Source organism: Tenacibaculum piscium (assembly GCF_021390715.1).
GTDB lineage: Bacteria > Bacteroidota > Bacteroidia > Flavobacteriales > Flavobacteriaceae > Polaribacter > Polaribacter piscius.
Map to the genome: position 1 here is coordinate 115,343 of NZ_JAJGWT010000003.1, position 57,671 is coordinate 173,013.

Consider the following 57,671-nt stretch of genomic DNA (forward strand, 5'->3'; position numbering starts at 1 on the left):
TAAAGTGTCCATCTAAAGCTTTATTAGAGCTTTTTGCTTTTTTGTCATCGAAACCTAGTTGTAACGCACTATAGCCGTCAACCTCTTCAGTTCTGACTTGGGTAACCACGCATGGCCCTGCTTCGATTACTGTACAAGGAATATTCTTCCCGTTTTCGTCGAATAAGCTGGTCATACCTACTTTTCTACCTATTAACCCAGACATATTTGTTAATTTTAAGACGATAGATTTAATTTATGTATCCAGCGCGTCTATTAATAATAATTATTTGAAACGAATGTTTCATTTTCCCCTTTTAAGTTTTGAGCAAAAAAAAGAGCTGAAAAAACACCTTCGCTCTGAATTTGTTTTTTACCATCTTTCCCTTGCGAAACCCTCAGGACATGTTAAACTCTGATTAAAAACCAGAATTTGTACACCACAGAACCTAAATTCCGGTGTGCAAAAGTATAAAAAACTTTCGGTTTAAAAAAATTAAACCGAAAGTTAGTTGTATTATACTTTTATTTCAACTTCAACTCCACTAGGTAACTCAAGTTTCATTAAAGCATCAATAGTTTTAGAAGAAGAACTATAGATGTCTAATAATCTTTTGTAAGCAGATAATTGAAATTGCTCTCTAGATTTTTTGTTTACGTGTGGTGAACGTAATACAGTAAAAATCTTTTTATTTGTTGGTAAAGGAATAGGACCGTTTACTACAGCTCCAGTTGCCTTTACAGTCTTTACGATTTTCTCAGCAGATTTATCTACTAAGTTATAATCGTAAGATTTTAATTTAATTCTAATTTTTTGGCTCATCTTAATATCTTATTAACCTTTAGCTTTTGCAATTACATCCTCAGAAACATTTGATGGAGTTTCTGCGTAATGAGAGAATTCCATAGTAGAAGTTGCTCTACCTGAAGACATCGTTCTTAAAGCAGTAACATAACCGAACATTTCAGATAATGGCACTAATGCTTTTACAACTTTAGCTCCAGCACGATCACTCATGTCGTTAACCTGCCCTCTTCTTCTGTTTAAATCCCCTACAATATCTCCCATGTTCTCCTCTGGAGTTAACACTTCGACCTTCATTAACGGCTCCATAATTCTGGCTTTGGCAGCTTTAGCAGCAGCCTTATACCCCATTTTTGCAGCTAACTCAAAAGATAATGCATCAGAATCCACAGGGTGGAAAGATCCATCTCTTAAAGTTATTTTCATTGAATCCATTTCGTATCCTGCTAAAGGACCGTTCTTCATAGCTTCTTTGAATCCTTTCTCTACAGAAGGAACAAATTCTTTAGGAACGTTTCCACCTTTAATTACAGATTCAAACTGTAACCCTTGAACACCCTCATCAGCTGGTTCCATAGTAAATACAATATCAGCAAACTTACCACGACCACCTGATTGTTTCTTATAAACTTCTCTGTGTTCTGCGGAAGCTGTAATAGCCTCTTTGTATTCTACTTGTGGCTGACCTTCGTTAACTTCTACCTTGAATTCACGTTTTAAACGATCAACAATAATATCTAAGTGTAACTCACCCATTCCAGAAATAATAGTCTGTCCTGAAGCCTCATCAGTTCTAACTGTAAATGTAGGATCCTCTTCAGCCAACTTAGCTAAAGCCATACCTAACTTATCAACATCTGCTTTAGTTTTAGGCTCAACCGCGATACCAATTACGGGATCAGGGAAGTCCATTGATTCTAAAACGATAGGATGCTTTTCATCAGATAAAGTATCTCCTGTTTTAATAGATTTAAAACCTACAGCAGCACCAATATCTCCAGCCTCAATATAATCAATAGCATTTTGCTTGTTAGCATGCATTTGATAAATACGAGAAATACGTTCTTTTTTACCTGAACGATTATTTAAAACATAAGAACCAGCGTCTAAACGCCCAGAATAAGCTCTAAAAAAGGCTAAACGTCCTACGAAAGGATCCGTAGCAATTTTAAATGCTAAAGCAGCAAAAGGCTCCTTAACATCTGGCTTTCTTCTTTCTTCTTCACCTGTACTAGGATTTGTTCCGATAACAGCTTCCTTATCCATTGGAGAAGGTAAATAACGACATACAGCATCTAACAAGAACTGAACACCTTTATTTTTAAATGCTGATCCACAAATCATAGGAATGATAGACATATCCATTACAGCAGCACGAAGTGCAGCATGCACCTCATCTTCCGTAATTGAATCTTCATCTTCCATGTATTTTTCTAAAAGATTTTCATCATAAGCAGCAACCTCTTCAATAAGTTTCCCTCTTAATTCAGCAGCTTCTTCTTTTAAATCCTCTGGAATTTCAATTTCATCAAACGTAGCTCCTTGTGTTGCATCATGCCATATAATAGCACGATTCTTCACTAAATCTACAATACCTTTAAACTCATCCTCATCACCAATGTTCATCACAATTGGCACTGCATTTGACTTTAACATATCCTTTACTTGCTGACAAACAGCCATAAAGTTAGATCCCTGACGGTCCATTTTATTCACAAATCCAATACGAGGTACTTTATAGTTATCAGCAAGTCTCCAGTTAGTTTCTGATTGAGGCTCAACACCATCAACAGCACTAAATAAGAAAACCAATCCATCAAGAACTCTTAACGAACGATTTACCTCTACTGTAAAATCAACGTGACCAGGAGTATCAATAATATTAAAGTGATACCCTTTAGTTTCATCGGTAGCTTCACCGTTATTCAATGGAAACTTCCACTCACAAGTGGTAGCAGCAGAAGTAATTGTAATACCTCTTTCTTGCTCTTGCTCCATCCAATCCATAGTTGCGGCACCATCATGTACTTCACCTATTTTATGACTCACACCCGTATAATACAATACACGTTCTGTAGTAGTAGTTTTACCTGCATCAATATGTGCAGCAATACCAATATTTCTAGTAAATTTTAAATTTCTAGCCATTTCTTAGAATCTAAAGTGTGAGAATGCTTTGTTAGCTTCAGCCATTTTATGCGTATCTGTACGCTTTTTAACAGCGGCTCCTTCTTCTTTAGCCGCAGCTAAAATTTCAGCAGCTAAACGCTGTGCCATTGTTTTCTCATTACGCTTACGCGTATAAGTAATCATCCATTTAATTGCCATAGATACTTTACGATCTGGGCGAATTTGCATTGGTATTTGAAAAGTTGCTCCACCAACACGACGAGAACGAACCTCTACATGTGGCATAACATTAGACAAACCGTCTTTCCAAATTTCTAAAGCTGACTTTTCCTCGTCAGTCTTTTTTTCATTTACGATGTCTATTGCATCATAAAATACTTTAAAAGCCACAGACTTTTTACCATCCCACATTAAGTTATTCACAAAACGTGTCACCAATTGGTCATTAAACCTTGGGTCCGGTAAAAGGACTCTTTTTTTCGCTTTTCTTTTTCTCATGTCTTTACATTAAAAAAGTTAGTTGATTAATTTTACTTCTTTGGGCGTTTTGCTCCGTACTTAGACCTACGTTGGGTTCTACCCTCAACTCCTGCAGTATCTAACGCACCACGTACTACGTGATACTTAACACCTGGCAAATCTTTTACCCTTCCACCTCTAACTAATACTATCGAGTGCTCTTGCAAGTTGTGTCCTTCACCTGGGATATACGCGTTAATTTCGTTACCATTTGTTAATCTTACCCTTGCTACCTTACGCATTGCTGAGTTAGGTTTCTTAGGTGTAGTGGTATATACACGCGTACAAACTCCACGTCTCTGAGGACAAGCTTGTAATGCAGCCGATTTACTCTTCTTAGTTATTTTGGTTCTTCCTTTACGAACTAATTGTTGAATAGTTGGCATACTATTATTGCTTGTTTTTAATTTGTACTTAAATTACTCTGTTTTAAAAGAGTGTGCAAACTTACGTTTTTTTTTCTAAACATTCAAATATCAGTAAGTTGTTTTACAAAATATTTATTTTAATCTCCTGAAAATAAAATATTAACACACCAAATCAATAATAACATTATATAGAAACTAGATATTCATATTTTTTTTAAAAAATATGAATATAACAATAACAAGCCAAAAGAGCCATTACTGTTAAAAATGTGATACTAAAAAGTATCAATAAACATCAAAATTAATATTTATTTAAGAAAACTTTAAGGAAAAGTTTGGCTACTTAACATAAAATCAGGATATTTAGAAGATAATTCAAACTTACACAAAATGAAAACAACGTTTAATGGAATTTTAACGCTACTACTAGCGTTGATTGTGCAAATATCGTTTGCTCAAGAAAAAACGGTTTCTGGTACAGTATCTGACGAATCAGGTCCTTTACCTGGAGTTACCGTATTGAAAAAAGGAACGAATCAAGGTACCGAAACTAATTTTGATGGTAAATACACTATCAAAACTAAAACTGGTGATGTTTTGGTTTTTAGCTTTATCGGTATGAAGAGTATCCAAAAAATAATTGGATCTTCAAATACCATCAATATTATTATGAAAAATGATAATATTCTTGATGAAGTTGTCGTTACTGCTTTGGGAATTTCTAGAGATAAAAAATCGCTAGGATACGCAACTCAAGAAGTAAAAGGAGACGAATTAACAACCAATAAAAGTGGGAATTTTGTAAATGCTTTATCTGGGAAAGCCTCTGGTATTCAAATTAGAAAGAACAATAACATGGGAGGATCTACCAATGTAGTAATCCGTGGAAATGCATCGCTTACAGGAAATAACCAAGCTTTATTTGTTATTGATGGTGTGCCAATTGGTAATTCAAGCTCAAACGCTTCTAGCCAAGCTGAAGGAGTTGGTGGATATTATGATTATGGAAATCCTGCTTCAGATATTAACCCTGAAGATATTGCTTCTATTAACATTCTTAAAGGAGCTGCCGCTTCTGCATTATACGGTTCTAGAGCTGCCAATGGTGTTATTATGATTACCACTAAAAAAGGAAAAGATTCAAAAGGAATTGGAGTAACTATTAATTCTGGTGCATCTTTTGGTAAAATTGACAAAAGTACTTTTACAAAGTTTCAAACAAAATATGGTGCTGGTTACGGTCCTTTTTATGATGGTCCTGGTAGTCAATGGCTTTTAGAAGATATTAATGGTGATGGAACAAAAGATTTAGTAGTACCTTATATGGAAGACGCTTCTTATGGAGCTGCTTTTGATCCTAAATTATTAGTATATCAATGGGATTCTTTTGATCCTACTTCTCCTAATTATAAGAAAAAAACGCCTTGGATTAGTCCTAAAAATGGACCTATCGAGTTTTTTGAAACACCTATCACAATTACAAATTCAATCTCTTTAGATCAATCTTCTGAAAAAGGTAATTTTAGAATTAACTATACACAGTTTGATCAAACAGGATTAATGCCTAACAGTTCTCAGAAAAAACATAATTTTTCGATGAGCGGTAACCTTAAAATGACAGAGAAATTTACAGCAACAGCCTATGCAAATTACATCAAATCAAAAGCAAAAGGACGTAACTCTACTGGATATAATGACAATATCTTAACAATGTTCAAGCAATGGGGACAAACAAATGTAGATTTACAACAACAAAAAGATAGCTATTTTTCAACTAAAAGAAACATAACTTGGAATCCTGCAACATCTGACGCTGGTTCTGCTCCTATCTTTTGGGATAATCCATACTGGAAACGATACGAAAATTATCAAAATGATTCAAGAGATCGTTTTGTAGGAAATATCTCTTTAAATTATGAAATAAACGACTGGTTAAATGTTACTGGTAGAATATCAACAGATACTTACAACGAAATTCAAGAAGAAAGAAGAGCAAACGGAAGTGTTCCTGCTGCTTTTGGTGTTAGTAGAGGTAATGTTGATGCTGGTTACGGTAGAAAAAATATTTCTAATACAGAAACAAATTATGATTTCATGTTTAACTTAGACAGAAATTTAACCGAAGACCTTAATTTAAAAGCCATTGTAGGAACAAACATCCGAAGAAATACATTTAAATCTATATATGCTTCTACAGCTGGTGGATTAAGTGTTCCTAAACTTTATTCTTTACAAAACAGTATTGGTCCATTACCTTTACCTATTGAAAGAGATGAAAAAGTTGGGGTAGATGGAGTTTACGGAAGTGCCTCTTTAGGATTCAAAAATACGTTCTTTTTTGATGCAACTATAAGAAGAGACCACTCCTCTACCTTACCTAATGATAATAGTACTTTCTACTATCCTTCATTTGCTGGTAGTTTTGTGTTTTCTAAACTATTAAATCAAGATTGGTTATCATTTGGTAAATTAAGAGCAAACTACGCAGAGGTAGGAAACAGTGCTCCTTTTGATTATTTAAATGATACCTATAGAGTAAATATTGCTCCTGGAACACCAAGTACATCAGTAGGAAATACCAAAAAAAATATAGATTTAAAACCTGAAAGAACTGAAAGTATTGAAGTTGGTCTTGAAATGAAAGTATTACAAAATCGTTTAGGTTTTGACCTTGCTTATTATAAAAATAATTCAATAGATCAAATTGTAGGAGTGCCTGTATCAACAGCTACTGGATACTCTAGTAAAATATTAAATGCTGGAGAAATTGAAAATAAAGGATTAGAAGTATCAATAAATGGTACGCCTATAAAAACTGATAATTTTTCTTGGAATGCCAATGTAAACTGGTCTAAAAATGAAAGTAAAGTTATTTCATTAACAGAAGGTATTTCGAACTTACAATTAGGAGATTTTCAAGGAGGTGTAACCATTAATGCTACGGTTGGTCAACCATATGGTGTTATTCAAGGAACTGATTTCACCTATTTGAACGGTAAAAAAGTCGTTGATGCCGAAAGTGGTGAATATGTTAAAACAAGTAGTTCTGATAAAATAATTGGGGATACTAGCCCAGATTGGTTAATGGGAATTTCGAACAGTTTTAAATATAAAAATGTATCGTTAAGTTTCTTAGTTGATTTTCAAAAAGGAGGAAGTATTTTTTCTTTAGATCAATCGTATGGATTAGCAACAGGAGTAAATGCTGAAACTGCTTTTATAAATGATTTAGGCAACCCTGTAAGAAATTCTATTGCAGATGGTGGAGGTATGATTAATCCAGGTGTTAATTCTGATGGTGCAACCAATACTACGCGTATTAGAACTGATAGATACGGTGCTTTTGGATACCGAAGAGGATTACCAAATGCCGCTTTTGTATATGATGCTAGTTTCGTAAAATTAAGAGAAGTAGCAATAACTTATAACTTTACGGATAAAATGATGAACAATACCTTTTTAACAGGAGGTTCTATTAGTTTTTCTGGTTCAAATCTATGGATAATCCATAAGAATTTACCACATGCAGATCCAGAATCTGGTTTATCATCTGGTAACTTACAAGGATATTCTACTGGTTCACTTCCAACAACAAGAAATTTTGGGTTTAACCTTAAATTAAAATTCTAAAGACAACAAAATGAAAAAAATATTAATTTTAGTATCCGCAATATTTATTGCTTCTTGTTCTGATAATTTAGAAAGCTTAAATAAGAACATTAAAGATCCCGCAAACGTACCAGGAGAAAGTTTATTTTCTGGAGCACAGAAAGCTTTAGTCGATCAAATTGTTGATTTAAATGTCAATAATAATAACACAAAGCTTTGGTCACAATATTTACAGGAAACCACTTATACAGACGAGAGTAATTACGATCAATTAACACGTAGTATTCCTAAAAATCATTGGGACATTTTATATAAAGATGTCTTAAAAGATTTAGATCAGGCAAAAAAGACAATTAAAGCAACTACATATTCAACGAATGAATTAAATGCTTTAAAGTCGAATAAATTAGCAATTATTGAAATATTAAACGTGTATGCATACGCTTCATTAGTGGAAACGTTTGGCGATGTTCCTTACACGGAAGCTTTAGATATCGATAATCTTTTACCTAAATATGATGACGGATTAACAGTTTACAAAGATTTGATTGTACGTTTAACAACAGCAATTAACACGTTAAATCCTAATTTATCGAGTTATGGAGCTGCCGATAATATTTATAATGGAGATGTAACAAAGTGGAAAAAACTGGGAGCTTCTTTAAAATTAAGAATGGGGATTTTACTTTCTGATGTCGATAATACATTGGCTAAATCGACTATTGAATCTGCGGTTGCTACGGGTGTTTTTACAAGCAATGCTGATAATGCAACTTTTACGTATTATTCTGCTGATCCAAATACCAATCCAATTCATGATAATTTAGTATTAAGTGGAAGAAATGATTTTGTTGCAGGAAAGACAATCATCGAAATTATGCAACCAAGAACCTATGAATATTTAACAGATTCGAATGAAGATGATGTTATCGATTCAAAAGATAATGCAACGGTTGTTCCAGGTTCTGTAACTTTTACAGATCCAAGAATGGCTTCCTATTTTTCTTCAAATGTAGATGCTGATCCTACGGTACCTCAAGTTGTTTATTTAGGTGGTGAAATTGGAAGTTCTTCTAATTTCAAGAAACACACACAAGTTGCTGACGTTATAAAAGCAGCAACGACCAAAGGTGTTATTTTTGATTATTCGGAAGTACAATTTTTACTAGCGGAAGCTGCGGCTCGTTCTTTTTCAGTTGGAGGAACTGCTAAGAGTCATTATGATATGGCAATTACCGCTTCTTTTGAAGATTGGGGACTTTCTACCGCAGATGCTACTACATTTTTAGCTGCACCAAGCGTAGATTATAACACACTTTTAGCAAGTAAAACTTGGAAAGAAATAATTGGTACACAAAAATGGATTGCTTTATACAACAGAGGATTAGAGGCTTGGACATCAATCAGACTTTTAGATTTTCCTAAATTAGCGACTCCTACGGATGCTTATTCTGGTTTTCCAAACCGATACACATATCCTGTGGTAGAACAAACGTTAAACGGAAGTAATTACAAAAATGCTTCTTCAGCAATTGGAGGCGATACTACGGAACAAAAATTATTTTGGGATAAGTATTAACACTTTTTTTTAGATTTATTTTATTTTATTAACGCTCTAATTTATTAGAGCGTTTTTTTGTTAAAAAAATTCAACTACCTTTGCCGTATGGAAGAAAACACTACTATTTTTGGTATTAGAGCAATAATTGAAGCGATTGAAAGTGAAGCATCAATTAACAAAGTATATTTACAGAAAGGACTTCGTGGAGAATTATTTTTTGAATTAGATAAATTATTAAGAAAAAATAAAATTTCCATCAGTGTTGTTCCTACAGAAAAACTAGATAGATTATCTAAACATAGTAATCATCAAGGAGCGGTTGCAAGAATTTCTCCTGTTGATTTTCATGATTTAGAAACCTTAATTGAAACGACTTTAGCATCTGATAAAATTCCATTGTTCTTATTATTAGATCAAGTATCTGATGTTCGAAATTTTGGAGCAATTATTAGAACTGCTGAGTGTACGGGTGTAAACGGAATTATCATTCAAAAAAGTGGAAGTGCTCCTGTAAATGCAGAAACGATTAAAACATCAGCAGGTGCTGCTTTTAAAATTCCTATTTGTAAGGTTGATCATATTAAAGACGCAATGTTTCAATTACAGGCTGAAAACATAAAATTAGTTGCCGCTACTGAAAAGACAGAAGATTCTGTTTTTGATGTTGATTTTAATCAGCCAGTTGCTATCATAATGGGTTCTGAACATAAAGGAGTTAGTAATTCTGTATTAAAAATGGCAGATTATAAAGCAAAATTACCATTACTTGGTGAAATTGAATCTTTAAATGTTTCTGTTGCTTGTGGCGTTTTTCTTTATGAAACTATTCGTCAAAGACAATAAAAAGAAATAATACATTTATTAGAGAATTATAAAAATTAAAATCCTGCTTTTTGCGGGATTTTTTTATTTATGATTTATGATTGTTTTCTGTATAAATATACTTGTAATTTAATTCTGATGATTTTTCTATTTCTTTTTTTTCTTCGGATATATTAATTTCTATTTTTTTATCTTCTTTCTCTTCTTTCTCTTTTTCAGTATCTTCTTCTGATACAATTTCTTCTTGAATTACTGGTGGAACGTAATTTCCATTTTCATCAAACAATTCATCAAAAGCTGTTTTAGAGAACACAAATTTTTCTTTAATTACGCCTTTTTTTCGATAAAAAATCGCCAATAAAATCCCTGTAATAAACCCTGATAAATGTCCTTCCCATGAAATACCATCTTTAATTGGCAACACATACCAAATCATACTTCCGTATAAAAATATCATAATTAACGAAACTGCGACAAGTCGATACTGTTTTTTTATAATTCCGCTAAAAAACACAAAACTAAACAATAAATAAACAACGCCACTCGCCCCAATATGATAGGATTCACGAGCAATACTCCACGTTAAAAAACCGGTAAATAATCCACCGAAAATCAATATTTTTAAAGCAACTTCTCTATAAAAATAAAATAAACTCGCCGAAAGCACAAATAATGGCACGGAATTATTAAACAAATGCCCTGTATCGCCATGGATAAAAGGTGACATCAAAATTCCTTTTAAGCCACTTAATTCTCTTGGTAAAATACCAAATTTATTGAAATTGAAGCCAAAAGTAATTTCTATCCAATAGATAATCCAAATAGAAAATACAAAAATAAATGGCAACAAAAAAATGCGGTTCGAATATTTTAATTGAGTAGCTGTTTTCATAATTACTAAAATATCAAAAATAAATCCAACTAAAAATTTCGGAACATCTGTCAGAAATCTTTGCTATTTTTACCAAATGAATCAACCTTTGGCAGAAAGAATACGTCCACAACATTTATCAGATTATATAAGTCAACAACATTTGGTTGGTGAAAACGGTATTTTAACCAATCATATTAAACAAGGAATAATTCCTTCCTTAATTCTTTGGGGACCTCCGGGAATTGGAAAAACAACACTTGCCAATATTATTGCCAACGAATCTGGGAGACCTTTTTATACTTTGAGCGCCATTAGCGCAGGTATAAAAGATGTGCGTGAAATTATTGAAAAAGCGAAGAAAAGCGGCGGATTGTTTAGTCAAAAAAATCCTATTTTATTTATTGATGAAATTCATCGCTTTAGCAAATCGCAACAAGATTCTTTACTTGGAGCAGTCGAAAAAGGCTGGATTACCTTAATTGGCGCCACCACCGAAAACCCAAGTTTTGAAGTAATTCCTGCCCTACTTTCTCGCTGTCAGGTGTATATTTTAAATTCTTTTGATAAAAATGATTTAATCGCATTGTTACATCGAGCCATCGAAAAAGATGCTTTTATTGCTGATAAAAAAATAATTTTAAAAGAAACAGATGCTTTATTGCAAGTATCTGGTGGCGATGCTCGAAAACTTTTAAATATTTTTGAATTATTAGTTGCTCCTGAAACAGAAATCGAGATTACAAATGAACTTGTTTTATCAAAAATTCAAAAAAACACGGTTCGCTACGACAAAACTGGTGAACAACATTACGATATTGTTTCGGCTTTTATAAAATCAATCCGAGGAAGCGACCCAAATGGCGCAGTTTATTGGCTCGCTAGAATGATTGAAGGTGGTGAAGATGTCAAATTTATTGCTCGAAGAATGCTTATTTCAGCTTCTGAAGATATTGGAAATGCCAATCCTACCGCTTTTATTATGGCAAATAATACGTTTCAAGCGGTTTCGGTAATTGGCTATCCAGAATCACGAATTATTTTAAGTCAATGTGCTATTTATTTAGCAAATTCGGCTAAAAGTAACGCTTCTTATATGGCAATTGGCGAGGCTCAAAACCTAGTAAAAACAACAGGCGATTTACCAATTCCGTTGCATTTAAGAAATGCTCCAACCAAATTAATGAAAGATTTGAATTACGGAAAAGACTATCAATATTCACATAATTATTCAGGAAATTTTGTAAATCAAGAGTTTTTGCCCGAAGAAATAAAAAACACCAAATTCTACGAACCAGGAAATAATCCTCGAGAAAATCAATTTAGAGAAATCCTTAAAAAACGCTGGAAAGATAAATATCAGTATTAAAATTTAACCTGATATTTTTCACGAATTTTACGACCATTTTGATAATATTCAGCCGTCCAAGTAGTGTTTGTTTTATATAAAATTCCTTTTTTATTTTTTAAGATAAAAATAGTTGTAAGTTCTGTTTTTAAGAGTTCCAAAATCACTTCAGACGAAGTATTTAAAAGTTTAAAACCATCAGCAACTGGTGTCGCCGTCAGACGAATAACATTAGTTTGAACTTGCTGAGGACTTTTCTCGATTTGTGTATTTAAAACAATTTCATCTGTGAAATCATACTTATATTTGAGTGCTTCAATACTTTTAAAAGCATTTCGAATTGCCTGATGATATGCTTTTTTATAATTTTTCTCCCTACTTTTTCCTTCTTTTGATAAAAAAACAAGCGTATTAGAACAGTCTTTCAATGCTACTTTATTTTTTGTCGTTAACAATCCTGAATCATCTACAATAGTTGCTGTTAATGCTAAACATCTATTTTTTGCGACATCATCTGGTAATTTTTCATCAGCTAAAAATGCCGTAAAACCATATTTGTTAAACAAAAATTTTGTTAATGAACTTGTTTGATACTCATCTGTTGTTCTTAAAAAATCAAACTTCTTTTCAACGATAATATATTTATATGAATTTACTTCTTTTTGCGAAAATACTGATGAAGTTATCAGACATAGCATGAAAAATATTTTTCTCATTTCTTTTTATTAATTAGTAATTATTTTGTTTTTAAAGGCTTTTTTCTGATGAAATATTACAAATATGTTTTTAGTTCTATTAAATTTGAGATACGTAAAACACCTGTTTTATTTTGATATTCCTGATGTTCATTAGCAAAATGAATTGCTAACATCCCCGAATTTAAAGCTCCTAAAATATCTGCTTCATAACTATCGCCAATCATTAAAGCGTTTTGCGGTATCGTATTTGCTTTATTCAACGCAAATTCAAAAACTTTAGGATTTGGCTTTTTTAATCCGATACTTTGCGAGGTTATAATTTCTTGAAAATAACTAGCAATTCCCGATTTTTGTAATTTTAAATTTTGAACTTCATCAAAACCATTGGTAATTATATGTAAATGATATTTTTGTTTCAAATAGTCTAAAACTTCAATAGTTCCTTCAAATAAATGATTATATGTTGGTAAATAAGCAATGTATTTATCAGAAATAGTTGCAATTAAATCCTGAGAAATATTATAATTTAACGCATCAAAAGCATCTTTTAACCTGTTGAATTTTAAAGATTCTCTTGATATTTTATCTTCTCGATACAACTTCCAATATTTTAAATTTATCGGCATATAAGCTTCTAAAAAAAAGCCCACTTCTAACGAGATATTTTGTTCACTAAAAATCTGCTGAAAAGCTAAAGCAGCGTTTTTATCAAAATCCCAAAGTGTGTGATCTAAATCAAAAAAAATATGTTGTATATTCATCTTTATATTTTTAGCTGTTTCCGCTATTTTTCATACTTAAATTATCCATTTTTAACTATTTTCAATGTCGCATTGTATACTCGCTTCCATCCTCTCCAACGCTGATAATTACTTAAACTTTCATTGTGAAAAACAGTAATAAAAACACCGTTTACAGCTTTTATAGCATTATTTAAATCTCTAATTTTACCTAAAGATTGTTTGGGTGTGAGCTTCATATAATCATTCAAAGTTGTATCGACCAAAGCAACAGGAAATATTTTTAAGGGAGTTTGAATCTCGAACGCTAAATCATAAAAATAAAAAGGCGTACAGGTACTTGCACGAAAACCGACATGCGTTTCATACCCCATTGAATAATCTTCTTCAATTTCTAAATCGATTAAATTTTGATACGTTTCTGGCAACGAAATCCGTAAATAATGCTGACGAGAACGCTTTATCGACATATTAATAATATGCTCTAAACGTTCTTTCTCTTTTTTTAATAACGCTGAATTATTCATCGTAAAATACGACGAATGCAAGCCTACCCGAGCATAATCAACCATATCTTTTATCAGCAATTTAAATTTGCGCTTTGAAGTAGAAACATTCGTATCAAAAGTGGTATAATCGCCTACTAAAAAGAAAAAAATAGTTCTTATCTCATAGTTTTTTTTTAACGCTATAATCGAATTAAAAGTATTAAAAGGATCGGGTTTCAAATTTAATAAAACCGCTAGACGATTCCAAATCATAAAAATTTTTAAATACCAAGCATCCTTTAAAAAACCACCAATAGTGCGGACAAAACTTTTATGCTTATAAGCAAATGCATTATCGACATCAATAATTGAAATATATTCATATTTTCGAGTCGTATGCACATACGCTGGAAATCTATTTTTTAAGATTTCTAAAAATTTATATGCCCAAATATCAACCAATGGTTTTTCTAAAAAATTATACTGAAAAGCAATGCTTTCTTTAGCTGAAAACCTGCCATGAACATCTTTTACATACGGTAAATACTCTTCATATCTCGAAATTAAATAAAAAGTAGCCGCAAAAATATCAAAAGGAATTTCCGAAGAACTATCCGTAGCGAAAAAACAAGGAATACCGTCCCATTTTTGAACATCTACATCAAAATCTTTAATGCCTTGTTGTAATAATAAATCATTACTTTTAATGAAAAACTCACTTCCTAAAGCCACTTTCGTATAGGTAAATTTAGCGCCATTATACGCCACAAATTCTTCTACTTTTCCCGTAAATTGAATCGGAATCTGTAAAATACGCGTGAAAATATGTTTGAAAACATACCGAATACGAGGCGTAATTTTAGGAGTATAAATTAAAATCATGAATTTATTAAAAGCCTTTTTAAAGAAATTAGTACCTACTTGCAAAGCTACTTTTTTTAATCACTAATTTCCAGATAAATATAATTCATTTTTTGCACAAGCCAAAATACAAATGTATCTTTGCAAACAATATTTCTTACTTATGAAAATTATTATAGCTGGGGCTGGAGACGTTGGTTTTCATTTAGCTAAACTCCTTTCTTACGAATCGCAAGATACCTACGTAATTGATTTTGATGGCGAAAAATTAGATCATATCAACAACCATTTAGATGTTATTACCAAAAAAGGAGATGCTGCTTCTATTAGTTTATTAAAAGAAGTTGGCATTGAATCTGCCGATTTATTATTAGCCGTTACCGAAAGCCAAAATACCAATTTTACAGTTGCCGTTATCGGGAAAGCTTTAGGAGCTAAAAAAACAATCGCCAGAATTAACAATCCTGAATTTTTAAAAAACGAAAGTATTAATTTTAAAGATTTTGGCGTAGATTTTATGATTTCTCCAGAAGCATTAGCTGCCGAGGAAATAAAACTCCTTTTAAACAGATCATGCTTTAACGATACCGTAGCTTTTGAAAATGGTGTTTTTAATATTATGGGAACAAATCTTAGTTATAAATCGCCAATATTAGGACTAACCGTTAAAGAAGCTAAAGATAAATTTAGTAATGTTGATTTTATCAGCATCGCTATAAAACGAGAAGGTATTGCTCAAACAATTATTCCTCGTGGTGATACCATCTATAAAATAAACGACCAAGTTTATTTTTCGGTACCAAGTTATAGTATTTCAGATTTATATCCTATTATCGGTAAAGAACAAGTAAATATTAAAAATGTAATGATTCTTGGCGGTAGTAGCATTGGGCGAAAAACCTCAAGAAGCCTTTGCAAAGATAACTTTAATGTAAAAATCATTGAACGTAAAAAAGAAAAAGCACTAAATCTTGCTGATGATTTAATTGACACCTTAGTCGTGCATGGCGACGGTAGAAATATACAACTTTTAGAAGATGAAAATATTCGAGGAATGGATGCTTTTATTGCCGTAACAGGCGATTCGGAAACTAATATAATGTCTTGTTTGGTCGCTAAATCTAAAGGTGTTAAAAAAACAATTGCCTTAGTTGAAAATATGGATTACATCAGTATTTCACAAACTATTGGTATTGATACACTTATCAATAAAAAATTAATTGCCGCGAGTAATATTTTTCGTCATATCCGTAAAGGAGAAATTTTAGCCTTGGCAAACCTACATAATATTGATGCTGAAGTTTTTGAGTTTGAAGTACGCGATAGCGCAAAAGCAGCGCAAAAACCAATTAAAGAATTACGTTTCCCTAGAGAAGCTGTTTTTGGAGGCGTTATTAGAGATGGAAAACCACACATGTCTTTTGGTGATTTCCAACTGAAAGCTGGCGATAAAGCTATTGTTTTTTGTTTGCCTGAAGCTGTATCAATCGTAGAAGATTTGTTTAACTAATGGAGAAATTTAATCTAAAATTAATTTATCGATTTTTAGGAATTACCGCTGTTCTTAACGGATTATTTATGTGGTTTTCATTACCTTTTAGTTTTTATTATGATGAATCATCTAAATGGGGAATCGCCACGGCAGGTATTATTACCGTTGGATTAGGCTTAATACTTTATTTTTTTAATAAACCTGATAGTAAAAAAATCAAAAAGAAAGAAGGGTATTTAATCGTAAGTTTAGGCTGGCTTATTTTAACACTTACAGGTATGTTGCCTTATTTATTATCGGGCAGTATTCCGAGCGTTACCAATGCTTTTTTTGAAACAATATCAGGATATTCTACCACAGGTTCTTCTATTTTAACTGATATCGAATCCATGCCAAAAGGAATTCTTTTTTGGCGAAGTGCAACCCACTGGATTGGTGGAATGGGAATCATCGTGCTTACCATTGCAATTTTACCCTTATTAGGAATTGGAGGAATGCAATTATTTATGGCAGAAGCACCAGGTCCATCCGCAGATAAATTACACCCTCGTATTACCGATACCGCAAAGCGTTTATGGTTAATTTATGTACTGCTTACTCTTGCTGAATTTTTACTTTTAAAAGTTGCTGGCATGGGGTGGTTTGATGCGATAAATCATGCAATGGCAACCATTAGTACAGGTGGTTTTTCTACTAAAAATGCGAGTGTTGCTCATTGGAATAACGCTCCTTTTATACAATATATCATTATATTTTTCATGTTTTTAGCAGGTATCAATTTCGTACTTACTTATTTTGCCTTAAAAGGAAAGGTTCGAAAAGTTATTCAAAGTGAAGAATTTAAATATTATTTATTCGGAGTATTAGGTATTTCAGGAATTATAGCCATCATGATTATTTTTAATCAGGATCCATCGTTACATACTTCGATAGCACATCCGATGGTGTACGGAAAAGTTGAAAGCGCGATACGACATTCCTTATTCTCAGTAATATCAGTAGTAACCACCACAGGTTTTGTTACCGCAGATTTTACCATGTGGAGTTATTTTGTTACAGCAATTTTCTTTTCCCTATTTTTCTTGGGAGGTTCGGCAGGTTCTACCTCTGGAGGTGTTAAAATTGTACGACATATTATCTTACTAAAAAGTAGTTTTTTAGAATTTAAAAGAACCTTACATCCGAATGCAATAATTCCCGTTCGTTATGACGGAAAAGCGGTAAAACAAACCATTGTATTTAACATTTTATCATTCTTTGTATTGTATATGTTAATTTTTATTGTAGGAACAATTATACTTACTTTCTTTGGTTTAGATTTTTATTCTGCCCTAGGAGCTTGTGCCTCTTCGTTAGGAAATATTGGCCCTGGAATCGGTACGGTAAGTCCTGTTGATAATTTCAATCATTTATCAATCGGTGCAAAATGGTTTTGTTCCTTTTTAATGCTCATAGGTCGTTTGGAACTTTTTACAGTACTTATTTTATTTACTCCTTTCTTTTGGCGTAAAAATTAATATTTCATAATATCTTTATATTTTATAAAAAACAAATCATAAAATAAGAAAACCCCAATTTTATCGGGGTTTTTCTTGTTTATAACAATAAATTATCTTTATTTGTTAGCTTCAAGATAATCGCTAAAAAAATTAAAAATGAATGCAGATTCTTTTACTATTTTAAAATATAAACATATAAATAATACTTTTTCTTTATTTATTCTTTGTTTTTTTATTTTTATATCTTCAAATATTGCACTTGCAAAACCAATAAATAGCAGTCCTAACGTACGCTTAAAGATCAGTACAGCTACCGCAGAAAGAAATACCAGAATATATTATACCCAAGGAAAAACAACAAATTTCGATAATGGATATGATGGTTCTTTATTTGGAGGAGTTGCACTTAGTTTTGCATTATATACACAATTAGTTTCAGATAAAAATGGGAAAAAATTAGGCATTCAAACAGTACCACAAGCGTATGAAAAAATGGTAATTCCTATTGGATTAATTATCAGTGCAAATCAAGAAATAACTTTTTCAGCAACAATTGAAAACTTCCCAGAAAACCTTGAAGTATATTTAGAAGATAGGGTTAATAATTTATTTATCAATCTATCAAAAGGTACACATAATCATACAATTACTAAAAATACCAATGGTGTTGGACAGTTTTTTTTACATACTTCTTTTACTGGTATTCCTATGCCTCCAAGCACAGCAACATGGACGGGAAATACCAATAATGATTGGCATATTTTCTCTAATTGGTTTTCAAATACCGTACCTTCCGCTACTAGCGATATTATTATTCCTGCTGATTTAAATAAGTATCCAACAGCAAATTCGGCGGTAACTTTTAAATCGTTAACCTTACATTCAGGAGCTTCTTTTATCCCTAAAGATAAAGTTACAGGTAACATCACCTATAAAAGAATGATTCCTGATACTAAATGGCATTTAATTTCATCGCCTGTTTTAGGAGAGAATACTCAAAATATTATTCAAAATGAACCTTTAGCAACAGGATTACAGACGAATATCGGACTTGCAAATTTTAGTAATGATGGAAATACTCCTTGGATTTACGCCACGAAAACAAGTAATAATGATATTTTATCAGGAAAAGGAATGTCTGTAAAATTAACAACACCTAAAGATTTCTCCTTTACAGGAAGGGCAAATACATCAAGTGTTTCTTACCCTATTTCAACAGGTTCTCGAAATAATTTTAATTTAGTCGGAAATCCATTTACAGCATATATAAATTCTCAAAACTTTGCACTTAGCAACACAAACGTACTTGAATCTCAAACAATTTGGATTTGGAATGGCTCATATTATGAAACGTATAATGCCAATAATCCTATTGAAATCGCACCAGGACAAGCATTTTTTGTGGAAGCAATAAGCAATGAAAATATTATTTTTGATGCTTCAAATCAAAAACATCAAACAACAGATACTTTTAAAAGACCACAAAAAAACCCGTCTTTTGAATTATTTGTAACAGATGAAAAAAACACAAAATCTACAAAAGTTTTCTATGTCGAAAACAAAACAACTGGCTTTGATAATGGCTATGATTCTAAAATATTTGGAGGCACAACATCTTCAAATTTTGAAGTATTTACCGAATTAATCACCAAAAATAAACAACATAAAAATCAACCAAAATTAGCCATACAAACATTGCCGACTTCTAAAATTGAAGAACTAATAATCCCTATTGGTTTAAACGCAAAAAAATCTCAAAAAATAACTTTTTCGATTCATAAAACAAACTTTCCTGAAAATATTCAAATTTATTTAGAAGATAGAATCAACAATACTTTCACGAATATTTCAACTAAAAAACATCCATTAATTTTAGAAAATAACACAAAATCTAGCGGAAGATTCTATATTCATACCACTACTGATAATTTAGAAAAAAATAATATTCAGAAAAAAATACAGAAAATTTCTATTTATAAATCAGCCAATAATACCCTTATAATTACAGGACTAGAAAATCAAGAAACACAAAAAGTATCTTTAAAGATATTTTCTATTTTAGGGAAAAAAATGCTCAACAAACAATTTAAAGCCATGCAAACAAACATTATTGAAATACCAAAAATGGCAAAAGGGATTTATATTGTCGAATTACATACTGATTTAGGAAAAATCAACAAAAAAATTATATTTGATTAAATTATGATTTTAGAAAAAAAACTTGAAGATAAAAGCATTTTATGGCTTCAAAATAAAAATCAATATATTGTTGTTGAACCCGTTGTTGCACAAATAATAACACTTTTAAATAATAATTTTTCAAACAAAGAAATTGCTCATATTTTAGCAGATAAAATAAGTGTTCCTGAACAAGAACTAATTGATTTTATTCAAAAAATAGCCAACAATATACTTTCTGAAAACAAAGACGATAACAATCTTAAAAATGAGATTATTCTTGATGTTCCTCAAAAATTTGAGTATCATTATTATTACAAAATGAATACTGTTATTCTTAAAGTGAGTTTTTTATCGGATTATGAAAAATATTTAGTGCATCCAAAATTTGCACATTTAGAAGTCGAAAACACTAAAGATACATTTAAAGAAACGCATCATTATAAAGTTTATAGTACCAAAAAATACATTTCTTTTTCTATTGATAATGAGGTTATAAATACTTGGGCGTTAGATGAAGTTCATTATTTTCAAGGAAAATTTTCTATGAAAATTGTAGAACATATCCACCAAAAAGAAGAAGCAGAATGGCTGGGCGTTTTTCACGCATCCGCAATAAGTAACGGCAAAGAATCTATGCTTTTTTTAGGCGATTCTGGTAACGGAAAAAGCACTTCGTTAGCCTTATTACAAGCTAATGACTTTACCTGTTTAGCCGACGATTTTGTACCGATTGATGCCGAAAAAAAACATATTTATAGTTTTCCTTCGGCAATTTCTATCAAAAAAAATAGCTTGCCTGCCCTACTTCCTATTTATCCTGAATTGGAAACTTCGGCAGAATATAATTTTGAAAGATTACATAAAATTGTACGTTACTTAATTCCTAACAACACCGATTATCAACAACATTTGCCTTGCAAAGCATTGGTTTTTATCAAATATGAAAAAGATAGTGATTTACATATTTCAGAAATATCAAACTTAAATGCTTTTGAGCAATTAGTTCCTGATTCTTGGCTATCGCCAATTGCTGAAAATGCGGAGAAATTTTTAAATTGGTTTGAAAAACTGCCTTGTTATCAACTTACCTATTCTGATAACAAAAAAATGATTGCTACGGTGCATAAAATTTTTAATGATGAATTATAAAGAAACGTTATTTTTTATCGGAAAATGTTTAACGATTACCCATGAAAAAGATAATCGTATTTTAGTTGAAAAAGAATTAAAATCCGATACTATAAATTGGGATAATATTGTTAAAATAACTACTGGTCATTATGTATTTCCTGCATTATATTGCAACTTAAAACGTGCTGATTTCCTTCATTATTTACCCGAAGATTTAGTAGAATATATGAAATATATTACTGACTTAAATCGGGATAGAAATCAGCAAATAATTAAAGAAGCTAAAGAAATAAACACACTATTATTAGCAAATAATATTACGCCTATTTTCTTAAAAGGAACAGGGAATTTATTAGAAGGTTTGTACCAAGATATTGCCGAACGAATGGTTGGTGATGCTGATATATTGGTCAATAATAACAATTTTAGAAAAGCAATACGTGTTCTAAAAGAAAATGGATACAGTGAAAAATCTGAAAATTTTGTAGATAATACACTTGTAAATAGACATTATCCGAAATTAACAAAAAAAGGTAAAATAACTGCTATTGAAGTTCATTATAAAATGGTTCGTAACGAAAAAGGATTTTCCTATAATGATGTAAAAAACAGTTTAAAAACTTTAAAGGATACAACTACAATACTATCATATAATAATCAACTATTATTAACCTGCTTTAATAAACAAATTAATGATAGAGGACAATGGACAAAAAGTATTGCTTTTAGAAACTTTTATGACGTGTATTTATTATCAAAATTTACCGATACAGAAACAGTAATCAGCAATTTTAAACATTCTGAAGCGGATTATTTGAACAATTTTATAGCTAGTTGTAGTTATTTTTTTAATGCACCTATTTCCTTAAAATATACCAAAACAAAACAGGCTAAAAGTTTCGTAAAAAAACAAGTTTCATTAATGAAAAGACCAAAAATTTTTACTTTAAATAAAAATTTCTGGTCTTTTTATTTTACATCTAAAGAAACTTTATCAGTAATGATAAAAGCATTTTATCTAAAAGAATATAGAACCTATATTTTTGATAGAATAAAAGAACTTAAAACATCTAAACAAAATTAAATCAAATTCTTAACAGCATCAAAATTTAATCCTCCGTAATTACCAGAACTCATTAATAATAAAGCTGTATTTTCTAAGTTTTGATTAAATAAAAACTCTTTAAAATCTGCTGGATTTGTATAGATAATTAAATCATCACGTTCAAAAGAAGTTGCTATTTGTTGTTCTGTAACTTCTTTTAATTGTTTTATTTTTACCGCATCTGGTGAATAAAATACAACTGCTTTATCAGCTTTAGCTAATGCGCCTTTATACTCTTTTAAAAATTCTGCATTTAAGCTAGAATACGTGTGCAATTCTAAACAGGCTAAAACACTGCGTTCTTTATATTGATTTTTTACCGCCCTGGTAGTTGCTTTTACTTTACTTGGGCTGTGAGCAAAATCTTTAAAAATTACCGAACTTTTATTTTCTGCAATTTTTTCTAAACGTTTACTTGCGCCTTTAAAACTAGCAATTGCTTCATAAAATTCATCTTCATCAATTCCCATGTGCTGACAAATCCACTTTGCACCTGCTATATTTTGTAAATTATGTTCTCCAAAAATTTCTAAAGGTAAATCGCCGTCTGGAGAATCTAAATAGGTAATTCCATTATCAATAAAATATTCAGGTGTTTTATATGGATAAATTTTAATAGCATTGGTCGAGTTTTCAACAATATCTTTTAAAACAGCATCTTCCTCATTATATACCATTATTCCGCCATTTATTAGCGAATCTGTAAAAATTTTAAACTGCTCATTATAGTTTTCAATAGTTGGAAAAACATTTATATGATCCCAAGCAATTCCGCTTAACAACGCAATATTTGGTTTGTATAAATGAAATTTTGGACGCATATCAATCGGCGAACTTAAATATTCATCACCTTCTAAAACAATAAATTCATTTTCTTTGGTTAAATGCACCATAGTTTCAAAACCATCTAACTGCGCCCCGACCATATAATCAACTTCTTTTTCATGATAATTCATCACATGTAAAATCATTGAAGTAATAGTTGTTTTTCCGTGAGAACCTCCAATAACGACACGCGTTTTATCTTTTGATTGCTCATATAAAAATTCAGGATATGAATATATTTTAACACCTAATTCTTGTGCTTTTAACAATTCTGGATTGTCTTTTTTAGCGTGCATTCCTAAAATTATAGCCTCTAAATCAGTACTTATCTTTTCTGGAAACCAACCAAATTCGTTGGGCAATAATCCGTGTTTTTCTAAACGAGCTTTAGATGGATTATGAATCGTATCGTCACTTCCTGTTATGATGTCTCCTTTTTGATGTAGGGCAATTGCTAAATTATGCATTGCACTTCCGCCGATAGCTATAAAATGTACTCTCATTTAAATATTCTAAATTTTATGTAAAGATAATAAACTATAAAAATGGTTTACTAGTTTGTTTATAAAAAATAATTAGAATATTTTCTTCGGATACATAAAAAACAGTAAAAAAGGCTTCCAAAATTGGAAGCCTTTTTTCTCTAAAAACTAAAAATAGTATTATTATACTGTAGCAACTACACCATTATAACATGCTTGATAAAGTGCTTTAATTTCTTCGAATTTTGGTTTTCTTGGGTTAAAAAGCGTACAAGGATCTTTCATTGCATTTTCAGTTAATGTATCCAATTTAGCTTCCCAATCTTCTTTTGAAATTCCGTATTCTTTTAAAGAAGCAACAACTCCAGCAGTTTCACGTAAAGTTGAAATATCTTGTGCAAAATCTTCTGCAGTAGATTTCCCTAACATTTTAGCTAAAATTTCGTATTTATCGGTTACTTTTGAGTTGAAACGAACAACATTAGGCATTAAAATAGCATTCGCACATCCATGAGGAATACCAAAAGTACCACCTAATTGATGTGACATTGAATGTACAATTCCTAACCAAACATTGGTAAACGCCATACCTCCCATACAAGAAGCATCATGCATTATTTGACGTGCTTCTAAGTTTTGTGGCTCCTCAAGAACGGTCGGTAATGTTTTAAATACTAAATCAATAGCCTCTTTTGCTAAAGCGTCATTATACCTGTCGGAAATATTTGAAGCAAAAGCCTCTACCCCATGACTTAATACGTCTAAACCTGTGTTTGCAGTAACATGTTTTGGCATACTTACACAAAGCTCACCATCAATAATTGCAACATCTGGTGTTAATTCGTGCGATACAATTGGGTATTTTGTTCCTTTTTCTCTATCAGTAATTACTGAAAGTCCTGTAACCTCAGTTCCTGTACCACTTGTTGAAGGTATTGCTACAAAAATTGCTTTATTACGCAAAGGTTTTACAGCAAAAGGAGCCGCTAATTCTTCTAGTTTTGAATCTGGATATTCATAATAAATCCACATTGCTTTGGCTGCATCAATAGCCGAACATCCTCCTAAACCGATAATAATATCTGGTTGTTCTTGTGTGAAAAAAGCCGCACCTTTAAGTACTGTATCAATTGATGGATCTGGCTCTACTCCTTCAAATATTGAAGATTCTATTGAAGCTTCTGAAAGAAATTTTTGAGTTCTTTCTAAAGAACCATTTTTCTTTACAGAACTACCACCGATAACGATAACTGCTTTGTTTCCTTTTAAGTTTTTTATGTTTTCAAGACTTCCTAATCCGTGATGTATTTCTTTTGGTACAATAAATTTTGCCATCGTAATGTTGTTTTATAATTATGATGCAAAACTACTGCGACGCTTTCAAAAAAGAATTACGAATACGGTTCAATTACTTATGAAAAAAGTCCAAGTTTGTTTTGTCGAGTTTTTATCTAATAAATATCTCTAGGGTTTACACCAAATTTATTCTTAAAGGCAATACTAAAATTAGATAAATTGTTATACCCATACTCTAAATAAATATCAGAAGCTTTTAAACTACCGTTTTCTAAGGCTTCTTTTGCTTTTTGCAAGCGCTTGTCTTGTAACCATTTTCCCGGTGTTACGTTGTATTCTGAGGTGAAATGACGTTTAAAGGTAGATAAACTCATGTTGCATAAAAAGGCGATTTCTTCTAATTTTAAGTTAGAATACACATTACTTTCTACCGTTTTTTTAAAAGATGAACTTTCTTTAGCTATTAAGGAATGTAAGTAAATTTCAAATTTTTCGCCATATTTACCTAATAAATAGAGCATTATCTCTTCAAATTTAACCGAAAGAATTTTATCTTTAAAAGCGGTATTTGTTAATGTAATACTTGTTAGCGAATTTAAATACCAAGTAATATACGCATCATTTTCAATAACAAAATAAGAAATCTCTTCAGGTTTAATTTTAGTTAATGTTGCATGTTTTTCTAAAAAACACTTTAATTTATCTTCAGAAAAAAAAAGAAGTTTACAGTAATAAATATCTTCATTATCTAATAATTCTGTCCACAAACAATTACCATTTTTTATAAGTAACGACTGCTCTTTATTTACAGAAACAGCGGTATCGGCAAAATGAACCTGTTTTTTACCTACTTGCAAAAAACTAAACATATTCATGCTTAAATTCACCTTACTTTTTATAACATCATTTGTCATTTTAAAATCATAAACAAATAATTCAGGTTTTGTAATTGTAGCACCTAAATATGCTTCGGGAATGTTTTCTATAGCCATATTTCTAAAAATAAAGGACAAATATATTATTATATTTAAAAAATATCATTAATAAATTATGTAGTATTTTAAACAATAAGATGTTAGCATTTAACATCAAAAAAAACAATAATTGGCCCGCTTTTTGACCTACAACTCCCTTTAAAAATCAGAATTTTAATTTACATGCTTACTAACGCCTGACCGACCAAAAAAACATCCGTTATGAAAAAAGTCACAACACTGTTATTTATGATTACATTTTTCGCTACTACACTAAACGCTCAAGAAAATTACGAAAATCTTTGGGAACAGGTACAGAAATTTGAAAAAGAAAATTTACCAAAATCAGCTTTAAAAGTCGTAGAAACTATTTACGCTAAAGCGGATGTTGCTAAAAATTCGCCACAAATTATTAAAGCACTTTTTTATAAAAGTAAATTTTCGTTGACTTTAGAAAAAGATGCCCAATTAAAAATTATCAATCAGTTTAAAATACATATTGATAAAAGCTCTTTTCCTACCAAAAATGTATTAGAAAACGTATTAGCAAATTTATATTGGCAATATTTCAATCAAAATAAATGGAAGTTTTATAACAGAACAAAAACAAGTGAAAAAGTTGATACCATCGATTTTAGAACTTGGGATTTAGATACACTTTTTGCCGAAATTCATACACATTATCAAAAATCATTAGAAAATAAAAAAAACTTACAACAAACAGATATTCGTGAGTTTAAAGATATTTTATACATTGTTCAAGGTTCAAAAGAATATCGCCCTAGCCTATTTGATTTTTTAGCACATAACGCTCTTCATTTTTATAAAACATCAGAAACAAATATTACAAAACCAAATTATCAGTTTAAAATTGATAATTCGGAATTAATAGGAACTGCAAAAAAATTCACTAAAATAAAATTAGTTACAAAAGATGTAACATCGCTTCAATTTAATGCGTTAAAAATTTATCAAGAATTAACTAATTTTCATCTAAAAAACAAAAATTTAAAAGCCTTAGCCTCGGTAGATTTAGAGCGTTTAAATTTTGTAAATAATCATGCTATTTTTAATGATAAACAAGATTTATTTTTACAAACATTAAAATCATCCGAAGAAAAACAGCAAAAAAATGCTATTTCAGGATTGTATAGTCATCAAATTGCAGAAGTTTACAGACAACAAGCAAACAGTTATCGTCCTAATAAAAATGAAGATTTCCGTTTTAAAAATAAAGAAGCTTTAACTATTTGTGATGCTGTAATTGCGAAATTCCCGAAGAGTGTTGCTTCAGAAAAATGTAAGGCTTTGAAAGGACAAATAACAAACAAATCACTGTCACTTTTATCAGAAAAATTTAGTCCTATAAATACAGCTTCTCGATTATTAATTACCTATAATAATATTGATAAACTTTATTTTACCGCTTATAAAATTGACAAAAATAAAATAACGGAATTAAACAATCTTTACAAGGAAGAAGAGCGAATCAATTTTATTAAAAAACTAACCAAAGTAACTTCTTGGAATGATAAATTAAGAAATGAATTTGATTATAAATCGCACACTACAGAAATCATTATTCCGAAACTTACGCAAGATAATTATTTAATTGTAGCTCATGAAAATAGCGTTTTAAATACCGATACTTTATACGCTACCGCAAATATTCAAGTAAGTAATTTAGTATTAATTGAAAATACGGATAACAATATAACTACGTATCAAGTTGTAAATAGAAATACAGGAAAACCAATTGAAAATGCCCAATTATTATTACAAAATAATGAACGTAGAGGCGAAAAAAAACTACATCAAAAATTAATTACAGATAAAAATGGTTTTGCAACTTATATAAGTAATGATAGATATTATAATGTATCAATAACAGTTACATCGAAAAATGATGCTGCTATTTTTGGCGATTATTATTTATATAAACATGAAAAAAATACGGCAAAAAAGAACAAAGAGAGTATTACAATAAAACCATTTATTTTTACTGATAGAAGTATTTATCGACCAGGGCAAACGGTTTATTTTAAAACGATTTTAATTCAAAAGAAAGGAGAAAAAAACACCTCTTTTTCAGATTCATATATTGAAGTAATATTAAATGATGTAAACGGACAAAAAGTAAAAACCTTAGATTTAAAACTAAATGAATTTGGTTCGGCATCTGGTGAAATTATATTACCAAATACAGGTTTAACAGGTGAATATAATTTTTCTATTCGTAAAAGTTCAAAAGAAAAAAACAGTCTTATAAACGGTATTCCTTTTTACTTTGAACGAGAAAATAATATCAACAATATTTTAGTTGAAGAATACAAACGTCCAAAATTTGAAACTGATTTTAAACCCGTTACTCAAACTTTTAAAGTAAATGATATTATTACCGTAAACGGATTTGCAAAAGCTTTTTCTGGCGCAAATGTTACCAATGCCAAAGTGGTATATCGTGTACATAGAAAAGTGCAGTATCCGAGTTGGTGGTATTGGCGTGGTGCTAATTCATCTGTAGAAGCTCAAGAAATTACACACGGAGAAAGCATTACAGATGCATCAGGTAATTTTTCAATTCAATTTAAAGCAATTCCTGATAAAAGTGTTTCTAAAGAAAGTTTACCTGTTTTTAACTACGAAATTACCGCAGATATTACCGATGTAAACGGCGAAACACGAAGTACAACCACTATTGTAAATGTTGGATATCATGCTTTATTGGCTTCGTTACAAATTAATTCGACCATAAATAAGGAAGGTAATAAAGACGATAAACAGCAGGAAATAAACATTACAACCAACAATTTAAACGGACAATTTATACCTAACAAAGGAACTGTAAAAATTTACAAGCTTCAAGCACCTAAAAATCCGTTGCGTAAAAGACCTTGGAATACACCTGATTATCAAGATATTTCTGAAAATGAATTCAATAAATTATTTCCGCATGATGCTTATGCTAAAGAAGAAATAAATCAAACTACTTGGAAAAAAGGAAACCTTGTTTTTGAAGAATCTTTTGATACGCAAAAATCAACAGCACTTATTTTAAATAGTCTTAAAAATTGGACTTCAGGAGCATATATCGCTGTTTTAAATACTACAGATAAATTTAATCAAAAAGTAACCGATAAAGCACATTTTAATATTACGAGTACATCCGAAGAAAAAGTAGCTGATAATCAATTATTTTTTATCAAAACAGATAAAAAAATGTATAATATTGATGAAACTGTTTGTGTACAAATTGGCTCAGCATCAAAAGATATGACCGTAATTATTGAAGTTGAAAAAGATTATAAAACGATTGACACTAAATTTATTCACCTAAATAATGAGATAAAAAACATTGAAATACCTGTTCATAAAGAGGATGTTAAAGGTTTTGCTATCAAATATTATTTTGTAAATTATAATTCTTTTGATACTGGATTGTTAAATATTTCAGTAGAAAATGAACAAGAAAATATCCGTATTGAAACAAATACTTTTAGAGATAAATTACAACCTGGAACTACCGAAAAATGGAGTTTCACTATTAAAAATGATAAGAAAAATAAAGTAACGGCGGAAGTTTTAGCAAGTATGTACGATGCTTCTTTAGATGAATTTAAATCTCATAATTGGCAATTTAACCCAATTACAAAAGCTACTTATTATTCTCGTGGAAATTCAGCAAGTGCTTATCATAGTTTTGGAAATGAACATTTTCGAGTTTTTAATAGACAGTATTCAAATAGTTATTCGAATCAACAATATGATCAATTAAAATGGTTTGGATTCCGATTTGGTGAAAATTATCGTCGTAGAACAATGATGAGCAAAAGTAGTAGCCGAGGAATGAACATGAATATTTCTAAAATTGAAGTTGTTGAAGAAGAATATGAAGAGGTTGAAGAAACTGTTATTGAATCAACAGAAACAGATGAAAGTGAACTAACAGAAGTTGAAGATAGTTCTTTTTCTAAAAACAACTCTGATGTAAATGACAAACCAAAAAACACCTCTTTAAAAGGCATTAAAATCCGTAAAAACTTACAAGAAACAGCGTTCTTTTATCCGCATTTAACTACGGATAAAAAAGGAAATATCACCTTTAGCTTTACAACTCCTGAGGCGTTAACTAAATGGAAATTGCAATTATTAGCACATACAAAAGAAGCTTTATCGGCGACTAAAACACTTACAACCGTAACTCAAAAAGAGTTGATGATTACACCAAATGCACCACGATTTTTAAGAGAAGGTGATAACATAACTTTGAGTGCTAAAATTTCGAATTTATCCGAAGAAAAACTAGCAGGAATTTCTCAATTAATTTTAACTGATGCCATTACAGGAAAAGAAATTCAGTTATTAGATAACTCAACTAAAAATCAAAATTTTAGTGTAAATTCAAAAGGAAACACCAGTGTTTCTTGGAACTTAACTATTCCTGATAATATTCAAGCTGTTCAATATAAAATTGTAGCAAAAGCTGGCAATTTTTCTGATGGTGAACAAAATGTGCTTCCTGTTTTATCGAACAGAATGTTGGTTACCGAAACCTTACCGATGTGGGTACGTTCGAATCAAACAAAAACTTTTACGCTTGATAAATTGAAAAACAATACTTCTACGAGTTTAAAACATCATAAATTAACGTTAGAAATAACCTCAAATCCTGCGTGGTATGCAGTGCAAGCTTTGCCGTATTTAATGGAATATCCGTATGAATGTAGCGAGCAAACTTTTGCACGTTATTATGCAAATACCTTGGCAAGTTTTATAGCAAATTCAAATCCGAAGATTCAAGAAGTTTTTAAGCAATGGAAATCAAGCGATGCGTTGTTATCAAATCTTGAAAAAAATCAAGAGTTAAAATCGTTGATAATTCAAGAAACGCCTTGGCTTCGTGATGCGCAATCAGAAACCGAACAAAAGAAACGTATTGCTTTATTATTCGATTTGAATAAAATGAAAAATGAGCAAGAAAATGCTATCAATAAGCTTCAAAATATGCAAATGAGTAACGGAGGTTTTCCTTGGTTTAAAGGTGGAAATTATCCAAATACTTATATTACTCAACATATTGCAAGCGGATTTGGACACTTAAAAAAATTAGGTGTATCTAATTTTGATACTAAAACAACACAAGTTTTAGAAAAAGCAGTTCGTTTTTTAGATGCTGAAATAGCAATTCAATACGATAATTTACTAAAAGAAGCGGCAAGAATAAAAGCCAAAAAAGGACAAAGTGCATCTGAAGAATATCTAAAGAAAAATCATTTAAGTTATGCGACTATTCAATATTTATATATGCGTAGTTTTTATCCTGAAATAAATGTTACTTCTAAAACCAAAACAGCAATTTCGTATTATAAAAAGCAATCTGCTACTTTTTGGAAAACATACAATTTATACGCACAAGGGCAAATATCTTTAATTCAATTTAGAAATGATAACAAAACTCTTGCTTCTAAAATTTTAAAATCATTAAAAGAAAATAGTATTACTTCGGATGAATTAGGAATGTATTGGAAAAGTAATGTTGCAGGATATTACAGTTATCAAGCACCAATTGAAACGCAATCTTTATTAATTGAAGCTTTTTCTGAAATTGAAAATGACACAAAAACTATTGATAACTTAAAAATATGGTTGCTTAAAAACAAGCAAACAAATCGTTGGAAAACAACAAAAGCAACTACCGAAGCCGTTTACGCCTTACTTTTACAAGGAAGCGACTGGCTTTCAATTACCGATATGGTGGATGTAAAAATTGGAAATAATAAAATTGAAGTATCGAAACTAGAAAATGTAAAAGTAGAAGCTGGTACAGGTTATTTTAAAACATCGTGGAATGGTAACGAAATTACACCAAATATGAGCGAAGTTACTATTTCTAAAAAAGGAAAAGGTATTGCTTGGGGTGGTTTGTATTGGCAATATTTTGAAGATTTAGACAAAATTACATCGGCAGAAACTCCGTTGAAATTACGTAAAAACCTATTTAAAAAAATAACTTCGGATACTGGTAAAGAACTTATCAAAATTACAGACAAAACAACCTTAAAAGTTGGCGATTTAATTACCGTAAGAATCGAATTGCGATGCGATAGAGCGATGGAATTTGTACATATGAAAGATATGAGAGCTTCAGGAGTTGAACCTATAAATGTACTTTCGCAATATAAATTACAAGACAATTTATATTATTATGAAGCTACAAAAGACGCTGCAACAAATTTCTTTTTCGACCGTTTACCAAAAGGTGTTTTTGTGTTCGAATATGATGTTCGTGTAAATAATGCTGGTAATTTTAGCAACGGAATTACAACTATACAAAATATGTATGCACCAGAATTTAGTAGTCATTCAAAAGGAGAAAGATTGGTTATAAAATAGTTTTTCAAACAAAATAAGCGCTTAAATTCGCTTTTAAAACATCCTATATTAACGTATCTTGTACCCTTATAAAAGGCAATAATTATGCAACAGAATCAACACACAAACATAGCAAACTATATCAACGAAGTTTTAAAAAACATGCCCGAAGATTGGCTGAAATTAACAACACATCGATTAGATATTTATAATGAAAAATTAGCGAAAACACAATTTTTAGAACAGTTTCAAAACTTATACATCAATAATAATTCAGACAATAAAGCACTATATCAACTGCCGACAGCTTACGATTATATTCGTTTAGGACATCCGCTTTCTTGTATTTTAGAATGGAGTATCGCTACAGAAAAACAATTAAAATCAGAAAATATAATTAGTTTTTCGTCTAAAACAATGCCTGTTTTAGCTATCCTAAGAAAAAATTTACTCGAAAATAAAAATACCAAAATTTTTTATATCGAAAAGTTACCAAGTAATTTTGATGCTGAAATATTAAAAAATACCTACGGATATCAATTTGAATTACAAAAAATAAGTCAAAAAGAACTTGCTGATTTCTCTAATATTTATAAACCTGAAACCTTTGAAGGTAGCACTATTTTAATCGCTGAAAAAGAAAATATTTGTGATTTTCAACTACTGCCAACTATTGATTTTTGTGTCAATACAAACAACAAATTAGGAAGTATTATCATTATAAATAATAAAATTGAAAATGATAAAATTGATACCAAAATAAAAGAAAATAATCAAGAAGAAATCAATAAGTATATTGCTGCTATTCAACACGTAAGACGAAGAGAGTCAATCGCAATGACTCCTGAAAACTCGCTTATCGCATTGCAAAAATTTACAGCAAAAGAAAATAATCAAGAAATAAAAAAAGACGTAAAAAAAGACATAAAAGAAGCAAAAAAAATAGTTTTAGAAACCATTTCAAAAATTACAACATCAAGCACAAAACCCTTAGTTGCCTCTAGCGGATTATCAATGCAATACGCCATTATGATGGGACTTATTGATGATGCACAACAAAATCATCCATCAAAAAAGATTAAATTTATTGTGCCTCCAAATTGTTATGGCGGTACCAACGACCAAGCCAGACGTGTCGCAGATTCTATTGAAAATGTCGCTGTTGTCGATTTATTAGTCGATGGTGATAATGAAATGGTACAAAGTTTAGACCGTATTTTAGCCGAAATCGCTGAACAAGATGCAATTCCGTATATCATTGCCGAAATTCCTACAAACCCAAGAGTTGAAGTACCAAATCTTCAAGATTTAAACAAGGTTTTAAGTACAAAACGTAGCACAAAAACAGGCGAAATGGCAATTGCTCCTGTTTTTATTTTAGATCAAACTTTTTGCCCAAACGTACACTTTTTAGGCGAAAATGATATTCTTTCAAACGTTAACGTAATTTCGTATGTAAGTGGTTCTAAATTTCCTAGTGGAGGAAAATGTACCGCTGGATATTGTGTCGGAAATGCAAAAACGCACGCGTTAATCGAAAAAATTGACACACATTTAACCATTTCTGATAACCAAGCAACGGATTATCAATATGAAATATTAGCAAAACAATTGCCTTCGATGAATCAACGAATCGAAGATGCTTATAAAAATACCCGTGAATTTGTTACCTTTATCAGTGAAAAATTACCAACAGCTAACATAAATTTTGTTTCTGAAGAATTAGCTTCTCAAAGTTTTATGCCCTCTGTTTTTTCTTTAGATTTACCAACAAAAGGAAATACGCATCAAGAAAAAGAAAGCTATAAAAGAGCCTTAAATTTAAAATTAATCAATTTAATGATTACTAAAATTCCGCAAGAAAGTAAATTTTGCGTAAGTTATGGGCAATTAAATGGCTGTTATTGGACAATTCCCGCAACATCAACCCAAGGAACAACCAAAGAAGGCGACAAGGATTATATTGTACGAGTTTCACTTTCTCCTACTATGGATGTAGAATTGCACAAAAAAGTGTTTTCAGAATTTGTTGAAATGCTATAAAAATTAATTCTCTATTTTTTGATTATTAAATAGAAAACCTTGCATCAAATTTTATATCAAAAATAAGTTGAAAAATATAAAATAATGATGCAAGGTTTTTTTATGCTCTTAAAAAATTGTTATTTGTAAATAAATATTACAATTTCATATCGGTACTTTCGAAAATTTTATCAGCTGAACCTGCTATAAAACCAGAATATAATTTGCCATTTTCCATCGCATGACGGAACGCAAATTCATAATAACAAGACGTAATTTCTTTAGTAACTTCGGTTTTATTTTGTTTAAAAACTACAGGAATTCTATCCGCCAAAATACTTGATTGCTCTAAAAATACCGCTGGAGTTCCTTTAATTTCGCCACCAGAAGTGTTCATTTTAAAGCCATTATCTTTTAAAAACTCGTTCACTTCTTGTAACGATTTAAAAGTAGCTAATTTATTTACATCTACCGTAAAATGATTTGAGCAAAATCCGTTTACATATAACCATGCCGCATATTCTGTTTCTGCTTGTAATTTTTCGTAAACCTCCAAAGAAGGCTGCTCCCACAAACGACCTTTAAAAACTAATTCGGCAGGGTTTAAATCTTCTTCAGATAATCCATCGATTAAACGTTTAACCGTTGCTTGTAATTCCGAAGAAAACTCTTTTGTTTTTAATTGACTAATAAATACACGTGGCGCATTTTTATCTGTTGCATGCTCGTAATGTTTTGCATATAATTTTTTAGCTTCAAAAATATAATCACCACATTCTTGGTAACCAGCTTCTAAAAATGGCGTTGCTAATACTTCAATATTAACACGTTCATCATCAAAAGTTCGAATAGCGATATGATCATTATATACCGTATTTCCTTTTTCTGTTAATAAATTTTTAATTTTTTGTGCAGAAGGAGTACGTTCTGTATACTCTTTCCATAATTTGTCGAATATTTGTGCTGTTGTCATAATTATGTAATTTTTACTTCAAAAATAAATCATATTACTTAAAAAGAAGAATTAAAATAGTTAATTTTACCACTTATTATATACTTTTATATTGAATTACACGATTATTAAAATAAAAATAATCAAAATAACATTACCTTAACTAAAATCATCTAAAAAATAGAAAATGAATAATCAATTTGATTATATTGATACACAAATACTTTTAAAACTACGTTCCGATGCTCGAAAAGCATATTCGCAAATAGCCGAAGAATTAAAAGTTTCTAATTCATTAATTCATCAACGGATAAAAAAACTAACTTCGGAAGGCGTTATAAAAAATGCTGAATTTGTTTTAGATGAAAAAATGTTAGGTTACAAAACAAAATCATACACAGGTATCCGTTTACGAGAAGCTCGTTTTGCAAAAGACGTTATGAAAGAATTAGAAAAAATTCCCGAAATTACCGAATGTAACTTTGTTTCAGGAAATTACGCTATTTTTATTTTAATTTATGCAAGAGATAATGAACATTTACAAAAGGTTTTATACGATAATGTACATTTAATAAATGGTGTAGCAGGTACTGATACTTTTATTTGTTTTGATACTTGTTTTAAAAGAAATATTCCAATTGAATAAAATTGAATACTTGAAAAGATGACAGCGACAATAAAAAAAACACTATTATTAAATTTAGATAAAAGCTTACAAGGTCAATTATTTTTTGATGATTTACACAAAACCTTATACGCTACGGATGCTTCTGTATATCGAAAAATTCCGTTGGCAGTTGCCTATCCGAAAGATGCAGAAGATATAAAATTATTGATTTCTTTTGCTACGGAACATAAAATTACTTTAATTCCTAGAACTGCGGGAACTTCCTTAGCAGGGCAATGTGTTGGTGATGGAATTGTGGTCGATGTTTCGAAACATTTTACCAATATTTTAGCTTTTGATGAAAAAAATAAAACAATTACCGTACAACCTGGAATTATTCGTGATGATTTAAATCGGTTTTTAAAACCCTACGGATTATTTTTTGGCCCGAATACTTCCACTTCTAATCGCTGTATGATTGGTGGAATGGTTGGAAATAATTCATCAGGAAGTACTTCAATTCGCTACGGAGTTACTCGTGATAAAGTAATTGCTATCCAAGGGATTTTATCTGATGGAAGCGATGTTATTTTTTCAGAAATTACTTCGCAAGAGTTTCATCAGAAAAAAATAGCGAATACTTTAGAAGGAGCTATTTATAAAACTATTTACAATGAACTTTCTCAAGAAGCAATTCAAAAAGAAATTATAAATGAATTTCCAAAGCCAGAAATCCACAGAAGAAATACAGGATATGCTGTTGATGAATTTTTAAAATCGGATTTATTTGGAGGAAATGAAACCACTATAAATCCTGCTAAATTTTTATCAGGAAGTGAAGGAACGTTGGTTTTTTCCACAGAAATCACCATACAATTAAACGACTTACCTCCTACTTTTAGTATTATGGTTTGTCCGCATTTTACAAGTATCAACCAAAGTTTAAAAGCTACGGTTACCGCCATGAAACACAAATTGTATGCCTGTGAATTAATGGACAAAGTTATTTTAGATTGTACTAAAAACAACCGAGAACAAGCTAAAAATAGGTTCTTTTTACAAGGAGATCCTGAAGCAGTTTTAATGTTAGAAGTTTCTTCGGATACTTTAGAAGATGCCGAAATTCAAGCTGATAAATTAATTTCAGACTTAAAATACAATAATTTTGGACATCATTATCCGAAAGTTTATGGCGATGATATAGCAAAAGTACATCACTTACGAAAAGCAGGTTTAGGTTTATTAGGAAATATTGTTGGCGATATGAAAGCTGTTGCTTGTATTGAAGATACAGCCGTTGCTTTAGAGGATTTGCCAGAATATATTGAAGAGTTTACTCAAATTATGGATAAATATCAGCAAGATGCCGTTTATTATGCGCATGCTGGTGCTGGAGAATTACATTTACGCCCTATTTTAAATCTGAAGAAAAAAGAAGATGTTGTTTTATTCCGAAAAATAACCACAGAAACTGCCGAACTAGTAAAAAAATATAAAGGCTCTTTTAGTGGAGAACATGGTGATGGAATTGTTCGTGCCGAATTTATTCCTTTAATGATTGGCGATAAAAATTATCAATTATTAAGAAGGATAAAAAAAGCGTTTGACCCAAATAATGTTTTTAATCAAGGAAAAATTACAGACGCTTTTCCGATGGATAAAAATTTACGATATGAAATTGACAGAAAAGAACCTGTTATAAAAACATTGCAAGATTTTTCTGAAAGCGAAGGAATTTTAAAATTAGCTGAAAAATGTAATGGCTCGGGAGATTGTAGAAAATCGCCAGAAGCAGGCGGAACTTTATGCCCAAGTTACAGAGCAACCAGAAATGAAAAAGAAACAACGCGTGCAAGAGCAAATATGTTGCGAGAAGTTTTAACAAATAATACGGCTGAAAATAAATTTGATTCTAAAGAATTAAAGCAAGTTTTAGATTTATGTTTAAGTTGTAAAGCTTGCGCTACAGAATGCCCAAGTAATGTAGATATTGCTTCGATGAAAGCCGAATTTTTATATCAATATCAAGAAACAAACGGTTATTCTTTTAGGAGTACTTTGTTTGCCAACAATGCAAAATATAATAAACTAGGAAGTAAAATCCCTGCTCTAACCAATTTTTTAACCAACACTTTATTAGCTAAAAAAATAATGGGTGTTGCTACTCAGCGAACCGTTCCGAAGTTAGCAAAACAAACCGTAAATGCTTGGCTTAAAAATAGAAATACAGCCTCAATAAATAAAAATAAATCAGGCGAAAAACCTCAAAAAACAATCTATTTATTTAACGATGAATTCACTAATTTTTATGATGCTGAAATTGGTAAAGACACTGTTATTTTATTAGAAAAATTAGGCTACGAAGTTAAAAATATTCTACATGAAGAAAGTGGAAGAAGTCATATTTCTAAAGGGTTTTTAAACCAAGCAAAAACGCTGGCTAATAAAAATGTAGCTATTTTTAAAGATTTAATATCTGAAGAAACTCCATTAATAGGAATAGAACCTTCGGCAATTTTAACGTTTAGAGATGAGTATATTCGTTTAGCTGATGATAAATTATCTGCTAAAAAAATAGCTAAAAATGTGTTTACTTTTGAAGAATTTTTAGCATCTGAACATAAAAAAGAAAATATAGATACAGCATTATTTACAACAAATACTAAAACACTAAAAATTCATGGACATTGTCATCAAAAAGCATTGTCATCAACTCATGCTAGTTTTTCAATTTTAAATATTCCTGAAAACTATAAAGTTACTATTATGAACACTGGTTGTTGTGGAATGGCTGGTTCTTTTGGGTATGAAAAAGAACATTACAAAGTAAGTATGCAAGTTGGGGAAGATACGTTATTTCCGAAGATTAGAAATTGTTCAAAAGATACCGAAATTGTAGCTGCGGGTACAAGTTGCCGTCATCAAATTTTTGACGGTACAAAACGAATAGCAAAACACCCTGTTACTATTTTAAAAGAAGCTTTGATTTAATTTTAAATTAAAAATAACAAAATAGGAAAATCTAAAAATAACAAAAGCTTTCGATTTATAATCGAAAGCTTTTGTCTAGAATACGTTATCTGTATTTTAAGGTGTTATGGCTGAATTACTTCTTCTTCAGCTAATAAACCAAAAAACTTATCTAAGTTAGGTAAAATAACAATTTTTGTTCTTCTATTTCTAGCTCTGTTTGCACTTGTTTTATTATCTACTAGCGGTAAAGATGAACCTCTACCTGCTGCTATTAATCTGCTTGGATTAATACCATATTTATTTTCTAAAATACGTACTATAGAAGTAGCTCTTTTTACACTTAAATCCCAGTTATCTTTAATTACTTCGTTATGGATTCCTCTTGAATCGGTGTGTCCTTCAATCATAACATCCATACTTGGCTCCGATTTAATAATATCTGCTAATTTTTTAAGCGTACTATAAGCCTTACTATTTACATTATAACTTGCTGTTTTAAACAACATTTTATCTGAAATAGAAATCATCACAACTGTTTTGTCAATATTTACATTAACATCATCAGAATTTTCTAATTGTGCAACATTTATCGATTTATTTAACTGATACGCAACTGCTAAATTCATCGAATCTTTTAATGTTTTTGCATTTGCTAGTTTGGTTGCGTCAACATTCGCTAAAGTTTTACGCATTTTTACTTTCATCGCATTAGACATTACAGTTCCTTCCACCATATCTAATTTTACATCATTTTTTTGTTTTAGATCAGAATTAATTCCTTTTAATGAATTGATTTTAGTGTTATAACGATCTACTCTTTGCTCAATTTTAGCAAATTTAACTTCTAACTGTTGTTTTTCAAAAGCTGTTTTCTGGAGTGCTCCCTGAGTTGCTTTATAGTTTTTTTCTAATTGAACATACTTTTTTTTAGAGACACAAGATGTTCCCATTATAACGACTGCTACTAAAATGAAAATTTTTTTCATTACTTTTATATTTATTGGTTAGATACTAATAAACTTAACTTTTGATGGTTTAGTATAACAAATATTACTTTATTTTAAAAACACCTCAGCCATCATACAACGGGCGCTTCCTCCGCCGCAGGTTTCAATAGTTTCTAGTGATGAATGAATAATTTTGGTATGTTTATTTATCTCTTGTAATTGATTATTTGTCAAAGAATTATAAGCAGATGAACTCATAATTAAAAAGCGTTCTTCATTTTTCCCTTTTACTTGTAGCATATTTCCTGCAAATTGCACTACTTGTTCTTCCGTTATTCCAATTACCTGTTTTCCGCTCGATTTTAAGTGTTTTACAACCGATTTTTTTTCTTTTTTATCATCAATAGACGCTAAACAAAGAATGGCAAAAGTTTCAGCAACGCACATCATTACGTTGGTATGATAAATCGCTGCAACTTCTCCGTTTACAGTTTGATTTGCTGTAAAAATTACGGGCGTATATTCAAAATCTTCACAAAATTCAATAAATAATTCTTCGTCAGCTCTTGGCGATAAAGCACAATATGCTTTTCTATTAGCACGATCTAAAACCATACTTCCCGTACCTTCTAAAAAAATTCCTTCTTTTTCGGCATCAGAATAATCAACAATACTATTTATTTTAAACCCTTTTTCTTCTAAAAGATCCAATATATCTTCTCGTTTTTCTAAACGTCTATTTTCGGCAAACATCGGATACATTGCGACATCGCCATTTTCATGAAAAGAGATCCAATTGTTAGGAAATAATGCGTCAGGAGTATCTGTTGTTTTAGTATCTTCAACAACAATAACCTCAACACCAACAGCTTTTAATTTGAGTACAAAAGCATCAAATTCTTGTTGTGCTTTTGCGTTAATTGTGGCAGGTAACATATTTTTTAATTCTTGCTGATAAAAATTATTTACAGCGGTTTGCTCGTTCATTCTAAAACTCGCAGGGCGAATCATTAAAATAGTATTGGTCGTTTGTTGCATGCGCTTAAAAGTATTAAATTTAAAATGTACTTGTATAAAATTTATTTATTTCTGATGATATCGGCTAAATAATTAGCATCTTTTGATACGCCTCCTAAAGTTGCAGAACCACGCGTAAACATCCACGGTAATCCTATAAAATATAAGCCATCAATAGTACTTACGCCTCTATAATTTTTAGGATAACCATCTTTATCTAATTCTAGGCTTTCAATCCATGAAAAATTAGGGCGATATCCTGTTGCCCAAACAATATTTTTGATACTAGAAATCGTTTCTTTTTCAAAAGTAATATCAGTATTTGATGCTGTTTTTGTTCGTCCTACGGCAATTACATTTTTTCTTGAAAGTATTTCTTTCACATTCGTTCCAATAACAGGTTGTATTGATGAATTTATTTTTTTACCAATCCAGCTATATTTGCTGTAACTTAAAAACCCGATAAGTGTAAACCACCACCAAAGTGTTTTTCCTAGAAATTGTTGTGGCAATGATTTTACGTTGGTATTTCCTGAAAAATAAACGGTTCTTGTTCCACCTTTAGAAATTTCATCTAAAATTTGATAGCCAGAATCTCCTGCTCCAACAACTAACGCATCTCCTTTTTGCAACTGATTTTTACTTTTATAAAAGTTACTATGCATTTGCAAAACGCTTTCAGAAATTTTGGTATGACAAGGCGGTGTATATGGAATATGGAAAGGTCCTGTGGCAACGATTACATTTTCGGTTTGAATTTCGCCATCTTTATAGATTACGCAAAAACCTGTTTCATTTTTTTTCACCGATGTTACTAAGGTATCTAATTGTATCGGGATTTTAAATTCAGTAACATACTTTTTGAAATAATTACTAACCTCAATTTTCGTTGGATAATGTCCTTTTGGAGCGTCAAATTTTAAACCTGGTAAATGATTATATTCTGTTGGTGTAAATAATTTTAAGGAATCCCATCTGTTTAACCAAGAAGCGCCAATTTCTTTTTCTCCATCTAAAACGATAAATTTTTTATCTAGTTTTTTTAAATGATACGCCATTGATAATCCAGCTTGAGCACCTCCAATTATTACATAATCCAACATTGATTTTCTTATTTATAGTTTATCTTCCAAAGATAGGAAAAATAAGAGGCATCAATTTCCGACATTTAAAACAGATTATCAATATTTCGGCTATTATTTTATAGTATTATTATTTTTTACTGATATTTTAAAGTAAACTCATAAATATAGGCGTAATTTTAACTAAAAACAAGAAAAATAACAAGGGGGTTTTAATCCCTTGCTTTTACGTTTAATTTTAGCTAAAAATTTCGTTTAATAATTTTGCTAAACGCAATCCGCCTTTTTGTAATTGTTCTCTAACGACAGGAAAATAATCATACGAATAACGATAGCTTAATTTATCGCCTTTTTCTGCTGATGCATATATTTTTTTGGTCAATGTATGCGTATCTTTCATCCAATCGATTACATTTCCTTTTTGAAGATTTTTAATTTGATTTTTTGATAAATCTTTGGCGTTATTGGCTAATTCCATGTAGCTCATATCCCATTTATTGATTAAATCTTCATCCCAAACTCGGTGTAAATTAGATCCTTTTCCATGCCATTGTACTTGTATTGCATTTCCTCCTTTATCTTCTTTTTGTCCAATGTGCATTGGTTGATGTAAATCGCCAACTAAATGGACTAACATTTTCAAATAAAAACGTTTATCTTCGATTGAACTTTCTTTTGATTGTAAGATTTCAATACATTCTTTAATTCCAGTAATTAAATCGCCTTTCGGATTTTTTTTCACTTCATTATAGTTTCCATCTAAGGGCATATTTACGTAATGCCATGCGTAAAATTTCCCATATTTTTTTCTATCTGATTTTATTTCATCGCCAAAAGTAGCTACGAATGCTAGACTTTCGCCTTGCAATAGTTTATCAATTTGTCGTTTTGCTTTTTTGGTTAAATTATTTTGAGCAATTTCTCCTGTAGCTCTGTGTCCTGTTGGTCCCCAGAAATCTTCTCCAAAATGTTCATTGTTTGCAATTGCCGATACACTTATTAAAAAAGCAGAAAACAATACTAATATTTTCATAAATAAATTACGTTTAAATTTTCGCAAAAATATACATTTATTTCTTCGGATATTTTGATTTATTGTTATTTGAACTTTATTATTTCTTTAGAGTCTATTTTATCATTTCTTTTTTGATAAAAAAAAGGATGCTATTTTTTCATCAAACTTAGTCTTAAAAATCAGGAAATAAAATCAGAAATAAGACTCAAAAATAAAAGCTAGTAATAAAACTTCGGTTTTTTTATGCTATAATTTTGATACTTTAGCAGAAAATTAGATATTAATGACAGCACCAACAATTACAAACGATGCCATTGTTTTCGGAATTTTAATGATTTCTTTAGGCTTTGTATTTTATACGGAATCAAAAACTACGGGTTTTTGGCATAAATTTTATAAAATAGTTCCAGGATTATTCATGGCATATTTTATACCTGCACTTTTCACCACTTTTGGCGTTATTTCTCCCGAATGGGAAACAATAAATTCGGTAGGAGAATTAGTGAAAGGAAAATCGCAATTATATTATGTAGCGAGTCGATTTTTATTACCCGCCGCATTGGTTTTAATGACCATAAGTATCGATTTGAAAGCCATATTTAACTTAGGCTCAAAAGCCTTAATTATGTTTTTTACAGGAACTGTCGGAATTATTATCGGAGGACCAATTGCTATTTTATTAATTTCGATATTTTCACCAGACACCGTTGGCGGTGCTGGTTTTGATGCCGTTTGGCGAGGACTCTCAACCCTTGCGGGAAGTTGGATTGGCGGAGGTGCAAATCAAACAGCAATGTTAGAGATTTATCAATATAATCCTCAAAAATACGGCGGAATGGTATTTGTTGATATTGTGGTTGCCAATATTTGGATGGCTATTTTATTAATCGGAATTGGTAAAAAAGATAAAATAAATAAGTGGTTAAAAGCCGATACTACTGCTATCGAAGAGTTAAAAGAAACGATGTCGAGTTTTGCAAAAGGCGTAGAAAGAAATCCTAGTTTAACTGATTTTATGTTGATGTTAGCTATCGGGTTTGGTACGGTTGGTTTTGGACATTTTGCATCAGGATATTTAAGTGCTTTTTTTAGCGATGTAGTTTCAAGTATTGAATCACAAAGTTGGCGTAATATTTTTTCATTTTTAGGCTCAAGTTTCTTTTGGTTGATTAGTATTTCTACAATTATCGCCATTGGATTATCGTTTACAAAAGCCAAGAATTATGAAGGTGCGGGTGCGAGTAAACTCGGAAGTATTTTCATTTATATTTTAGTGGCGACTATCGGAATGAAAATGGATTTAACCATGATTTTTGATAATATTGGTTTAATTGCCATCGGTATTGTTTGGATGAGCATTCACGCAGGATTGTTAATATTTGTAGCAAAATTAATAAAAGCACCGTATTTCTTTTTAGCCGTTGGAAGCCAAGCAAATGTTGGTGGTGCCGCCTCTGCCCCGATTATTGCACAAGCTTTTCACCCGTCATTAGCGTCTGTGGGCGTTTTATTGGCAGTCTTCGGATATGCCATCGGAACAGTCGGAGCGATAATCTGTACAATTTTAATGGAATTATCGGCTACTTTATAAGAGAATTTCAGCATATTTGCAACTCAAAAATTATACTCATTATGAAAAAAATTATCGCACTTTTAGCGTTTTCTATACTGGCTTTTGCTTGTTCTTCTAAAAAAGAAGGAAACATGATTGTAAAAGGTCAAATTAAAGGATTGAAAAAAGGAACGTTATATCTTCAGAAAATGAAAGATACCAACTTAATTTCTGTCGATTCAATGGCTTTATTAGGAAATGATACCTTTATTTTATCTGATAATGTGAGCTCTCCTGTTATGTATTATTTAACTTTTGATGGAAATACCAAAGACAAACATCTTATGTTTTTTGGTGAACAAGGAGAAATCACGATTAACGATAACTTAGAGGAATTTGGTTTTAATCCAGAGATAAAAGGCTCTAAAAATCAAGATATACTTCAAGAATTTCGACAAATCGATAACAAATTTAAAGACCAACGTTTAGATTTTATCAAAAGAGATTTTGAAGCACGTCAGGCAAAAAACGATACACTTGTAAAAAAATTAGAAACCGATTATAAAAAAATGATGCGTCGTCGTTTTTTATTTTCAACAAACTTTGCCATCGCTCATGCCGATAACGAAGTCGCTCCTTATATCGCTTTATCAGAATTATTTGATGCTAATTTAGTCTTATTAGATACCATTAATAATAGCCTTTCAGACAATGTTAAAAGTTCTGATTATGGAAAACGTTTACAGAAATTTATCACCGAAATTAAAGCTAAAAAGTAATTTCAAATTAAAATTTTAAATACTAAAAACTCGATACCAATTATGATATCGAGTTTTTTTAGTACTTCAATTTATAAAATTAGTAGAATTATAAATTATTCGATTTTAAAAGAAATAATCGGTAATTTACTATGATTTGCAATATCTTCAGAAATACTTCCTTCAAAGAAATGAGAAATTCCTTTGCGTCCATGCGTTGCCACGGCGATAATATCGGCATTACTTTTATCAGCATAATACAACACGCCACTCTCTACGGTGTATTCCGAAATAATTTTTACATTTTTCAGATTTGAAGCATCTTCTCCTGCTTTTTCAAAGAAATCTAGCATACTTTGTTCAATCTGTTGACTACTTTTAAAACTAATTGTTGGCGTACTTACATATAATAATTCTAATTCACAATCTAGTTTTTCAAAGAAGTTTTTAGCTTTCAAATACGAGGCTACATCATCAGTTGAAAATTCACAAGCAAATACCGCTTTTTGTAATTGTGAAGTAATTGGCGCGTCTTTTACCACTAAAACAGGCGTCGTTGCATATCGGATTACCTTTTCGGTATTCGAACCGATAAACATCTCTTCAATACCGCTTGTCCCTTTAGAACCGATAACAATTAAATCGACCTCTTCACGCTTTGCCAAGGCATCTAATTCTGTGAAAATTTTAAAATGTTTAATAATTGGTGTTACTTTAATGCCTGATAAATAGTCTTTTTCTAAAAATTCGTTAAACTTTTTTTTCGCCAATTCTAATAGAAAAACCGATTCTAATTGCGTAAAATTTGCCGATTGATTCATCATCGCATGTGAGAGTTCTAACATATGAACTACGATAATTTCTGAATTATTTTTTTTAGCTAAAGAAGCGGCTGTTTTTAGCGCATTTTCTGAATATACTGAAAAATCAACAGGAACAATTATTTTTTTCATCATGATATTTATTTAGGTTTTAGTACTCACTAAAGTTACTAAATATTATTGACAAAAAACCTGATTTACAGCATCTAATTACCTTAATAACACCCTTGCACTGGAGTCGCTAAATTGCTAACTGGCACTGGTGAAACATACGGAATCCCTAAACCTAAACCACGTAAAATAAATAGAATCCCTATAAAAACAACTACGTAAGGAATCGCTTGCTGAATTCTTTTTCGGATTAAGCCGTTGGCAAAATTTCCAACATATACGATAATCGTCATTAAAGGAACTGTTCCTAATCCGAAGATAAACATATACAAACTTCCTGAAAAAGGATTTGAAGTTGCTATTGCACCTAAAACAGCCATGTAAACTAATCCACAAGGTAAAAATCCGTTTAAAAAACCGATCGTGAAAAAAGTATCATTGCCTTTCTTTTTTAATTCTTTTCCTAATGATGACTTCACTTTCATTACCAATTTAGTAATCGGTTTTGAAAAATTATACTTTTGAAATGTCTTTGGCAATAAAACCATCGAAATCATTAAAACACCCGTTATTATTGATAATTGTTGCTGAAATCCAAAGAAATAAAATCCTTTTCCTAACAAGCCAAACAACAATCCAATTAAACTATAGGTGAATAATCGCCCAAAATGATAACTTAAAATCTGAAAGAATTGTTTAATTTTATTGCTTCTATCAACAGGCAACATAAAGGCAATAGGACCGCACATTCCAATGCAGTGAAAACTACCTAATAAACCAAATATGAGCGCAGAAAGAAACATTAATAAATCAACTCTTTCTCAAATAAATATGGCGTATTTTTGTAATTCCAGGAAACAATAATGTTCCATCGACCACCTAACAAACGTTTCTCAGGCACGAGCAAATATGTATCAGAAATTGAAATAGGGGTTTCAAAATCTAATTGTTTATTAGATGGTCTATATAGGAACACTTTTCCTGTAATCTCTTTAGGATTAAATGCTGTTGGAAAATAGACTTTTAATCCTTCTGGCACTTTTTTTACTTGAATATTTTCTGTTAATGCTTTCGCATTTTTGGTAGCATCAATATTATCTTGAAACACCAATTCTTTTTGATAGTATTCTTCGGATACCAAATCATGAGTATAATTCTGACCCGTACTCATCGATATAACGAAATATAGTATAAAACTCATAAACGCTATAATTGCAATGACAATTCCTGTACCCCAGTTTAGTTTCATGTTACTTATTTTTAGGTAATATTATATATAACGTGAAGTAATCTATTTTAACCAACAGATTACTTCACGTTATTTTATATGCTATTTAACTTAATATTTTTTGTTTTTTTCTTGTTTTTTAGCGGTAACTTCTTGGTCCTAAGAAATTAGTTTGTGTAGTTTCAATTAATTTATCGCCACTATAAACGCCAATTCTAAGGTTTACTTTTTCATCTTCCATTTCAGATTGATGCATTTCAATAAATAGCGTTCCTTGTGCTAATCCTTGTTTTGGAACTTGGAAATTTTGATGTGTTACTGTTTCAATTTTTCCTTTATGAGAAAGTATTTTATAACTTATATCATCAATTTGTTTGGTCGTTTTATTAATTACTTTATAAGTATAAATGTTGCTAATAATATTACCTTTTTTATGCTGATACAACTGCCCTGGTAATCGTAGAATAGTTGCTTCTACATCATTTCTTAAAAATAACATTCCTATTAAAACAGCAATTAAAATACCTAAAACAGCCGTATAACCTTTCATTCTGGCAGTAAACTCAAAAGGTGTTTTCTTTTCAATATTTTCTTCACTAGCAAAACGAATTAATCCTTTTGGTAGCCCTACTTTTTCCATCATGTGATCGCACTCATCAATACAAGCGGTGCAATTCACACACTCTAATTGTGTTCCGTTTCTAATATCAATCCCCGTAGGGCAAACGTTTACACATTGAAAACAATCAATACAATCTCCTTTTCCTGTGGTGGCTCTATCTTCTTTTTTACTGAATTTTCCACGTCCTTTCTCACCCTCTCCACGTACGTGATCATAGGCAACATTAATTGTTTTGTTATCTAATAAAACTCCTTGTAACCTTCCATAAGGACATGCAATAATACATACTTGTTCTCTAAACCATGCAAAGATAAAGTAGAAAACTCCTGTAAAAATCAACAATGAAATTAAGGTACTTACATTGTCTAGCGGATTACCTGTTACATAGTCAATAACGGTATCACCTCCGATTAAATATGCCAAAAATACATTGGCGATTAAAAAAGAAATGATAAAAAAGATAAACCATTTTAACAGTCGTTTCTTAATTTTCTCAGCATTCCAAGGTTGTTTTTCAAGTCGAATTTGTTTTCCTCTATCACCATCGATCCAATATTCTATCTTTCTAAAAACCATTTCTAAGAAGATGGTTTGCGGACAAATCCATCCGCAGAAAATCCGCCCAAAAACAACGGTAAATAAAATAATAAATACCACACCGACAATCATCGAAATCACTAATAAATGAAAATCTTGTGGCCAAAAAGGAAATCCGAAAATATTAAATTTTCGTTTGATGACATTGAATAATAAAAACTGATTGCCATTAATTTTGATAAATGGTGCTGCTAATAAAATTGTCAATAAAAAATAACTTACGTACGACCTATATTTATAAAATCGTCCGCTTGGCTTTTTAGGATACACCCAAGCACGCTTACCTTCCTTATTGATGGTACCTATACTATCTCTAAATTGTTCGTCCTTGGGTGTTTCCATGATCAACTATTAAAAAAAATCAATTATACTTATTATTTGTTATTATTTAGATTATTCTACAACAGTTTCTACTGTTGCTTCCACTACTGGTTTAGAATCATCTTTATATAATTCTCCTTGAGGTGCTTTTGGATTTGCTGGCGTAGTACCGTGTAAAGACACAATATAACTTGCTACTTTTTGCATATCGATAGGTTTTAAGGTTTTATTCCAAGCAACCATTCCTTTTCCATCTCTACCTCCATTAGAAATAGTTGAGAAAATATTTTTAATTCCACCACCTAAAATCCAGTAATTATCAGTTAAGTTAGGACCGATACCTCCACCACCATCAGCAATATGACAGGCAGCACAGTTTAAATTAAAAACTGCTTTTCCTCTTTTTAAATCACTTTCTGATGTTAAAACAGTAACAGTTTCAGCATCAATAACAGCTTCTTTTGAGGTTGATTTATAAGCTGCTAATTCTCTTTTTGCAATAGCTACAGATTCTTCATATTCCATTACTTGCGTGTATCCATCTAAAACTTCAAATCGAACTAAATAAACTACTGCAAAAATTATAGTTGCATAAAATAACCCAACCCACCACGGCGGTAATGTATTGTCTAATTCTTTAATTCCATCATAATTATGGTCAAGAATAATTTCTTGTTCTTTTTCAAGTCCTTTGGCTTTTGTCCATTTTGATATTATTTGCTTTGCCCAAGCTAAATTATCGATATCTTCTGGATTAATTCCTGCTTTAATCATGGCTATTTCTTCCACTTTTTGAACACCAGTAATTGTAAGTACTTCTTTGGCTAAAAGCACTAATCCGAAGGCAATTAATCCTAACCAAACTAATGGATTTTCTAAAATATCATACGGATTTTTGTATGAAGTAATTGCTTTGGCTAATGCAAAAGGTGTTAAAAAAGTAAACAAAAATGATATTGCCGATTGAACTCTTGTATAGTTCTTTGGCATTGCATCATTTGCTTTATTTACAACGGTGTTCGATAATACTTCTTTTAGAAATACCACTAATCCAAAACCTATTGTAATATACCAAACTATCGGATTTTCTAAAAAGTTAAACGGTTCTTTATATGCCTTAAATGCCGCTGCTAAAATAAATGGCATTGAAAAAACAAAAAGAAAAGATACTATTGATTGTATATATTTTTTCATAATAATTTGTTTTAATCATTTAAAGGTAAGTCGCTTACCTTACTTATATATTCTTTTTTAGCTGTAAATACCCACCAAAATAATACCACGAAAAAGGTAAAGAATATTGTTAATGAAATCAAAGGGTATATTTCGATACCTGCAATGCTCTCCATATGATTTTTCACGAATTTTAACATCTGTGTTTTTATTTAGAACTTAATTGTTTTTGAACATCTTTTACTTTAATATCGGTACCTAAGCGTTGTAAATAAGCAATTAAAGCGACAATTTCTCTATCTTTCATTTCGATAAATTCTTGTCCGTTTTCTTCAGCATATTTTTTATCCGAAGCATAGTTTTTAGCAAAATCAGGATCTTGGTGTAAGTTCTCTTGAATTTTAGCTCCTTGTGCATCCATACTTGCTTGTGCGTTTGCAATTTCCTCTTCAGAATAAGGAACCCCTAAAGTTACCATTACCCTCATTTTTGCTTGCGTATCACTTTTATCTAATCGATCTCTAACAATCCATTTATATGATGGCATGATAGAACCTGGTGACGTACTTTGCGGATCGTACATGTGATTTAAATGCCAGCTATCAGAATATTTACTTCCGATTCTATGTAAATCTGGTCCTGTACGTTTAGAACCCCATAAGAACGGGTGATCATATACAAATTCTCCAGCTTTAGAGTATTCTCCATATCGCTCTACTTCCGACCTGAATGGACGTACCATTTGAGAGTGACATCCTACACATCCTTCACGAATATAAAGGTCTCGACCTTCTAATTCTAATGGTGAATATGGTTTAACACTTGCTATTGTTGGTATATTCGATTTCACTAATAAAGTTGGTACAATTTGAACAATACCTCCAATTAAAATGGCAATCGTTGCAAAAATTGTTAATTTAATTGGTTTTCTTTCTAACCAAGTATGCCATGCTTCTCCTTTTGTTCTATGTTTAGATACTTTGGTTAACGGAACTGCTTCTGCTAAATCATCCGTAACATCACTTCCTGAGCGTATCGTTTGCACCATGTTGTAAATCATCACAAATGCTCCAATAATAAACATACTTCCTCCAATAGCACGCATCCAATACATTGGAATTATTTCTGCTACTGTTTCTAAAAAGTTACCATACGCTAATGTTCCATCAGGATTAAATTGTTTCCACATTGATGCCTGTACAAAACCTGCAACATACATCGGTAATGTATACATAATAATTCCTAAAGTTCCTATCCAGAAATGGAAGTTTGCTAAAGCGGTAGAATATAATTTTGTTTTGAATAATCTTGGTACCATCCAGTAAATCATCCCGAAGGTAAAGAAACCATTCCAAGCTAATGCTCCTACGTGAACGTGTGCAATAATCCAGTCACTAAAGTGTGCAATAGCATTTACATTTTTTAAAGATAACATTGGTCCTTCAAAAGTTGCCATACCGTAACCCGTAATTGCAACTACGAAGAATTTTAAAACAGGATCAGTACGTACTTTATCCCAAGCACCACGAAGTGTTAATAATCCGTTTATCATTCCACCCCAAGATGGCGCTAATAACATAATTGAAAAGGCAACTCCTAAATTTTGAGCCCATGTTGGTAAAGCCGTATATAATAAATGGTGAGGTCCTGCCCAGATATAAATAAATATTAATGACCAAAAGTGAACAATTGATAATCGATAAGAATATACAGGTCTGTTTGCTGCTTTAGGAACAAAATAATACATCAATCCTAAAAATGGCGTTGTTAAGAAAAATGCTACCGCATTATGTCCGTACCACCATTGCACCAAGGCATCTTGTACCCCTGCGTATACTGAATATGATTTGAAAAAACTTACAGGTAATGCTAAACTATTAAAGATATGTAAAACAGCTACCGTTACAAAAGTTCCTAAATAAAACCAAATAGCAACATATAAATGACGCTGTCTTCTTTGAAGAATCGTCCAAATCATGTTAACTCCAAAGGCTACCCAAACAATTGCAATAGCAATATCGATAGGCCATTCTAATTCGGCATATTCTTTAGAACTACTATATCCTAAAGGTAATGTTATCGCGGCGGCGACAATAATTGCCTGCCATCCCCAAAAATTAAGATTACTTAAAAAATTACTCGCCATACGTGCCTTGAGCAATCGCTGTAACGAATAATAGACTCCTGCATAAATAGCGTTTCCTACAAATGCAAAAATTACCGCATTGGTATGTAATGGTCTTAAACGTCCAAAACTTAACCACGAAATTCCGTCTGTTACATTTGGGAATAAAAACATAAATGCTAATAATAAACCTACCGAGAAACCTACAATTCCCCAAAATAGTGTAGCATAAATGAATTTTTTTACGATTTTATTATCGTAATAAAATTGTTGCATTTCCATAATCTAATTTAATTTAATATCTATTGTTAGTTATTGATTTTCTGTTTCTTCTTTCACTAATTCGTCATCAAAAAGGATACGAACAGAGGGTGTATACGAATCATCGTATTGGCCGCTTTTTACCGAAACAATAAATGCAATAAAAAAAATTAGTGCCACTAAAATACTTAGTGTTAGTAATAAGTAAATAACGCTCATATCTTGCCTGATAATTGTTACACAAAGATAATTGTGAAGATTTTCTTAAAACATGATATTTATCATATAATATACCAAGCAAAGAGTATTAATTTACAATCGAAATTTTGCTAGCCTACTACTAAAGAAATAAAACACTAATTTACAAGTATATAACCATATTTTTAAATAAAAAAAGGTGTTTTTTATATCAATTTATTGCATAAATAATGCAATAAAATTATTTTATAAATGAAAAAAAAAGCTAGAAAAAATAAAAAAGAATTGAACCTATTAACCACCTCTTTTCTTCAAAAATATTTCTTGAATTTCATTATTACAAAAGAAATATAATCTGATGAAAAAAGTAGTTACTATTTTAAAAGAATTCTTCATTTTGATACTATTTAAACAAAAAAGAAGAAAGAAAAAAGAAGAAAAAACAACTAAAGTCGTTGAAAATAAACTAAAAATAGAACAAGAAAAAACAATATTAATTAAAAATATGGTTGCTAAAAAAATAAAAGAATTAGATTTTAAAGAGAAATTAAAGAGCTAAATTTTATTTAATAGCCTCTTTCTTTTCTGCTAATAAAGATTCATATTCTCTAATTTTATCATATAATTTCTGAAGTTCTCTTTGTTGCTCAAAATTAGAAAATAAACCTGCGATAGCATCTATTTTAGGTTCTCTTCTGAAGGCCTCGATATGCACTAAAATATAATCTAATATTACCTCATTTTTTGTATTCTGTAAGCTAATAGGCTTTGTATTTAAAAGCATTTCTCCTTTACCTGTAATAAGCCAATTAAAATTTAAATCAGGGAAATTATCGGAAATTAATACGAGCCATTTTGAATTAATTTCAGTTCCTTTCTTTAAAGCATTTCGTAATGTGCCATCGCTAGCACCTATTATTTTTTCTAACTTACTAACCGCTACATCTTTATATGTTATAAATGCTTTTATTCTAGTTGCTACCATAATTATTCGTAAAAAAATACGTTAATTGTTTTATTGAACGGAAAAAAATACGATATTTGCCGTATCAGAACTACAAATGTACAACTAATAATTTTTAATTAACAGACAAATATTGTTCATATACTAAAGTAACCTTTGTTTATTTGTATAAAATTATGAATTAAATAAAAATTATAGGTATTTGTTAATGAAAGTAATAAAAAAATAATTATTGTTGAAAGAATTAGTTTATCTATTATGGTTATTGTGAAGGGTGCTATAAAAAGAAACTATGAATTTCTACTTTTTCAAACCAAGGCTTATTATTAAGCCTTGGTTTTAGTTTTTATAGAATTAATTATATTGATATAATACTTTAAATTGTCATCGAAAACAATTTTGTTTCGGGCTTGTTATTATGCAAACGCTTATCAAACGCCATACAGATATTTCGAACATAGGGTCTTGCTTTTTCAGGAACTGTTAAAGTGTTTCCATCGATAAAAACCAAACTATCAGCGACCATTTCTTGTAATTTTTCTAAAAGGATTTCGATACCTTTAACCTTTAAATTTTCAGCATCCCACGAAGTGGTAAAATGACACATAATATTTAAAATATGCTTTCGGATAACTAAATCTTCTTCGGATAAAATATGTCCTCTAAAAACAGGAATTTCTCCTTCATTCACTATTTTTTGATATTCTTTTACCGTTTTTACATTTTGTGCAAATCCATACCAAGAATCAGAAATTGATGACATTCCTAAACCAACCATTAATTGTGTTTTATTGGCGGTATACCCCATAAAATTACGATGCAATGTTTTTTCCTGAGTTGCTTTATATAAACTATCCGATTTTAAAGCAAAATGATCCATTCCTATTTCAACATAACCCATTTCAGCAAATAACTCCTTCCCTATTTCGTATAATTCACGTTTTTCTTCATTTTTAGGTAAATCTTCCTCCTTAAAACCTCGTTGCCCAACACCTTTTACCCAAGGAACATGTGCATAACTATAAAACGAAATTCTATCAGGTTGTAATTCTTTGGTTTTATTAATGGTATGAATTACGTTTTCTTTAGTTTGAAATGGCAATCCAAAAATTAAATCGTGACTGATTGATGTATATCCAATTTCACGTGCCCAACGCGTTGCTTTTTCGACATTTTCAAAAGGCTGTACTCTATGAATTGCTTCTTGTACTTTTAAATTATAATCTTGCACACCGTAACTTACTCGTGTAAAACCAACATCAAACAAGGTTTGTAATTGTGCTTTTGTGGTATTATTTGGATGTCCTTCAAAACTAAATTCGTGCTTCGGATGTTTTTTAGCTTTGATAAATAAACCATCAATTAACTTTTTTAAATTTTCTTTTGAAAAAAAAGTAGGTGTTCCGCCACCTAAATGAATTTCCTTGATAATTGGCGTTTCATCGACTAAATTCGTATATAAATTCCATTCTTTTAAAACGGTATCCATATAATCTTCTTCTACTTCATGTCTTTTTGTAATATGTTTATGACAGGCACAGAATGTACAAATACTTTCACAAAAAGGTAAATGAATATACACACTAATTCCTTCGGATGAATTACTTTCTATAAACGATTTCTTAAAAGTTTCAATCCATTTATCTTTAGAAAAAGTTTCATTTTCCCAATAAGGAACTGTCGGATAACTCGTATATCTTGGACCTGGAATGTTGTATTTTTGTATCAGTAAATTCATGTGTTTTTTTGAAATATATAATCAGTCTAATTTTTTATTATGATAAAAAATTATACGTTTTCAACTCTTTTTACCGTATCCGATTTAGATAACGATAATCGTACAATACTTTCATCCAAAGCTGTTAAATTATGAACTACCTGAGGTTTTAACGAAATTAAATCGCCTGTATTTAATTGTTTTATTTCGTTATCAACACCAAAATTAATAGCTCCTTTTATCACCTGAACAATTATTGCAAAAGGTGCTTGATGGTCTTCCATAACTTGTCCTTTTTTAAAGACAACACGTATTTCTTTTGAAAAATCAGTATCTAATAATAATGATACGGCTGGTTTATGTTCATTAAATTTAATATCTTCTAAAAATGAGGCTACTTTCATAATTATTTTATTTAAAATTATCTTTAAAGTTATTTTATTTTTTTCCCTACTAAATTTGTTGCAATCGTTGTAAATAAAACAATACTAATAGAACTTAACGGCATTAAAATTGCGGCAATTACAGGCATTAACTGTCCTGATACTGCAAAATACAAACCAACTAAATTATAACATAATGATAGTATAAAACTATACTTAATTATTTTAATTGCTTTTTTTGATGCTTTAATATAACTACCAATTTCATTAAATTTTGAAGCATCTAAAATAGCATCACAAGCAGGAGAAAACACATTAATATTTTCTGATAATGAAATTCCAACATTACTTTGTGCCAACGCTCCTGCATCATTTAAACCATCGCCAATCATAATTACAGTTTGTCCTTTACTTTGTAAATTCTCAATGTAATTTAATTTATCTTCTGGCTTTTGATTGAATAAAAAAGAGGTGTTTTTTGGTAAAAAATCTTCTAAAAATTTCTTTTCGCCTTCGTTATCACCAGAAACAACCGCCAAATTATAATTTTCTTCCAATTCAGAAAACAAACTTTTTACGCCATTTCGATACGCATTTTTAAACACATATTTTCCTTTATAAACTCCATCAAAACTAATATGAACGGAAGTATCTAAATTGATTTTTTCATCCGTATTATTTACAAAAGATGACGAACCTATTTTTACATCTACCCCGTTACATCTAGCTTCAATTCCTTTACCTGTGTACTCTTTAAAGCTTGTAATATCAAGCATTTCAGCAGTTAAAGAACTATACAACATTCTACTTAACGGATGATTTGACGCTCGTAAAGCACTTTTTAATATTACTTTTTCTTCAGATGATAATTCACTTCCTTTATAATCAATTTGATTTTCTTTACTTGTTGTAAGTGTTCCTGTTTTATCAAAAATAACAGTATCAATTGCGGCTAATTGTTCTACAACCGTGGCATTTTTCAAGTAGAATTTCTTCTTCCCAAAAATCCGAAGCATATTCCCTAAAGTAAACGGAGCTGCTAAAGCAATCGCACACGGACACGCAATAATTAACACAGCGGTAAATACGTTTAAGGCTTTGCTTGAATCATAATACAGCCAAAATGCGGTAGAAAAAAAAGCGATTATTAAAACGGTAACTGTAAAATTTTGACTTATGCTATCTGTTAATGTTTTAAATGATGAGTTTTTATCTTTCTTAAACACATCATTACTCCACAATTGTGTTAAATAACTTTGCGAAACCGAACTTAAAACTTCCATTTCTACAACTCCCGATAATTGCTTTCCTCCTGCAAATAATTTATCGCCCGATTTTTTAGCTACAGGAACTGCTTCACCTGTAACAAAACTGTAATCTATTTTGGCATTTCCGTTGATTAAAATTCCATCAACAGGAATTAATTCTTGATTTCTGATTAATAATCTATCGCCTTTTTCAATATCATAAATTTGTACATTTTCTTCTTTTCCTTCGGATGAAATTCGGGTTACCGCAATGGGAAAATAGGATTTATAATCGCGTTCAAATGACAAGAAATTATAGGTTTTCTGTTGAAAAAATTTCCCTAATAATAAAAAGAAAACTAAGCCTGTTAAGCTATCAAAAAAACCAGTTCCGATATCAAAAATAATTTCAGCAGAACTTCGGATAAACAACACAGCAACTCCTAAAGCAATAGGAACATCAATATTTAAAATTTTAGCACGCAACCCTTTATACGCGGATATAAAATAATCCTGTGCAGCATAAAAAACTACAGGTAATGAGAAGAAAAACATCAACCAACGGAATATTCCTTTGTATTGTTCTAGCCAAAAACCAGTTACTTCAAAATATTCAGGAAACGATAAAAACATCACATTTCCGAAAGAAAAACCTGCAATTCCTAATTTATAAATTAAACTTCTATCTACTTTCTTCTTTCCAACTTCGTAATCTTCTAAACTGATGTAAGGTTCATATCCGATGGCACTCAATAATAAAACAATTTCTTTTAACGAAATAATTTCAGAATTATAAGTAATCCGTACTGTTTTTTCAGGGAA

General features: G+C 30.8%; 45 protein-coding genes (2 of these 45 running past the window's edge). 16 read left to right on the top strand and 29 right to left on the bottom strand.

The features are described from left to right. The 5 genes from rplC to rpsL form a co-directional block, all read right to left on the bottom strand. Positions 1 to 205: the start of a 50S ribosomal protein L3 gene (rplC, locus tag L0U77_RS04255; RefSeq protein ID WP_058885437.1), read on the bottom strand. It extends 413 nt beyond the left edge of the window; 205 of the gene's 618 nt are visible here — the first part of the coding sequence; its start codon is at positions 203 to 205; the stop codon falls past the left edge of the window. Positions 206 to 496: 291 nt separating this feature from the next. Then, a complete protein-coding gene (rpsJ, locus tag L0U77_RS04260; RefSeq protein ID WP_058885438.1) occupies positions 497 to 802 on the bottom strand; it encodes a 30S ribosomal protein S10 in 306 nt (101 codons plus the stop codon). A 12-nt stretch (positions 803 to 814) separates the two neighbouring features. Continuing rightward, a complete protein-coding gene (fusA, locus tag L0U77_RS04265) occupies positions 815 to 2,932 on the bottom strand; it encodes an elongation factor G (RefSeq protein WP_101916661.1) in 2,118 nt (705 codons plus the stop codon). 3 nt (positions 2,933 to 2,935) lie between these two features. Further along, positions 2,936 to 3,412 (bottom strand): 30S ribosomal protein S7, encoded by a 477-nt coding sequence (gene rpsG / locus L0U77_RS04270; protein ID WP_058885440.1) that lies wholly within the window; start codon positions 3,410 to 3,412, stop codon positions 2,936 to 2,938. Between the two features lie 32 nt (positions 3,413 to 3,444). Continuing rightward, positions 3,445 to 3,819, bottom strand: a complete 375-nt coding sequence (rpsL, locus tag L0U77_RS04275; RefSeq protein WP_028887479.1) for a 30S ribosomal protein S12 — start codon at positions 3,817 to 3,819, stop codon at positions 3,445 to 3,447. Between the two features lie 372 nt (positions 3,820 to 4,191). Between rpsL and L0U77_RS04280 the strand changes: the two genes are divergently transcribed. The 3 genes from L0U77_RS04280 to rlmB all read left to right on the top strand — a co-directional run bounded on the left by L0U77_RS04280 (position 4,192) and on the right by rlmB (position 9,814). Then, entirely contained in the window at positions 4,192 to 7,431 is a 3,240-nt protein-coding gene (locus L0U77_RS04280) for a SusC/RagA family TonB-linked outer membrane protein (protein WP_233900785.1), read from the top strand. 10 nt (positions 7,432 to 7,441) lie between these two features. Then, entirely contained in the window at positions 7,442 to 8,989 is a 1,548-nt protein-coding gene (locus L0U77_RS04285) for a SusD/RagB family nutrient-binding outer membrane lipoprotein (RefSeq protein ID WP_233900786.1), read from the top strand. 87 nt (positions 8,990 to 9,076) lie between these two features. Continuing rightward, positions 9,077 to 9,814, top strand: coding sequence for a 23S rRNA (guanosine(2251)-2'-O)-methyltransferase RlmB (rlmB, locus tag L0U77_RS04290; protein ID WP_233883551.1), 738 nt, complete (start codon positions 9,077 to 9,079; stop codon positions 9,812 to 9,814). 67 nt (positions 9,815 to 9,881) lie between these two features. Here rlmB and L0U77_RS04295 read toward each other — a convergent pair whose 3' ends face one another. After that, positions 9,882 to 10,685: a rhomboid family intramembrane serine protease gene (locus L0U77_RS04295; RefSeq protein ID WP_233883552.1), complete on the bottom strand. Its 804-nt coding sequence runs from the start codon at positions 10,683 to 10,685 to the stop codon at positions 9,882 to 9,884. Between the two features lie 76 nt (positions 10,686 to 10,761). On the opposite strand from L0U77_RS04295, the gene L0U77_RS04300 reads away from it, so the two are divergent. Further along, a complete protein-coding gene (locus tag L0U77_RS04300) occupies positions 10,762 to 12,033 on the top strand; it encodes a replication-associated recombination protein A (protein ID WP_233900787.1) in 1,272 nt (423 codons plus the stop codon). Here L0U77_RS04300 and L0U77_RS04305 read toward each other — a convergent pair. Genes L0U77_RS04305 through L0U77_RS04315 form a run of 3 tightly spaced genes read right to left on the bottom strand, consistent with a single transcriptional unit; the run spans position 12,030 to position 14,820 of the window. After that, the gene (locus tag L0U77_RS04305; RefSeq protein ID WP_233900788.1) at positions 12,030 to 12,728 is read right to left on the bottom strand and encodes a hypothetical protein; all 699 of its coding nucleotides are present in this window, start codon (positions 12,726 to 12,728) and stop codon (positions 12,030 to 12,032) included. The two genes, L0U77_RS04300 and L0U77_RS04305, sit on opposite strands and share 4 nt — an antisense overlap. 56 nt (positions 12,729 to 12,784) lie before the next feature. Next, a complete protein-coding gene (locus tag L0U77_RS04310; RefSeq protein WP_233861380.1) occupies positions 12,785 to 13,471 on the bottom strand; it encodes a YjjG family noncanonical pyrimidine nucleotidase in 687 nt (228 codons plus the stop codon). Positions 13,472 to 13,512: 41 nt separating this feature from the next. Next, entirely contained in the window at positions 13,513 to 14,820 is a 1,308-nt protein-coding gene (locus L0U77_RS04315; protein WP_233900789.1) for a polysaccharide deacetylase family protein, read from the bottom strand. A gap of 142 nt (positions 14,821 to 14,962) precedes the next feature. Between L0U77_RS04315 and trkA the strand changes: the two genes are divergently transcribed. The 5 genes from trkA (at position 14,963) to L0U77_RS04340 (ending at position 22,186) form a co-directional block, all read left to right on the top strand. Continuing rightward, complete coding sequence (gene trkA, locus L0U77_RS04320) at positions 14,963 to 16,309, top strand: Trk system potassium transporter TrkA (protein WP_101916670.1); 1,347 nt, start codon at positions 14,963 to 14,965, stop codon at positions 16,307 to 16,309. Next, positions 16,309 to 17,808, top strand: coding sequence for a TrkH family potassium uptake protein (locus tag L0U77_RS04325; protein WP_101916671.1), 1,500 nt, complete (start codon positions 16,309 to 16,311; stop codon positions 17,806 to 17,808). The genes trkA and L0U77_RS04325 overlap by 1 nt, the downstream gene beginning before the upstream one ends. A 138-nt stretch (positions 17,809 to 17,946) precedes the next feature. Beyond that, positions 17,947 to 19,989 carry a T9SS type A sorting domain-containing protein gene (locus L0U77_RS04330; RefSeq protein ID WP_233900790.1) on the top strand — a complete coding sequence of 681 codons (2,043 nt, stop codon included), beginning with the start codon at positions 17,947 to 17,949 and terminating at the stop codon, positions 19,987 to 19,989. Positions 19,990 to 19,992: 3 nt separating this feature from the next. Continuing rightward, a complete protein-coding gene (locus L0U77_RS04335) occupies positions 19,993 to 21,120 on the top strand; it encodes a phosphoenolpyruvate carboxykinase (ATP) (protein ID WP_233900791.1) in 1,128 nt (375 codons plus the stop codon). Next, entirely contained in the window at positions 21,110 to 22,186 is a 1,077-nt protein-coding gene (locus L0U77_RS04340) for a nucleotidyltransferase domain-containing protein (RefSeq protein WP_233900792.1), read from the top strand. The genes L0U77_RS04335 and L0U77_RS04340 overlap by 11 nt, the downstream gene beginning before the upstream one ends. Here the strand turns inward: L0U77_RS04340 and L0U77_RS04345 are convergent. From L0U77_RS04345 to L0U77_RS04355, 3 genes are all read right to left on the bottom strand, one after another. Next, positions 22,183 to 23,535 carry a UDP-N-acetylmuramate--L-alanine ligase gene (locus L0U77_RS04345; RefSeq protein ID WP_233900793.1) on the bottom strand — a complete coding sequence of 451 codons (1,353 nt, stop codon included), beginning with the start codon at positions 23,533 to 23,535 and terminating at the stop codon, positions 22,183 to 22,185. The two genes, L0U77_RS04340 and L0U77_RS04345, sit on opposite strands and share 4 nt — an antisense overlap. A 162-nt stretch (positions 23,536 to 23,697) precedes the next feature. Beyond that, complete coding sequence (locus L0U77_RS04350) at positions 23,698 to 24,849, bottom strand: iron-containing alcohol dehydrogenase (RefSeq protein ID WP_233897386.1); 1,152 nt, start codon at positions 24,847 to 24,849, stop codon at positions 23,698 to 23,700. Between the two features lie 116 nt (positions 24,850 to 24,965). Continuing rightward, positions 24,966 to 25,802 carry a helix-turn-helix domain-containing protein gene (locus tag L0U77_RS04355; RefSeq protein WP_233897385.1) on the bottom strand — a complete coding sequence of 279 codons (837 nt, stop codon included), beginning with the start codon at positions 25,800 to 25,802 and terminating at the stop codon, positions 24,966 to 24,968. A 204-nt stretch (positions 25,803 to 26,006) separates the two neighbouring features. Here L0U77_RS04355 and L0U77_RS04360 point away from each other — a divergent pair, with 204 nt between their 5' ends. Both L0U77_RS04360 and L0U77_RS04365 read left to right on the top strand, forming a co-directional pair. Continuing rightward, positions 26,007 to 32,177 carry an alpha-2-macroglobulin family protein gene (locus L0U77_RS04360; protein WP_233900794.1) on the top strand — a complete coding sequence of 2,057 codons (6,171 nt, stop codon included), beginning with the start codon at positions 26,007 to 26,009 and terminating at the stop codon, positions 32,175 to 32,177. 84 nt (positions 32,178 to 32,261) lie between these two features. Next, entirely contained in the window at positions 32,262 to 34,199 is a 1,938-nt protein-coding gene (locus L0U77_RS04365) for a PLP-dependent aminotransferase family protein (RefSeq protein WP_233900795.1), read from the top strand. A 136-nt stretch (positions 34,200 to 34,335) separates the two neighbouring features. Here the strand turns inward: L0U77_RS04365 and L0U77_RS04370 are convergent, their stop codons facing one another. Next, a complete protein-coding gene (locus L0U77_RS04370) occupies positions 34,336 to 35,151 on the bottom strand; it encodes a DUF1338 domain-containing protein (protein WP_233900087.1) in 816 nt (271 codons plus the stop codon). Between the two features lie 166 nt (positions 35,152 to 35,317). On the opposite strand from L0U77_RS04370, the gene L0U77_RS04375 reads away from it, so the two are divergent. Both L0U77_RS04375 and L0U77_RS04380 read left to right on the top strand, forming a co-directional pair. Next, positions 35,318 to 35,776, top strand: coding sequence for an Lrp/AsnC family transcriptional regulator (locus tag L0U77_RS04375; protein WP_233883574.1), 459 nt, complete (start codon positions 35,318 to 35,320; stop codon positions 35,774 to 35,776). Between the two features lie 18 nt (positions 35,777 to 35,794). Beyond that, the gene (locus L0U77_RS04380) at positions 35,795 to 38,728 is read left to right on the top strand and encodes an FAD-binding and (Fe-S)-binding domain-containing protein (protein ID WP_233897381.1); all 2,934 of its coding nucleotides are present in this window, start codon (positions 35,795 to 35,797) and stop codon (positions 38,726 to 38,728) included. Positions 38,729 to 38,832: 104 nt separating this feature from the next. Here L0U77_RS04380 and L0U77_RS04385 read toward each other — a convergent pair whose 3' ends face one another. The 4 genes from L0U77_RS04385 to L0U77_RS04400 all read right to left on the bottom strand — a co-directional run bounded on the left by L0U77_RS04385 (position 38,833) and on the right by L0U77_RS04400 (position 42,789). Beyond that, positions 38,833 to 39,696, bottom strand: coding sequence for an OmpA/MotB family protein (locus L0U77_RS04385; RefSeq protein ID WP_233883578.1), 864 nt, complete (start codon positions 39,694 to 39,696; stop codon positions 38,833 to 38,835). Between the two features lie 69 nt (positions 39,697 to 39,765). After that, complete coding sequence (gene ctlX, locus L0U77_RS04390) at positions 39,766 to 40,695, bottom strand: citrulline utilization hydrolase CtlX (RefSeq protein ID WP_233897380.1); 930 nt, start codon at positions 40,693 to 40,695, stop codon at positions 39,766 to 39,768. Positions 40,696 to 40,736: 41 nt separating this feature from the next. Continuing rightward, complete coding sequence (locus tag L0U77_RS04395; protein WP_233900796.1) at positions 40,737 to 41,777, bottom strand: flavin-containing monooxygenase; 1,041 nt, start codon at positions 41,775 to 41,777, stop codon at positions 40,737 to 40,739. Positions 41,778 to 41,994: 217 nt separating this feature from the next. Next, entirely contained in the window at positions 41,995 to 42,789 is a 795-nt protein-coding gene (locus L0U77_RS04400; RefSeq protein ID WP_193706360.1) for a S1/P1 nuclease, read from the bottom strand. Between the two features lie 265 nt (positions 42,790 to 43,054). Here L0U77_RS04400 and L0U77_RS04405 point away from each other — a divergent pair, with 265 nt between their 5' ends. Together L0U77_RS04405 and L0U77_RS04410 are read left to right on the top strand one after the other, a co-directional pair. Continuing rightward, positions 43,055 to 44,362, top strand: a complete 1,308-nt coding sequence (locus tag L0U77_RS04405) for a DUF819 family protein (protein ID WP_233897379.1) — start codon at positions 43,055 to 43,057, stop codon at positions 44,360 to 44,362. 41 nt (positions 44,363 to 44,403) lie between these two features. Beyond that, entirely contained in the window at positions 44,404 to 45,102 is a 699-nt protein-coding gene (locus L0U77_RS04410) for a DUF4369 domain-containing protein (protein ID WP_101916689.1), read from the top strand. A 95-nt stretch (positions 45,103 to 45,197) separates the two neighbouring features. Here L0U77_RS04410 and L0U77_RS04415 read toward each other — a convergent pair whose 3' ends face one another. From L0U77_RS04415 to ccoS, 8 genes are all read right to left on the bottom strand, one after another. Next, positions 45,198 to 46,037: a universal stress protein gene (locus tag L0U77_RS04415; RefSeq protein WP_317170474.1), complete on the bottom strand. Its 840-nt coding sequence runs from the start codon at positions 46,035 to 46,037 to the stop codon at positions 45,198 to 45,200. A gap of 80 nt (positions 46,038 to 46,117) precedes the next feature. Then, entirely contained in the window at positions 46,118 to 46,816 is a 699-nt protein-coding gene (locus L0U77_RS04420; protein WP_233897378.1) for a sulfite exporter TauE/SafE family protein, read from the bottom strand. Continuing rightward, positions 46,816 to 47,262, bottom strand: a complete 447-nt coding sequence (locus L0U77_RS04425) for a FixH family protein (RefSeq protein WP_193699733.1) — start codon at positions 47,260 to 47,262, stop codon at positions 46,816 to 46,818. Before L0U77_RS04425 ends, L0U77_RS04420 begins: the two co-directional genes overlap by 1 nt. Before the next feature lie 118 nt (positions 47,263 to 47,380). After that, positions 47,381 to 48,802, bottom strand: coding sequence for a cytochrome c oxidase accessory protein CcoG (ccoG, locus tag L0U77_RS04430; RefSeq protein WP_193706358.1), 1,422 nt, complete (start codon positions 48,800 to 48,802; stop codon positions 47,381 to 47,383). Between the two features lie 51 nt (positions 48,803 to 48,853). Continuing rightward, positions 48,854 to 49,975 carry a cbb3-type cytochrome c oxidase N-terminal domain-containing protein gene (locus L0U77_RS04435; RefSeq protein WP_233861369.1) on the bottom strand — a complete coding sequence of 374 codons (1,122 nt, stop codon included), beginning with the start codon at positions 49,973 to 49,975 and terminating at the stop codon, positions 48,854 to 48,856. Positions 49,976 to 49,986: 11 nt separating this feature from the next. After that, positions 49,987 to 50,154, bottom strand: a complete 168-nt coding sequence (locus L0U77_RS04440) for a CcoQ/FixQ family Cbb3-type cytochrome c oxidase assembly chaperone (RefSeq protein WP_233883595.1) — start codon at positions 50,152 to 50,154, stop codon at positions 49,987 to 49,989. Between the two features lie 8 nt (positions 50,155 to 50,162). Beyond that, positions 50,163 to 52,361 carry a cytochrome-c oxidase, cbb3-type subunit I gene (gene ccoN, locus L0U77_RS04445; protein ID WP_233883597.1) on the bottom strand — a complete coding sequence of 733 codons (2,199 nt, stop codon included), beginning with the start codon at positions 52,359 to 52,361 and terminating at the stop codon, positions 50,163 to 50,165. Between the two features lie 30 nt (positions 52,362 to 52,391). Then, positions 52,392 to 52,559, bottom strand: a complete 168-nt coding sequence (gene ccoS, locus L0U77_RS04450; protein WP_101916694.1) for a cbb3-type cytochrome oxidase assembly protein CcoS — start codon at positions 52,557 to 52,559, stop codon at positions 52,392 to 52,394. A gap of 337 nt (positions 52,560 to 52,896) precedes the next feature. Here ccoS and L0U77_RS04455 point away from each other — a divergent pair, with 337 nt between their 5' ends. After that, positions 52,897 to 53,097 (top strand): hypothetical protein, encoded by a 201-nt coding sequence (locus L0U77_RS04455; protein ID WP_101916695.1) that lies wholly within the window; start codon positions 52,897 to 52,899, stop codon positions 53,095 to 53,097. Between the two features lie 3 nt (positions 53,098 to 53,100). Here the strand turns inward: L0U77_RS04455 and L0U77_RS04460 are convergent, their stop codons facing one another. The 4 genes from L0U77_RS04460 to L0U77_RS04475 form a co-directional block, all read right to left on the bottom strand. Beyond that, a complete protein-coding gene (locus L0U77_RS04460; protein ID WP_101916696.1) occupies positions 53,101 to 53,523 on the bottom strand; it encodes a hypothetical protein in 423 nt (140 codons plus the stop codon). A gap of 355 nt (positions 53,524 to 53,878) precedes the next feature. Continuing rightward, complete coding sequence (gene hemN / locus L0U77_RS04465; protein ID WP_233897377.1) at positions 53,879 to 55,240, bottom strand: oxygen-independent coproporphyrinogen III oxidase; 1,362 nt, start codon at positions 55,238 to 55,240, stop codon at positions 53,879 to 53,881. A gap of 50 nt (positions 55,241 to 55,290) precedes the next feature. Further along, positions 55,291 to 55,623, bottom strand: a complete 333-nt coding sequence (locus L0U77_RS04470) for an AraC family ligand binding domain-containing protein (protein ID WP_233897376.1) — start codon at positions 55,621 to 55,623, stop codon at positions 55,291 to 55,293. A 29-nt stretch (positions 55,624 to 55,652) separates the two neighbouring features. Then, a protein-coding gene (locus tag L0U77_RS04475) for a heavy metal translocating P-type ATPase (RefSeq protein ID WP_233900797.1) crosses the window boundary here: on the bottom strand, positions 55,653 to 57,671 show its 3' portion. Its footprint extends 354 nt past the window's final position; only the last 2,019 of its 2,373 coding nucleotides appear in the window; the start codon falls outside the window, past its right edge; its stop codon occupies positions 55,653 to 55,655.

Excerpts from the sequence above, each read along its gene's own strand:
- rpsJ (WP_058885438.1), bottom strand. The coding sequence starts at position 802 with ATGAGCCAAAAAATTAGAATTAAATTAAAATCTTACGATTATAACTTA.
- fusA (WP_101916661.1), bottom strand. The coding sequence starts at position 2,932 with ATGGCTAGAAATTTAAAATTTACTAGAAATATTGGTATTGCTGCACAT.
- rpsG (WP_058885440.1), bottom strand. The coding sequence starts at position 3,412 with ATGAGAAAAAGAAAAGCGAAAAAAAGAGTCCTTTTACCGGACCCAAGG.
- rpsL (WP_028887479.1), bottom strand. The coding sequence starts at position 3,819 with ATGCCAACTATTCAACAATTAGTTCGTAAAGGAAGAACCAAAATAACT.
- L0U77_RS04280 (WP_233900785.1), top strand. The coding sequence starts at position 4,192 with ATGAAAACAACGTTTAATGGAATTTTAACGCTACTACTAGCGTTGATT.
- L0U77_RS04285 (WP_233900786.1), top strand. The coding sequence starts at position 7,442 with ATGAAAAAAATATTAATTTTAGTATCCGCAATATTTATTGCTTCTTGT.
- rlmB (WP_233883551.1), top strand. The coding sequence starts at position 9,077 with ATGGAAGAAAACACTACTATTTTTGGTATTAGAGCAATAATTGAAGCG.
- L0U77_RS04295 (WP_233883552.1), bottom strand. The coding sequence starts at position 10,685 with ATGAAAACAGCTACTCAATTAAAATATTCGAACCGCATTTTTTTGTTG.
- L0U77_RS04300 (WP_233900787.1), top strand. The coding sequence starts at position 10,762 with ATGAATCAACCTTTGGCAGAAAGAATACGTCCACAACATTTATCAGAT.
- L0U77_RS04305 (WP_233900788.1), bottom strand. The coding sequence starts at position 12,728 with ATGAGAAAAATATTTTTCATGCTATGTCTGATAACTTCATCAGTATTT.
- L0U77_RS04310 (WP_233861380.1), bottom strand. The coding sequence starts at position 13,471 with ATGAATATACAACATATTTTTTTTGATTTAGATCACACACTTTGGGAT.
- L0U77_RS04315 (WP_233900789.1), bottom strand. The coding sequence starts at position 14,820 with ATGATTTTAATTTATACTCCTAAAATTACGCCTCGTATTCGGTATGTT.
- trkA (WP_101916670.1), top strand. The coding sequence starts at position 14,963 with ATGAAAATTATTATAGCTGGGGCTGGAGACGTTGGTTTTCATTTAGCT.
- L0U77_RS04325 (WP_101916671.1), top strand. The coding sequence starts at position 16,309 with ATGGAGAAATTTAATCTAAAATTAATTTATCGATTTTTAGGAATTACC.
- L0U77_RS04330 (WP_233900790.1), top strand. The coding sequence starts at position 17,947 with ATGAATGCAGATTCTTTTACTATTTTAAAATATAAACATATAAATAAT.
- L0U77_RS04335 (WP_233900791.1), top strand. The coding sequence starts at position 19,993 with ATGATTTTAGAAAAAAAACTTGAAGATAAAAGCATTTTATGGCTTCAA.
- L0U77_RS04340 (WP_233900792.1), top strand. The coding sequence starts at position 21,110 with ATGAATTATAAAGAAACGTTATTTTTTATCGGAAAATGTTTAACGATT.
- L0U77_RS04345 (WP_233900793.1), bottom strand. The coding sequence starts at position 23,535 with ATGAGAGTACATTTTATAGCTATCGGCGGAAGTGCAATGCATAATTTA.
- L0U77_RS04350 (WP_233897386.1), bottom strand. The coding sequence starts at position 24,849 with ATGGCAAAATTTATTGTACCAAAAGAAATACATCACGGATTAGGAAGT.
- L0U77_RS04355 (WP_233897385.1), bottom strand. The coding sequence starts at position 25,802 with ATGGCTATAGAAAACATTCCCGAAGCATATTTAGGTGCTACAATTACA.
- L0U77_RS04360 (WP_233900794.1), top strand. The coding sequence starts at position 26,007 with ATGAAAAAAGTCACAACACTGTTATTTATGATTACATTTTTCGCTACT.
- L0U77_RS04365 (WP_233900795.1), top strand. The coding sequence starts at position 32,262 with ATGCAACAGAATCAACACACAAACATAGCAAACTATATCAACGAAGTT.
- L0U77_RS04370 (WP_233900087.1), bottom strand. The coding sequence starts at position 35,151 with ATGACAACAGCACAAATATTCGACAAATTATGGAAAGAGTATACAGAA.
- L0U77_RS04375 (WP_233883574.1), top strand. The coding sequence starts at position 35,318 with ATGAATAATCAATTTGATTATATTGATACACAAATACTTTTAAAACTA.
- L0U77_RS04380 (WP_233897381.1), top strand. The coding sequence starts at position 35,795 with ATGACAGCGACAATAAAAAAAACACTATTATTAAATTTAGATAAAAGC.
- L0U77_RS04385 (WP_233883578.1), bottom strand. The coding sequence starts at position 39,696 with ATGAAAAAAATTTTCATTTTAGTAGCAGTCGTTATAATGGGAACATCT.
- ctlX (WP_233897380.1), bottom strand. The coding sequence starts at position 40,695 with ATGCAACAAACGACCAATACTATTTTAATGATTCGCCCTGCGAGTTTT.
- L0U77_RS04395 (WP_233900796.1), bottom strand. The coding sequence starts at position 41,777 with ATGTTGGATTATGTAATAATTGGAGGTGCTCAAGCTGGATTATCAATG.
- L0U77_RS04400 (WP_193706360.1), bottom strand. The coding sequence starts at position 42,789 with ATGAAAATATTAGTATTGTTTTCTGCTTTTTTAATAAGTGTATCGGCA.
- L0U77_RS04405 (WP_233897379.1), top strand. The coding sequence starts at position 43,055 with ATGACAGCACCAACAATTACAAACGATGCCATTGTTTTCGGAATTTTA.
- L0U77_RS04410 (WP_101916689.1), top strand. The coding sequence starts at position 44,404 with ATGAAAAAAATTATCGCACTTTTAGCGTTTTCTATACTGGCTTTTGCT.
- L0U77_RS04415 (WP_317170474.1), bottom strand. The coding sequence starts at position 46,037 with ATGATGAAAAAAATAATTGTTCCTGTTGATTTTTCAGTATATTCAGAA.
- L0U77_RS04420 (WP_233897378.1), bottom strand. The coding sequence starts at position 46,816 with ATGTTTCTTTCTGCGCTCATATTTGGTTTATTAGGTAGTTTTCACTGC.
- L0U77_RS04425 (WP_193699733.1), bottom strand. The coding sequence starts at position 47,262 with ATGAAACTAAACTGGGGTACAGGAATTGTCATTGCAATTATAGCGTTT.
- ccoG (WP_193706358.1), bottom strand. The coding sequence starts at position 48,802 with ATGGAAACACCCAAGGACGAACAATTTAGAGATAGTATAGGTACCATC.
- L0U77_RS04435 (WP_233861369.1), bottom strand. The coding sequence starts at position 49,975 with ATGAAAAAATATATACAATCAATAGTATCTTTTCTTTTTGTTTTTTCA.
- L0U77_RS04440 (WP_233883595.1), bottom strand. The coding sequence starts at position 50,154 with ATGTTAAAATTCGTGAAAAATCATATGGAGAGCATTGCAGGTATCGAA.
- ccoN (WP_233883597.1), bottom strand. The coding sequence starts at position 52,361 with ATGGAAATGCAACAATTTTATTACGATAATAAAATCGTAAAAAAATTC.
- ccoS (WP_101916694.1), bottom strand. The coding sequence starts at position 52,559 with ATGAGCGTTATTTACTTATTACTAACACTAAGTATTTTAGTGGCACTA.
- L0U77_RS04455 (WP_101916695.1), top strand. The coding sequence starts at position 52,897 with ATGAAAAAAGTAGTTACTATTTTAAAAGAATTCTTCATTTTGATACTA.
- L0U77_RS04460 (WP_101916696.1), bottom strand. The coding sequence starts at position 53,523 with ATGGTAGCAACTAGAATAAAAGCATTTATAACATATAAAGATGTAGCG.
- hemN (WP_233897377.1), bottom strand. The coding sequence starts at position 55,240 with ATGAATTTACTGATACAAAAATACAACATTCCAGGTCCAAGATATACG.
- L0U77_RS04470 (WP_233897376.1), bottom strand. The coding sequence starts at position 55,623 with ATGAAAGTAGCCTCATTTTTAGAAGATATTAAATTTAATGAACATAAA.